Here is a 56,419-nt window from a genome sequence, read left to right on the forward strand (position 1 = left end):
CCGTGTTTGCTACCTCTTCGTGCGCCAGTGCAATCGTTGGATAGTTGCCGGTATCGACATTACGCCCATTATGTGACGCAACTTGCCAAATGACATAGATTGGATCAAAGGTTTGGCCGGAAGCCGCCTTTATTGCGGCTCTTTTGCTGGCTATATAAGCCGTAAATCTTGTTTTATAATCAGCAATCGTAGTACCCAAAGTCATATCCTGCTCGCCTTGCTTCCAGCATACAGCTATCATTGCAAATGTTTTATTTTGCGCAACAGAAAACTCCTTTGCTTTTTGAACATCTGTAATACCACGTGTGAAATAGGAGGACCCCACATCTAAGTTTGCCAAGCTTCTACCGGTTTCACCAGGTGCCGAAACAAACATGGAAAATCCCAAATCAGCCGTTGTAAGCCCGGTGCTTTTCAGCAATGAGGCTGCCAAGTTCCTCGTTAAACTCGTCAAACTGGTTTCTCCCAAACTTCCGTCAGGGCTGGCCGCTTCGATCAAAGGCACTATGCTGGTATACCGCAAAGCAGGGTCAGTTACATCTTGTGTCCTTACGCCACTATTGAACATTTCTGCATTACCTTCCGGCACAATTGATAACGGAGGCGTTGCGCGGGCAGCAACGGAATTGCTTTGACCGTCCCCCTCAATCATTACCCTTTCAGCAGGGATATATAAATCAGATGGCTTCACAAGCGGTGGCAAAGTCTGCAATCGCATATTTTCATCAAAGTGCAATATTGCCCGGTTTTTGGAATCAACTATGGCCAAACCACGCACAGCCGGGTTTGCTACAATACGAAAACCGTTATCAATATTAAGGTTGTCAAGCAATAGCGGGTTTAATAGCTGAAGCTCATGGATGATGGCCTTAGCAAACTCAAATTCGCCCCCGGTTAATATTTGAGCATTAACCTTACTTCCACTACGGAACAAGCCACTAACTCCCGCAGGAAGATCCTTAGTTTGCAGCACCAAGTTCAACGCATCTATTTCCGCAGATATTGGGTCTACCTCCTCCTTTGTGGCAAATTCATCCGGATTAAAATCAACGCTAAACATTGTCCAATTTGACACCCAAAAAGCCCCATTATAAGATATTGTCGCGTCAGCAATATAATCGTCCCCGTCCTTTTCGGGTATTACTATAGGATCTCCGTTCCCATCCTTAAAAAAGGGGTAAGTCCCTGGTTTAGCGTGATACATTTCGAACCCGGCAGGTACACCTGGATCGAAATCAACATCAGTCCAACCTTTATCTGCAGTGGTGGCTGTGGCTAAAAGCGCAACAATTTCTTGTGTGGAAAGCGTTTGTCCTTTTTCAAAAAAGTACTTTTTTAACTCCTCTATAGTTCCTGTATTAGATCCTTCGTTTTCAGGCATGGCTATATATCATTTATTGCTTGTTGTGGTTGATTGAGTTGCGGCACGACCAATTCGCCGGTGCTGCCTGTATAATTTTTCTCGTGGAATGCAAGGCTATATTCAATTTTTAAAGCGGTGAGGTTTTGAGCGTCTGCTTTGAGTGCTGCTTTTTTGTTGTTAATGATGATGGGCACCAGCGTTTCGCCAAACACGCGGAATGCGTAACGGGCAAGTAGCAGATCCTGCAAATCATCGAGGTTGCCGCTTAGGTACCCGCTGTTCAGTTCGTCACTTTCGGTAATGCGCACGTCATAGCGCGTAATGTTGCCCTGTTTGGGGGTGTCGATGCTGTCGTAACGCTCGGCCTCGCTGCTTTCCACCTCGGCCGTTACCTGCGATTTACCGTACGCGCGCAAGGTTTTGAAATTGCCTGCGCTGTCGCTGTAAATGATGTACCGTGTGAAGGGTTCGTATGTGCGGTTCACGTTGAAGGTTTTTGTTTTCGATCGGCTTTCGCCCGAAATAATTTCCACCAGTTGCACCACGTAAGCGGTAACCGGCTTTTCAATGGAATTGTAGGCGGTAAGCCCCAACTGCTGGTAGCCGCAGCCTATGCATACCTTTTGGCGTGGCAAAACCAGTCCGCCCGCGATGGTAATATCTTGTGTGGTGCCATCCGAAAAAATCAACCCGACTTTAATAGCCAGCGTTTCGGCAGCATCGCGCATGTTCATAAAGTACAAAAACTGCTGTTGGTTGGTCTTCACCTCCACGTTATCAATCGGGAAGGTTTCAAACCAGCGTTGCTGTTTGTATAGTTCGGGTGCGGGCAACAGGTAGTTTTGAAAATGGTTGGCATCACTGATCCGCGAAAGCGCCTTATTGCTATACCCGCCCAGGCTAATGGTGTAAGTATCGCTTTGATACATCCGCTTAAAGTCGGGCGTGTCGCCGTAGTATTGCCCGTACACCAAAAAGTAATTTTTAACCGAATTGGGGCATGCTTGCCACGCCGTATTCAGCGCGGGGATATCGTAATCGAGGTAGGTGTGCAAAATATCGCTGATATCTTTGGTAGTGATACCGGTAAGCGGGAAATCAAGGTTAAGGTTGCGCTCGTAAATATTTACCTCGCCAACATCTTTAAGCCACACCTGCAAAGGATGGGCGAAGTTAGGCTTTAGCACTTCATCTACACCGTTAGTGCGGTTAAGCGCTATGCTGGAAGCGGTGAATGTGGCAATATTATACTTCGTGCCGTATTCTTTCGCGGTAAAAACAAGCGTGTGCTGGCCGAGATAAAGGCTATACGAAACGGTGAAATCACGCCTCACATAATAATTGGCCAGTACGTAAGGAATGAGCGACTGCACGTAAGCCGCGCCACCATCGCCTGTAGGGAACTGGTTGCTGCCGGTAGGTGAAGTTGCCGCCGTAAAAATGACATTTGCGCCCGACCAGTTCAGGCTGAACACCACACCCGCCGCTATCGCGCTATTAAAGCGCAGGTAATTTGCAGCCGGACTGCCGTAGGTATCCCTGAAATCGTCGCTTTGCAGCTTCACCAGCAAGTGGTTGCGGCTAAACGCGAGTTTTGGAGGGGCTTGATTGAGTGTAACCGGCATAATGGCGATACGTGTCGTTTTGCGTTATACACCATGCTTTGGTGCTTATTTATCAAGCCAATTTCCGTTATCAACGGTTAAAACGAAAGGACAGGTAATTGTATAGCGGAAGGTGTAGCCATAATGCGCTACCTCCATTGGCCCAACCGGATCGTACTGCACGTTGTGGATAGTAAAGCGAGTGCCATTGGCCATCAGTTCGCCCGAACGAAGTTCCACTTTCATACGCTGTAAGATCTGCATGCCTATTTTCAGGCAGCTATCCTGCACTGCTCGTATACTTTCCTGTTTGCCCACAGCCGCTTTATCCAGTATGGTGAACTGCCCGGCCACCGTTTGCAGGTGGCGGTCGCTTTGGTTATCATCGAACGAACCGTGCAGGGCATCCAGCGCCATCAGCGGTACCGACTTATTTGCCCTGATCGCGTTATCGATCTCGGTCAAATCCATTTCTATCGGGATGTAGAAAAAAGCGGCACGGCCATCAACGCCGTGCATTATTTGATTGTGCTTTTCGGCCAGCGAGGTAAAGTAAGCGATGTAAGCAGTTTCGGTGATCATTTCATTTTGCGTTTGAGTTCATCTTCCTGCTCAATCAGGTTCACCAGGTGCAGCAGAAAAGTGTATAGGTTGGTTTTTTTGGTTTCGGTATGGTTTCCGAGCGGGCCACCTGCTACAGAAAGGGTTACGTCGCCACGCTTTTTACTCTCCCCGCTACCCTTATCAAAGGCTTTGGCATGCATGCCGGTCACGAAGTTGCGGCAACCGGTATAGTTAAAGTAAATGGCCAGCTTATACCCGAGCGGCAACTTTTTAAACAGCCTCGCCCGTTTGGCTATACCCGCCTCGGTAATTGGTTCCCTGATATCATCGTTCACTGCTCCTTTTCGTTTGGGGCGGTAAAGCACAGCGCACAGGGCGTTTAGTTTGGCTTCGTCGTTAGTGGCCTTATACTGCCAGTAAAGCGGCTCACAGTAGTTGAAAAACTCGTCGGCCGTGAGGTTGCTTAACTTATCAGCAGGGCCATAATATTTTTTAAACCGAAGCCTGAAAGATGGCATCAACCACACATCGAGCTTGTTTTCGCTGAATAACCCGCGCAGCGTAGGCGCTATTTGCAGGCGTTGGTATGGACGGATAGCCTTGTACAACTTGCTCCCGATGCCATAAAACACAGGCACCGCCTTGGCCAGTTTGGCTTCTTCATCGTCATTAGCATAGAGCACATTCAGCCACGCAAGCAATTGCCCCGCCGTTACCTCGTTCCATTTGGATGGCCCTGCGAACGCGTGAAACTTGCCCTGGTGAGTGAAGCTAATGTGGTTCATGGCTTACAACCTTATCAGATCATACCTTGCGCCGATAGTAGGCCGCCATTGGTTTGAATCGAAATCGTAAAAGTAACTACCCACTAAGCTGAACCGCTTAAAGTCAAACTGCAAGCCGGGGCCAACATTCAAAAGCTTGCGCGAAAAGCTATAGTTACTCACCGCCTGCAACCGTAATCCAAAAGACGGCTCGGGCTGCTCGGCAACGTAGTGTTTAACACCCCTGATGGTAAAACGCGGGTCGCTGCTGGAGATATCCAAAAAGCTTTTGCGGGCACCAATGGGCAAACCCAGCACGCGTTTACGCTGCCAGTATTTCACAATTTTTATATCGGCATCGTATTGCAGGTCGAAGGTACCCTGGTCGCTGGTGTCGGCTGTATTAACGGGCGGGTGGTAAGCAATTTGCGCCCACTTATCTTTATAATAAATGATAGCACGGTCTTTTTCAACGATGGTACGATGTGCTTTGAGGCTGTCGGCACGTAACCGGCTGTTAACCTGTGTAAGTTCGTCGATCTTGTTGGCAGCAATGTTCATGATTTTGGCCGAGCTGTCTACCGTAGGTATCGACTTTGCCCCGTGTTCCTGCAGCTGCTTTTTGGTAATGGCCGAATTACTGGCCTGCACCACTGTATGATGCGCGCCGGTTGAATCGGTATAAGTTTTCACGGTAGGTGCCGTAATGTCGCCGGTACCTTTAAAAATCACTACCGGGTTATCAATGCGATTGGTTCGCTCCCAAACAGCCCAGCAAACAGCACCTATCAAAAGCGCGCTAAGTGTCCATGTTAAACGGTATTTTTTCATTCTTTGATTTTTTTAAGCAGTGCTTTCGCTGGCTCCTGCAATGTTTGTCGGTTACTACTATCTAAGTTTTTGAAATACTTCATATTGCTTTCCACCTCGTTGAGGTATTTACTCTGCCAGTACCCGATCAGGCTGTCTTTTTTAGGGATCACCTTCAACAGCGTGGCCACGCGTTCTTTACAACCATCATCACCCACAAGGTCTTTTACCTGGTACTCCTTAAATAAGTAGCCAATCACCCCGAAAAGGATGAACACAAGCCACTGCCAGGGGAACTTTCGGGCTTTTTCTAATTCGTCGTCGTTAGGGGTATTCATTATTGTTTTGTGATCGGTTACTCTATCGTGATGTACACTTTTTGGGTTTTTATGGCAGCTTCCAGCTTCGTCATAAACGCCGCCACGGCCTCCCTGCTACTGCTGATCCAGTCGGCACCCCTTCCCGAACCAAGCAAAATGCACCCTTCGGTATCTTCCGCCTTATTGCCCGAGTGTATGCGGATACCCTCAAAGCCCATGACGTTCAGCAGCAAAGGCATAAAGCGTTTGTACTTGTTGCTATAGTTCAAAATCACCTCGTAACGCCCTGCCGGTATGCAGGTTTTGCCGAAAACCTTATTAGCTTTTATCTCGGCTAATGGCTGGCTTTGCTTTAATCCCCTGTCCAGGTCTTCCAATGTATAGCATTCCTGTACGCCATCGATGCTTAATATGCCGATGGTTGACACGTATGTCCTTATCTTCCTTGTAAGTTTTAGTTCCATTTTAAATAAAATATACCCCTCGTTCTTCGTCGTTCAGCTTGCTGTTGGCGCTTAGGTCACTGGTAGCATAACCCGGAAACAAGCCCGCGTTATCATTAAGCCATTTGGTTAGTATTGCCAGTTGCGAAAGCCCCTTTTGCAGGGTAGCGTTCATCAAAGCCTGCAAGCGTTTCATATCCCCCGCCGTGCTGGCCTCCACATTATCGCCATTGCTCACTATTGAACTGGTGATCATGCCGCTGTTATCAAATTCTACCAACCGGTACGGGATAGCCTCGGCAACGGTGAGCAGCGGGGTAACCCTTGCGATCTTGGCCAAAAGTTTTTTCTGATCGGCAGAGGCGGTATTATTCAAAACCGCCGACCGCAATGCCGTAGTAAGCGTTGAACCCAGCAGGTTGTCAATGTAATTCTGCTCAACGGTTTCAATCACGAACTTAAAGCGGGTAAAGGCCTCCACGTTGCCATGCAGATCAAAGCCCTGCGAAAATTCGGCACATGTATTGGTGTACAGGCGGGTGTTTTGAGCATGGGCTACATCGTTCGCGTATTCGGCGAAGTCGTTAAGGTTGCTTTCGAGGTAGATAATAGCCGCCTCCAATCCCTTGAACCCATCAGCGCGGCTTTGCAAACGCAGTTGAAGCGTTTTTTTATCGGATGCAGGCAGCACACGATCTGTTTTAGTAACGAATATGCCCGATTCACTGATCTGCACACTCCCGAAAGCAACGTAATAATGTATAGCGAAGTTCGCCACGGCTTTTCGCAACAGCATCAGCGCGCGGATCTTCTTAATGTCGGTTGTTGGCTCCCGCAAAGCGTCGTAAAGCGGGTACCCGATGGCGGGAATAATGTGGTTGATCTCCGCATCGTCCACAAACGACTGGATGGCCTCAAAAACGAGATCGGACTGCACCGCCCCGACCACGCTTTTTAATTCTTCGGTGCTGTTGATGAGTCTTTGGCTGGCCATTGTTCCTGTACTTGTTGTGAAACCTTGCGTGATGTATCCAATGCCTGCGGTGAGGCTTCAATTGTTTTGATGAAAAAGAAAGGGTGCGATTCGTACCAACCGTTGTACCGGGCGATGAAATAAACAGGCTCATCAACCACCTGTCGCTGCGGGCCTAACAAGGCGCAATACATATTAAATGCGATGAGCTTGTCTGAACCTCCGCCAGCGTTCAGGTTTCGCCCGGGGCCGCTGCCCACCAAAGTGCCATCCAACCCCAAAGCCCTTAGCAAGTGCGCTGAAGCTTCCTGCGAATCTTCAATGTAAGCACCGTCCTTTAGCTTATCGTCAATAACGTCAATATCCCAACCTGGTAGCTTTTCGCCGTTAACATCGTAACCCACTTCATTAAGTATGGATTTGCCGGCGTTCTCAACATTGGTCAGCTTAAGGTTGATCTCATCAAGCTTCAATTTTTTCTTGGCGGTTTTTTCTTCCGGCTTAAGCGAATCCCACTCGGGATATACCGCAGGCCAGTAATTGGTAGGGATGCGTATCAGATACTTAATGTGCATCTGATTTTCCATGATCGCCTTTTTAAAGGCAGGAATTTGCGCGGCCAGCGCCAGCCACCCCGAAGTACGGATACCATCCCACGGGGCCAACTGGTAGTAGGCTTTGCCCGGTGACGGATAGGAAACCGGGTACACAAACCTTTTTATCTTATCGTTTTTTTTAAGGCTCTCTACCAGGTTCCAGTCGTACGGGTTCACTACATCCAGCTTCATGCCGTAAGGCCCCTTATCGTCGAAGATACCCGAAGCCCACTGCGAAGACAGCGCCATCTTTTCGATGATCCCTTTCGGGTTCATCTTATACCACCTGCACCAACTCGCTTCATGCGTGCCGATGTAGGCGATCTTATTGCCCTCGTCGTTTTTTATCAGGTCGGGAAATACATTCCAAAACCAATAAAAATCCGTGTATGCTTCGCGATAGTATCGCTTGGTAGTTTCCGAAAGAAAGAAGTTGACAATAGTCGGGTCGGTGATCGGGCGCTCTTTCCATTCATTGGTGGCCTCGTCGTAGTAGCGTTCGTAAGGCAGTATCATTGCACCTTGAGCCGCCCGCGCTTTCCAGTCAAGTAGCGAAGGCAACTCCGTGCTTTTTTCCGCGAGTGCGATAATATCCTGCGGGAAGGTATTGGCATCGCCCCAATAGGCGATATCCTGAATGTTCCCTAAATCGTAAATAGCGGGTGAATCGGCAGTAACTGCCGGGGTGTAAGATGAAGCAACGGCTTTGCCAACTTTGGCGGTGCTGCCGGTATGTACCGCGGCTTTAATTCCGGGCAGGTAAGCGATATCGTTGGCAAATAAAAGATCTTCCATTACAATACCACCCTCATATCGTTAAACGTTTCCATCAGCAGCGGGTGAAACTTCCGTATCTCCTGATTATTAATTGAGCGGAAATTGCGGGTAAAGTTTTGATAGTGGTTAGGGTTTCGGTAGTTGCTCTTACTTTGCCCGCCACCCAGCAAAACCACGTTCTTAACCGATATGCGTTTGCCACCGGTACCCGCCTTCAGGTTCAGTTCAATAAAACGTCCGCTCCACGGAATCGGCAAGCCATCGGCCCCCTTCATTTCCATAACAGCAAGCATCTCATTAACCCTGATGATTTCCATACAACAAAAATTCTCATTCCCCACACGGAAATAAAGGACAGCTAATCCCTACACATTTCTTTGCAGCCAAAAAATCCATAATTTTTTGATACCGATTTACTTAGCTGCCAAAACTGCTTTTTCTACTTACATTTTCGCGCGATTGAGCACGCCACGCACTATCGCGACAGGGAAAGCGTTTTTCGAAAAAATGCGATATCGACCTACCCCATTTTTTTTGCTCACACTTTTTCGCAACTCGGTTTTTATCGTTCACGCTTTTACATCAGCATGTCGGTGATGGGGAGGCTGTAGCCTATTTGGTGCTTGTATTTCCCTATGTATAGGGTGTCGAAGGCATCAGTGAAGTGGGTCGCCTCCTCTGATGGCACAGTGTGGATGCGGCTTTCGTCGCGCTTGTCTTTCTCAAAGCCCTTACTACCTTGGCGCACGGCCGCACGTTGCAGGGCTACCAGCATCTGCGCACAATTGGACTTATTCAACCTAACCCTTACTATACGCCGATCATCTTCCTTTAGTACGGCACCCCACATGCGGTACCTGGTATCGTGCTTAGGCTGCTGGCCAATGTGCAGCATGGTAACGCGCCACCCTTTCGTAATGAAAGCCTTTTGTATCAGGTCGGCATAGCTGAACACACGGGTTGAATCGGTGCCAACGAAGGTATGATCATAGTAAACGTTGATCACCTTGGTAGGGTGGTAACGGTAGTAGGCAATCACCTTTTGGCATAGTTCTTCCAGCCTGTCTTCATCCTTAACATAGAAGGCGTTGAGGTAGCGGTACTCGTTAGTGCCCTCCTGGCCTATGCAGCAGCAGTTGAAGTACCCGTTACAGTCGAACGCTATATCAATAGGCTTAGCCTTGTTAACGTCAGCATCACACCTGCAATCCGGTTCAAACCCTTTTTGCCTTAGGTAGATCACATTGTTATCAATGTATCCATAATCAAACGCGTCATACGTGTGGCGTTCAAGATCGAGCAGCGGGTAGAAGCCCTTATCAACCTGAATAATACGCTTGTTGAGCACAGCCCGTTCGTACACAGCGGGCTTCATTTCTCGCTTCCATTGCCTAAACTGTTCTTCACCTAACGTTTCAATATTGGCTAAACTGGTAGCCTCCGAGTAGAACACAGCCCCTTTGCGCAGCTCATTCAACACATAGGCATAATCACGCATCTTGCGCTTTAAATACACCTTACGTGCCGGTGTGGTGCGTGGGTGGTAGCATTCCAGTTCAATATCGTTGTAGGCCAACTGAATGTTGAGTATCTGCGTAATCAACGCCTTATCAACCTCTCGCTCTTTATCGAGTATCCATTTGCCCGACTGATCGGCAGGCATATCCGTACAGAAAGTTACCGAGTGGTGCTCTGCGAGGTGCCCGAATATTTCGCGGTTACCACGATTGGTTGGCGCAATATCGTCCAAGTACCTGCTGTAGTTTAAAAAACGCGCCTCATCACCATCAATTGAATCCACCGTTTTACCGTTGGATAATCCCGGCCTGTCAAGGCTCATAAAGTGGCGTACATGGCCGTTCCACCAAAACACGCAATGCTCGGCAGATCGCGGGTGATAAATGGCACGGGGAATTTTCAGGTTTTTAGGCGGGAATTTGCCAACCCAATAATGCACATCGGGCATATACCCGTAACGCTGCCATGCCTTTTCGAGTGGCGGGAGCGTACGGGTAAGTATTTGCATGTAAGTGGCCGCCACCATGCCGGTAGCGCCCTTAGGCATGGCATTTTGGTTGTGTATGGAGCGTAAAGCGATAGGCCCCTCGGTTTTACCGGTACCGCGTCCCCAAACGTGGTAATGTTCGTGTGCCCTGATTAAAAAGGCTTCACGCTGCGGCTGATTGAGCCAAATTTTACGGATATCGGTCATTCTATCACCTCCGCGTCTTCGGCCTCATTATCGATAAACCCGTTTCGTTTTTCGCTTAATATGCGGGCAACTATCTCGTCTTTATTTTCAATTTTCTCAAAACCAAGTTCTGTAGGGTCGGAAGTGATCACGAACGATGGCGGCACAAACTCATCGTAATTAGGCAGGTCTAAGCGCTGATCGTGCAGGCCTTTGATCTTGTTCAATTCCTTGTAAAACTTTGAAGCGCTCGAAAAATCGCCGCTCTCAAAAGCCTTAAACATCATCATCTCGCCCCACTCAATCTGCACACCCCGCGAGTACTCCACATCAGTAGTGCCCTCGCAGCATAAAAAAAAGCGTTTGGCGTTCTTAATGTCTTCGTAAGCTGTGCGGGCAGACACGTTGTAACCCTGCCTTATCCACTCCACAAGGCTGCTGAAGTTGTACCGCACATGCTGGTCTTCCAAATCACCAGCATCGTTCACCTTGCGTACCACCTCGCCCTGCCTGATCAGTTTATCGATCATCCGCCAGCGTTCCAGCATCTGCTGCTTATCCAAAGCAAGTGCCTCCACCTTGTGATCAAGCCATGCCCGCAGGATAATATCGTAAGCGGTATCGCCCTTAATGTCGCTTGCTTTGATAACCTTATTCATGAGGCTTATTTTTAGCTATCGCGACCAATTGGGCGAGTTTATTTCGACTGATGGCCAGCAAGCTTTCGGTTTGTACTTTATCGCGGCAGGTAGGCGATTCAAGGCGTTTCTTAGCCTTGCTGATGGTTTGCCGAAGCAACTGCATTTCTTTTTTAAGCGGTGGCTTAGGCTTGGCTTCCACCTCATCATCCGGGAAACATTGATGCTCCTGGTAGTAATCAATAAGCGCCCACAGTTCGGTAATTTTTTGATGCTTGGTAAGGATACCCGCGGCACACAAGCGAAGTTCTTCGCCATCGGGCAAATAGTGCTTTTGCTCCATGAGCATGTTAAGCTCTAAGTATAGCTTATTACGCTGCTTGGTAATTTGCAGGTATCGCTTGGCGTTCTCGGGGGTAGGAGTTGCGGGGGGCGTTGCCGGGTTCGGGGTTTCAGGCTTCTGTAAAAACGCAGTCTGCTCACGCTCGCCACCCGAACCTGAATCCTCCCCACGGATCTTCAACAGTTCTTCCCGAAGCTTGGCAACGTTATAATCGTTGGGGCCTGTAGCGAATTTTTGCTTTAAAAACGAGTTGCTGCCATGCTGCTCATAAAGCAGCACACCCTGTTCATAAGTGCCATTTTGTAACCACGCAGCAACTGTTTGCATGCCACAAAACACCACAAAACAGCCCCCCTAAAAAAGGACAGGGAAAGAAAATTGCTATTGAACGTTACTTGCGGGATAAATTCTTATCGACGGTGGCGTGTTTGCCTCTTTGATAACATTTATCTTATCGTACCCATCAGGGTCAAGCCATTTGCTCGGTGTAATATTGGTATATCCTTGTTGAATTAGAAAATTATACACTTCAGTAGCGTAAGTCATTGTTTCTTTATCATAAGCAAATAACATTTGCATTGGCTCTGTTTTATTTGGCAAAGTGTTGATCAAATATTGCGCAACTTCATTATTTAAATGTCTTTGTTTGATGCCGTTTATAACATCCCCATTTACGCCTACCGAGTTGCCATTTCCATTCACTATATGAGCGTTGGAACCCGAAGACGTAGTATGATTTCGAGGGACAGAATCGTTTTTTATGTTAGGGTTTGAGTTTCGCCTATATGTTTTTTGAGTTTTAGCATCGACAAAAACCTTTTCAAAAACAGTATCTTTTTTACCCACAATATGCCTATACACAGTATCTGCTTTGGTATCACCTAATTCAATCAAACCAAATAAAAACTTTGCAGGATATCCTTTATAGGCCCTATAAAAAAAGAAGCCGCTAGCCATAATAAACACAACAATTAAAACAATGAGCGACATGCGCAAAATACGCCTGAAAGTTCTATCTCCGACTAAAGCTCCAAAAAATTCTCCCCAATCGCTCATTATTATTTAAATCTATTTTACGGTGTGATTATTCCTATCGCAAGTAGTACGGGTAACAGAAATCATTTTACCACCTACCAGATCAACCACAACCCCGTTGCGTATGATGGTATCCTTATCAACCGTATATAAGGTTCGTGTGGTTTTGGTTACATCTTTCAGATCACCCGGCTCACGCAAGCATTGTTCAAACGGTATTTGCTGGGTTACCTGTTGGTATTTAAGGCTGTCGGCAATATCGGGATAGTTAACGGTTTCAAGGGCACAATCGTAACAGGTTTTCTCTTTAGTGCAGGCGGCCAAAGCGAATGTAGCGGCTAAGGCTAATAGTAGAGTTTTTCTCATGATATGGTTATAAGTATTTTAACGCAAGGTAGCTATAACAGGTTACAAAAAAAAGCCCCGCAGGCTACCGCGGGACTTTCTCATCAATAAACCTAATTAAACCAACTATATTACAATAAACCTAAACTCTCTCAATATAGATCATCCCATCGGCTACCAGTTGCTCGGCTTGTTCTTCCGTAAGGGTACGAAAGTCGATATCGCCAATGGTGGTATTCAGGATGACCGGGCAATGCGTACCCACTATGCGGTACTTGCCTGCCAGGGCGGGGTTAAGGTGCGGGTTTTCGGCCGCTTCGCCTTTTTCCTTTTCCTTAGCCATGTTATGCGCCGGTTACCGGTAATACCGCGGTGTATTTAAAAAACGGCTGCACGCTGTGGCTTTCCACCACAAAGGTTACGCCCGGCTCACCGGTTGGCCCCTTGCCGAATTTCACACTGCCTTCCTTCACCTTGGCCATTAAAAACTTGCTGCCAATTTGGTAAAAGTTTGCACCGGCCGATGAGCGTTTAAACAGCACCAGCATGCGGGCGTTTTTGATCACCGAAAAGGCGGCAGCATTGTTATCGCTTGGCTGCGGTAAAAATATGGTAAGGTTGGGGTTAAACATCTTGCTGTAGATCTCCCCCTCCAAAGCCGATTCATAGTCCGACTTTTCCATCACGGTAAACGCCTGTATGGGCGATTTGCCAGTTTTCATGGTGTGGGCGGTAGTGATGGTCAAGATACTTTCAGGGGTAGTGCTCGGCACCGGTTCCTGAATAGCCAACAGATCGTTATACAACAGTATATACGCCAGCTCGGCAACGCCGCCCGGGTTCTCGGCCCCATCATCATGAGTAAGGCCGTTTAAAACTACGTTTGAATATTCTCCCATGGCTTAGTCTTCTTTTGAGGGTTTAACAACTTCTACTGCGCCCGAACCTACTTCAAGCAGGTAGGCAACAACCTCGGCATCCTGCACCAGTTCTTCCTTGGTGTAGGTTTTACCCATATCGGGTATGTTAACGCCGAACTTCACGCGAACGGTTTTTCCATCAACCTCTACGATGTCACCATCCGCGGCGGAAGCCTTTGGCTTCGCTGCGGCCTTTGGGGCTTCAATGTCTACCTCGTCGCCCACTTTTACGCCATTGGTTACCAGGTCGGGGTTGTTATCCAAATCCTCCTGGGTAATGGTATGTTTTACAGTAGTGGCACCTGGTGCCGCTACTGCTATTTTTTTTGCTTTTGCCATTGCTGTGCTTATGCTACAAGGTTATCAGATACCGAGATGCAGTCGATGTCTTCGATTTCTAAACCAACCGGCATCATTAAACGAACCTCAATAATGTTACGACGGGTAGATGCAGCCACCTGTATACGGTCGCCATCGGTACCGAAAGCAAGTGCATCGTAAACTACCCCTAACAAACCATCGTTAGGTATCCAGCTTACCGGCTGCAACCTAACATCTTTAAAACCGTCAAGGTAGTACTCGCCATTTGCGCGGGGCTGAAAGCCGAAGCCGTTCAGCGTGCGGTAGTGGGTTTTGTAGGCATCAAAAGTGGCGTATGAACATTTGATCACGAAACCTTTTTTCCTCCACCATGCAGGCTGTGCCGATGCAAACGTTTCTACTTTGGTAACCGCGTTAGCACCGGTGATGGCGCCAACTACTTTAGGAACCAACGTAGTGGCAGTAACCAAAGCTTTAAATAGCGTATTCCAACCGTTAGCTATAGCGGCAGCAGTGGTGCCGGTAGCGTTATAAACGCCATTGAATAACACGCTGTCGTTAATGGCGGCCATGTATTCGGTACCTACCTGATCCAGTATGTACTGGTAGAAAGGTGCACCGGTAACGTCGTTCAAATATTTGTTGCGGAATTGTTCCGGGTCAACATCAAAATCCCATTTACTTTGATACACGGTAAGCGTGCGGTCGGTAAACTTAGCGCCGTTGCCAGTGGTATCATCGTTTTCACGGTACGGCCTCGGGTTGCCTTTTGCGCTTAATTTCGTCATTGCCACCGGCACCTTTACACCACGGTAAATAGTTACACCGTCGCCAAGCTCCAACTCGTTTACGTGTTTGCGCAATATCTTGCCGCCAAACTTCACAAAGGCCGTAGTTAATGCCGACAGATCGGGGGTAACCTCAAACAATGCCAGGTGGTTTGTTTTGGGTATAAAACAGGTAACGAACACCACACCTGCAATGGGCAGGGCGTATGCCGTGTTACCGAAAAAGCTGGCAAAGGTTTGCCCTAAAAATAAGCTCACAAACGCGGCGGCCGCAAGCAATAGTAAAATTTTAGACGTTTTCATGTATGAGATTAATTTAAAGGGTAATTACTTCCAGTTGGCAGCCATGTTTTGTTTTTCACGGTCTACCGAGGTTGGCACATAATCAGGTTCACCACCGGTATCGGTAATGGTATCCTGTTCGGCTGCAGGCGCGGTAACCTCCGCAGCGGGTTTACCATCCAGCTTAGTTTGCAGTGTTTTCACCTGGCCTTCCAGTTCGGTAATGCGGGCATCTTTGGTAGTGGCTTCGGTACGCAGGTTGCCAATAGTGGCGGTATTGCTTGCGTGGGTTTCCAGTTCGCTATCGAGCACCATGGTAACACCGCTTATGCCGAACGCTTCAATCTCCTGGTTTGCGGCTTCGAGATCGGCAGCCGTGATAGTCGCGGCATCCTTAAGCGCGGCTACCCTTGGTAATTTGTTTCCAAACATGGTATTTTGATTATTTTGATTATTTTGATTTTCTACAATAAGTTCCTGCATGCGGGCCTTTACCTCGGCGTAGTTTTTAATCCCATCGATCAGGCCGATGCGCACGGCTTCACCCGCGAAAAACATCTTACCGGTATTCCACTCGGTACTGGTGAGCTTTTCGCCACGGTCAAGCGTAACCACATTGATAAAGCGATCGCATATAAATTTGAGTTCGGCTTCGATGGCGGCGGTTTTACCATCCAGCGCATCGTCGTAATCTTTGCACTTATCCACGCTTTGAGGGGCGCGAATGATGATCTGCGTAATGCCGTTTTTTTCGAGCGCCTTGCGAATGTCAAGCAACGTGGCCATCACACCCACGCTACCGATCATACACAGCGTATTTGCCGCGTAAACCTCGGTAGCGCCGCCAAAGCCCCAAACCCCGCCGCTGGCCATCCGTCCATCGTTAACTAAAACAATCAGCGGCTTTTTAGCCTTGAAGTTGATTACCGATTCGCGAAGGCTTTCAATGCCATCAACCTGTCCGCCAGGGGTGTCAACCATAATGATACCGCCGGCAATACTTTCATCGGCGGCATAGTCATCCAAACGTGCGGCATAATCTTCGGTACCGTAGCTGCACATGCCACCGTAGTGCATTAAAACACCGGTAACGCGCATAACGGCGATTCGGCCGGTAAACTCGTCGCCTTGCTGTTCAGCCATCGGCTCATCGTAAGCGGGCTCGAAATCGTCGCCGGGTAAATCTTCAGCTGTTACATGGTGTGTACCGTTTAAAATGTTTTGCGCCAGCGGGAAATAGCCGTGTACGCCCTCCTCGGAGATAGCGAAACAACCTTTGGCTAATGCTGATACAAGTTTGTAAGTCATGAACCCAAAACTACCAGCACGGCAACCGGCAAAAAAGGACAGGGGAATGAGAGAGGGTGTATAGATGTGTTGATTTTAGATGTGCAAATAACCTGCCATCGCTAATACCGAGGGCAGGTTATCACAAAAACAATATGAACCCTCTCCACCGGAGAGGGCAGGGTGAGGCTCTACACCACCACCGCCGGCAAATTATTCACCCACGATGCACTGATCTTGTAATAATTCAGGCTGCGGTATTGCTGGCCGGTATCAGCATCATGGGTAATGGTGACGGGCTTTTGCGGGGTACCAATGATGCGGGTAAGTCCATTGTTATCAGTAAAGCGGATAACGCCGCGCTCGCCGATGTATTTTTGAAATACCTGGTATAGGGCCACGTTTTGCTTGTTGAATGTGAACACCAGCGAGTAGCTGTATTCGGTACCGTTGGCGGTAACCTTGCTGCTATCCTTAACCGAAGCCGTTTCGGGCAAAAAGTCCATATCTTCCCAGGCATACATGCTGTACAAACTGGCCGGATTAAAAGCCGAAAACCAGTTGGCCATGGCCAAACTCAATTCGCGTATCGAACCTACGTTGTTATCTTCGGAAATGCTTGCTGCGTAGCTCATGATGCAAATAATAAGTTAAGTGGCGATTGATTTAAAATAGCAGTTGTGATCTCCGGGTGCTGCTTGGCCTCCTCAAAAAAGTTGAGCGTAAACTGCGGGTGAACTTCCCGGCGTTCCTTGGCGCGCTCATCAAGGCGCATACGTTCGCGGTAGTACCAGCGTTTCAGGTTTTCAAATGGCAGCTCATCTTCGGTAAAACCATACATTGCCTGAAACTCGCGGATGGTTTCATCAACCTGGTAACCCGCCTTTTTAAGCTGGGTAATGAGCCTGTACATTTCTTCGTGCAGCAGATCCGCAACTACGCTGTTAAAACGCTTCACATTATCGCTGCTCACCAGGCTGCCTTTTTTACGCAACGTACCCTCGCCAACCAATACACCAATGAACTCGCCGTAAATAATCTTGTCCTTTTTGCGCACGTCGGCAGGATTTACTTTTGGCATGTGTTCGAGGGCATTGTAAATGAAGGCCGGGGCGAAACCGTTTTCGGTAACAAAAAAAGGTTCGCTGTAATGAAACAGCAAATACTTGCGGATGTATGGGTACACCGAAAGCCTGATGAGGTAATCTTTAGCCATTACTTTTAGGATTTGATTCCCAAATATAAATAAACAACTGCAAATATTTGCAGCAAAAAAATACAGCAAAGCCCTGCGGGGTGACCGTTTTTGTGTTTTAGTGTTCCTACGTTCCTACACGCTCCACGTGTTCCTACATGCTCCTACGGCAAAAAGTGCTTTTATAAGCTTTAAATCAACTTTAGATACATATTGAACATGTGGAGCGCTTTTTTAACTTTTGCTACACTTTTTACACTTCGCTACGTTTTTCAAAGGCGAGGTGCGTTTTCAGGCTTTAAACGCACTTTTTAAATTTTGAGGCCTGCTCCTACGGCAAGGTACATTTTTACCCATTTTGGCAAAAAGGACGTGTTTTTTGTAGGAACACTGTAGGTGCAGTAGGTGCATGTTTAAACATCTATGCGTTTTTTTGCAGATTTCGGGTGCATATTGGTAAAAACAAACGGTATGTTACCTTTGCAACATGCGCTCACAAGTCTTCAATATCACCTTTCAGCACAAGGGCAAGGCCTGCGAATACATCGTTGATAAGATGTTTTTCGATTACGAAACCTTAAAGAAAACTTTTTACCGCATCACTGCCAAAACGGGCAACCGAGACGTTGAAAAGATAGGCGGTACCTGGACTAACTGCGGCGGCAAGCCCCTACCCGCCGATATCCTGCAAAAAGTAGGCACCGCCATTGACGAAGCCGAGGCAAATGGGTTACCATTCAATGGGTATAAAAGTGGTGTGATGTAAAACAGGTAATACTACGTGGTTTATTCCCGAATGTTGTAAATAGCTTTATGCTTTATTAACCTAAATATTAAAACTATGGCTACAGTATTTGACCGGGGCGACCTGCTTTATGGCGGCTACAAACACACCGCTCACCCCGACGATGATCCACGACTTACCGGCAGGCCCGACAGCACCATGCTCAACCGAAATGAATCGTACGAAATGGCTTACTTCATTAACCGGTACATGAACCAAAAAGGATATTTGCAGATATCAACCGGGCAAAAAATTGAAAGATATTTGAAAGAGTACGGAGGCAGCAGTCGGTCACATGCCGAGTGGCGAAGAATACTCGACAACGGCGCATGGGCATAAAACAAAGCCCGGTAGTTAATTGCTATCGGGCTTTGTTTTGCATATTAACGTAGGTTAACCTATTTGACTTATCAAATCATTTGCGGCGCTTATAGCAGTAGCATTTATTACTTTATTGAGGTTTTCTTGTTGATATCCTTTTTTTGAAAAATGCTCAATTATTAACGGGTTGCTCCACATGCCTGATGCTATTTTTGCAGATGTCTCAATAAGAATTTGGTTACGTGGATTTTCTTTAAATTTTTCGGGTTCTGTCGTCAAAGGCAGGTCAACCAAACCCACAAAAACTTTTCTAAACAAGTCACTTCCCTTGCTGGCCGGTGCTGTTTGCCACTGGTTATAGGCTTCAACGCCGTAATCAGAACATTCGATATACTCGCCGTTAACGCCCAGCTTTGCCTGAATAATCACTTTAACCTGATCGGCAGGATATTCGCCATCGGGAAGATCCGTAATGTATTTATGCTTATCTGCAAAATCCTCAAACGTTGACCATCTTCTTTGCAAAACAGCGTCGTAAAGGTCATCGTCGTCGCTGCCCAGCGGTTCAGTATCGCCATATTCGTTCTTAGGTCGAGCTTCACCGGAAGAAACTACCCATGTTTTTATATCTGTTGTGGTGTACATCTTATAAAATTTTAAAGGTTACAATAGTTCATCAATCTTATCAATTACCCGCTGGGCATCGTCCTTATACCGGTCGTTCAGTATCTCGTATTCAATAAGGTTTGAATAACCTTGCCTGATGTTTTTTAGCATATTAACCAGTTCCGACTGCCTTACGTTAAATTGTTTATTTAGCTCACCATGCTTGTTAACGGTATCGTGAAACAACCTTTGCTCATTAGTGTAAGCTTGTTTAAGCCAGGCATAATCAATAATAAATACATCGATAGCATTTTTGAGGGTGTTGTAGCCTGATAAAAATATATCCATCATTGCAGCGGTGGCTAATTCGTCAAGGTCATTATCGAATGATTCAACCACGTGCCTTAAGGCGATTGCTTTTATCGTATCGTCGTTAAATAACAGGCTATTTATTTGCTCATTTTCAACTTTTATGTATCGGTCAACAACCTCGTAGTAGTCGTGGGGATGGCAAATACTTTGATAATAGCCATCTGCAATTAACCGGTCGGAAATATCATCTTCCTGTAGGTTATCAAGGTCGATATCTAAATCGATAACCTTGCCTTTTTGTTCGCCGTGGGTAAGCCTAAGCTTATAACTGATCGTTGCGTTTTGAATGTTGCTCATATAATTAAGTTTTAAGTGTTATCAATAAGGTAATTTCAGTACCACCATATGGCCCTGTTCAAGCAGGCGTATCATTTTATCGTATTCAATAAATTGGGGTTCGCAGGTCATGTATTCGAGCAGGTGAATGTTTTGCGGCCGCCACTCCTGCGCTTCATCATCATAGCACCACCCGGCGCTGGTACACAGGTACTTTTTACCGTTAGCACGGCTTTCGTACCAGGTCCATTGATGTATATCTGCTTTGGGGTTAGGCATGGTTAATCATATTTTCGTAAGCCTCAATCGCTTTAAATATCTGTAGTGCCACCTGCGGTACAATGGCGTTTCCACCGGCTTTGATGCTTTCGTTTCGCCACTTTGAAAAGGTAATAGCGTCCAATCCGGAGGAAATCCCATCATTTCCATCACAAACAGGGGATTGAGTTGGCCAGTTGCGCCAACTCGAAGGACGGCCCCCGGGACGGTGTCCCGTTGTGCCTGTGATGTTGGCAGGGTGCTGTTCTTGCCATCCTGCGACGCGGGTGTCGGCATCAGCGATTTTATTTTGCCTATCAGGTTTACAACATGCCCACGGCGTACACAACCCGATTTGTGATTGGCTCCCCCTAATGATGTTGTAGGTGTCGGAAGCAGTTCGCCACGCTTCACCATTCGTGTTAAACTGTTCTGATTGTTCCCGTGCCATGCCTTTTCCGCTTCTGATGCGGCCGGCGTTGGTAATAATCCCCGATTGGCCATTTCCCCTACTGTCATCCCGAAACCATTGCCGTTGTACCCTTTCGAAATGGCTTTTTGCCGCCGCTGGTCTATTTTGTCTAAGTCGCCTTGATTGGTGTCCATAACCACGGGCGTAGGCAACAAACCAAACTCGGTCGCGGCGGTGCGGTGCGTTGACGGCACAAGCTGGAAGTACATACGGGAATACTTCGTACCCTTCAGCTTCCAGGTCAGCCTGCACCTCGTTGAATACCATGCCTCCGTTCCAATTAACAAGTCCGAAAACGTTTTCGCCCACAACCCAACGCGGCCGAATTTCTCTAATTGCTCTAAGCATTTGGGGCCACAGGTGGCGCTCATCCGCTTTTCCTTTTCGCTGCCCGGCGAGGCTGTATGGCTGGCAGGGGAATCCGCCGGTAAGAACATCAATAAGTCCTCGCCAAATAGTGAAATCTGTTTTGGTAATGTCATCGTAGCTTTTTGATTTTGGAAAATGAAACTTTAAAACTTGCTGGCAGAAGGTATTCCACTCACAGTGAAAAATGTTATCCCAGCCAACCCACTCGGCCGCAAGGTCGAACCCGCCAATTCCGCTGAATAATGATGCGTGTTTCATAGGTTAAAATGGTGTTTCATCATCCGGTGCAGGGCTTTCAAAGTTCAGCTCGGCATCGGGGAAATCAATTTTGGTTACTTTCATGCGGCGGTACACCCTGTCGGTGCCTTTGCTTTCGCTTAGGGTACCGGTGATGTTGATGGTGCGGTCGCGCTTTACCTGGTGCGCCATGTTAATGAGGTCGCTAAGGCAGGTGGTCAGCACGTCTTTTTTAACCCGGTTGCCCGCATCGTCGGTATAGCTTTGATCTTGCAGCAGGTTAAACGATAGCTTCGGTTCGCCTATCACATCCATTATTTCGGCATCCTTCATCACCTTACCGGTCAGCTGCACCTCGTTCAGAGTATCGTCTTTAAAGCGTTCGAGGTTAACGCCCAGCATATCGTAATCAAACACGTAGCTGCTGGTGTTTTGGCTATTGGTGAAATGGCTGGCCGGGTTGCTGCCTATGTAACTCTCCTGGTCTTTCATGTAAGTTAAAATGGTTTGTTCGTTTTGGCCTGCCTTACCCGTTTGCGTGCGCACCTCTTTGAGGTACAGCATGTGTATGGTGCTAAGGCGCAGAAAAAGCAGCTTTTTAGGTTCTTCAAAAGTTTTGGTTTGGTTGGTTTTACGGTCTACGGATATGCGGATATCCTTGCGGGTTTCCACTTTAAAGTGGTTGCCCTGCTCAATGATCTTCTGATCGAGCAGAAACTCAACCGTTTTCCAAAATTGGCTAAGCGAGTTACTTTCGCTCATGATGCTGCTTAGCTTGGTAATTTCGCGGCGGCAATGCTCAAAAAAGGTATGGTAGGTAAAGCCAAGCTGCAAGCGTTCGCTCATGAGACTCACCATGGTAAGGGCAACGGTAAAGTTCTCCATGATGCGGTTTTTGGGTGATAGACCATCGCGGGTAAAAGAGGCTTTAAGTTCGCCGCTCACGCGGATGTAGCGGTGCAAAAACTGGTCGGCCACAAATTGCCGGTGCGCCAGTATATCGCAGATCAGGCTGCTGATGCCTTCCTGTTCGTGGTGTTTAAGCTCATCATACAGGGCAATCTTTTCGGCAGTACGGTTGCTGTCTTCGGTTATTTTGCAGGGCAGCGTACGGCTCAAAACCGAGTTGTCATCTTTGGTACTCAAAAACTGGCCTATGAGCACCACTGCTACGTTTATCGCCTGGCTGGTGGTTTTGTTGCGCCTTCCGGTACCTTTCTCTCGGCCTTCGCCATCGTATGCGCCCTTTATCGCCCTGAACCATTCTTCTTTGATGGCGTTTTCGTCGAACTCGTTTAAACCGATGGCTACATTGATAAAGCGGGAAAGCAAGCTAAAAAAAGCGTAATCAGTACCGTTGTTAAGGTTAAACATCGGCATATTGTGCGTAAAAAAGTTCACTACCGATTCGGCAATTTTCGACTTACCCGAACCTACCGGGCCATAAAAGTAAAGCAACGGGAAGTTGTGGTTTCTTTTAAAGAGGATATCCCTGAAAATGGTCATCATCACAAACGCAATAGCCATCATGCCATGTTCAGGGTAAACGCCAACCATCAAGCGGCACCAGTGCGAAAAATCGATCTTAGCAGGGCGATAGCACAAAAATTTGTCGTTCTTGTAGATATCGTCTTCGGTACGCACCCCTTCCAACGCATTACTCGCGCCCATGCTCAAAAAGTTATGCTCATCAACCCGGGCAATGCCATACTGGTTATACTCGATAATTTCGTTTTTGTAGATGAGGTTGCTAAAGCTGAAAAAGCCCTCGGGTTGCCAGCCCAGCGTAGTAAGCTCAAAGCATTTGGGGTATTCGCCCAGGTAGTAGCTTTTAATTTTGTTGAGGTGGCTTTTTTGGAAACCGTCGAACGTGTAAAAATTGCCCTCGCTGGTGATAATGGTATCAAAGGTTTCCATACTGGTAAAAGCTTTGCCGGGCAGCTCGATCACCGGTTTAAGCATGCCGTTGTTAAGTTCGGTAAGGCGACGGTTGCCGTTTTCGTCCTTAGTGTAAATATGGATGAGCGGGATAAGTACAAAGTTGGTCAGCCTTTTTGGCCCGTTGCCCGTGGCGAAGTAAATGCCCGTATTGGTCAAATTATCGAGGCGGCTTACCCAACCATTCATTAAATAAAACTCGCGCATTTCGCCGTTTAGCCATGCCGGTAGCGCGTTTTCACCCTCGGCCACAAATTGAGTGGCTTGCTGCTCGCGGAAGTAAATAAACTGGTTGATCTCCTTTAAAATAGTCGCTTTTGCCACCTTAAACGTTTTCCCGATGGTGGTAGCAATGGCATCGCGCTCTATGCCATTGGTATAATAGCTGATATGTTCGCAAACGGTTAGCAGATTTTCGGCTATTACTTCTTTGGTTTTGTGCAGAGTATAATGATCTATCACCCAATTTTGATAGTTAACCAGCTCATCGGCGTAAGTATTGATGAACACCACGAAACGCTGCGCCACCAAGGCATCGCAAAGGCTCAAATCAACCTCGCGGGTCACCAGGTATATTTTTGTACCTATAGATTTTAACTCGTTACAAATTTCGACCGTGGTAGCTTGCAAACTATGCACCAGGTTAGGCACTTCCAGTTCGGTAAAAGCGGTAAGCAGGGTGTCATCAGTAACGAGGTGCCAGTAATTCACGCTCCTGTCCGGGTTAACCAGTTCGAAAGGGGCAATTTCGTCGGATTGCGCATCCGATAAGATGTTCAGTTCGGAAAGCTTTTTTTCCAAAAGGTATTCGTCGGCAATAAAAACCTCCCTTGCTTTACTTCCGTCAAAAGGCCCAACAACATTAGCTTGTTCCAGTTGATCCATGATGCGACCAGCACGATTATAACCGAGCTTTAGTTTACGTTGAATTAAGCTGGTAGAACCTTGCTGATGTAAAACAACAAGTCGTGCCGCATCTTCAAACAGGGGGTCATATTCTATTTGGGTTTTCAGTATTATGGGTTGTATTTTTTGAAGCATATTATTTGCGGCAAAACTGGTTCAAGTAGGTATATTTTTTATCGTGATGATATTGCAGGTTGTCGGACATCAGCATTTCAGTAATGTTTTTTTCGGATGGCGGTTCGGCATCGTCTTTTGACAGATCGGCCACCGGTAGCCTTATGCGTAGCCCCTGCGAGTACATGGCCGTTAGTTCGTCGCGCTGGTAATGCAAAGCCATGTTCGGGTTGATGCCGCACAGCGAGGAAAACAAAACAAGTTTGGCAGCATCGGTATGCAGCTTATTGTATTGTTGCACGGTGGCATCCTTTTCGGCCTGTAGCTGATGTATCTGTTCTTCGGCGCTTTGGTAAAACTCAACCAACTTGTTAATGATATCGGTTTTCACATCAACCGCGCGCTGGCTGGCCTTTCCGCTATCCACGTAGCGCTGCAACTCGGCCTGCAAGCTTTTCACCGCCGCCTCAAAACTGGTTTTAGCATTAGCGTACGACATAGATTAGGCGGGCTTACCGGTAGTTGACAGCACTTTGAACTCAATAACCCATATCCACGGGTTAGAATCATAATTTTCTCGTCCATTGATGCTGCACCAAAGTTCAGCCCAATGAGCATTTAAGAGCATTTCTTCGGTGAACTGTGCGTTTTGGTGTCCGTTTTCGAATACTTCATCAGGGATAAAACTTAAGGCGCTATTTTCATGACCTAACTTAAATACCGGCTTGCGGTCGTTAACAGGATACCGCACACCCTCGGCTTTAATATCATCAATACTGATTTCGTGCAGGCGCTCAACCCTTGTAGCTGTTTTTTCGAGCCAAATGCGGCAAAACTCCTTAGGTAGAAATCTCCCGCGCTGCCATTTGCCCAGCGTTTTGCGTTTTTGAATGTTGCGCAGGGTATTTAATGAAACCTGTTTAAAGTGCTTTTCAAGTTTTGAACCGTCTTTATACTCGCAAACTATAATGTTGCCATTAACGGTGATCAGGTGTTCTTCTTTCAGCCAAAGCAAATCGCCAGTTTCACCGAATGGGGCTTTGGCAAAAAAGTCTTGAATATATTCGGAATCTTCATCCTTTAAATACCATTCAGGGCCGCGAGTTTTATTACTGTCTTCATCGTACCATGTTTCAAAAATTGGCTTTAAATCTTTGATATTATCTTCGTCAACTCCTCTTAAATCGGGTTGCTTTTTTACTGTTCGCCTGGTCATCGTTTTTCGCCCGGCAAGTATGGCCAGCACCATATCGGTACTAAATAAAATAGGGTGTTCTTTCATCGTTTTAAGTCTTTATTGTTCAATCAGTTTGCAAAGTATTTCGCCGATGGCTATGCCGATCAGCAGGCTTACCGTAATGCAGATAAGCCATTTATATAGAAGCGGTGTTGTCATGGCTTTACCTCCGCTTTACTGATAGCGGCATTGCAACTCTCGAATAGGATAGGTATACCCAATTCCTTGGCAATTGCGTATTCGATACGTGCGCCACGGCTTTCGCCCCATCCGTCGATCATGTAAATTGCCTCGGCTTTCCGTATCAGCGCTTCAATGTCAACTATCATGTAGGATATCCAATCGCCACGGTGGCTGTGATCCAGTTCCATCGGGTTAATCACTTCGTGCCCCTGTTGCTTCAACTTCACCTCGGCCGACCAAAAAACCGCTTTTGATATGGTGATAGATTGGCCGGTTATTTTGCCTGATAAGTAAATTCTCACAGTGTGCGCCCTTTCCACAACTTGCGCTTTTGGCTTTTAAGCTGTTTTTGCCTGTACCAATCGGCTATTTTTGGGCCATGATAAGTGTACAAAACGATAATTAACACGATACAGAACAATACCACCCCATGGGTAGCTAAAATTGAAGTGCTCATATTTTAGGAGTTTTTGGTTAATAATTTCAGTGCAATTCGGAGGTCGTCGGGGTTCTTTACCGTAAGTTCGGTAGCCTCGGCATATTCGTCGCCCGTTATTTTGTGCCTGCATTTCGAGTAATCGCACAGCGCATACGGGAAACCGTAACCATCTATCAAAGTGGTGCAGTTCTGCCTGATGTTGCAGGCAGGGCATACCAGGTTAATAATGGCGTTCAGTTGCATTGGTTGCTTAGGTTATTGTTGATGTTATACAGCACCACATCAATCGGCAAGCGTTCCAGGTGCAACTCGATCAGTCCATCGAGCATGTTCAGTGCGTTTTCAAGCACCAGCAACCTTACATCTGCCGCCACCCTTGACGTAGCGGGCAGGCTCATATCATTAACGATATCTTTCAAATCTTCGATATCGTAGCAAAGTAAGTCACGTTCGTTAAGGGAGGCGTTCAGTAGCAGGTTCATATTATTTGCGTTTAATACGGTTACGTACAGCGAAAAATTTAGAGCGGTTCTTTTGGCGTTCCACACGGCCGGCACGGGTTTCGTAAACCTCACGCGCGATAGCGAGATACTGTACCAGGCTCACGCCATCAGGCAGGTTTTCGATTATTCCGTTCTTCACTTTCATAAAAAAGTCTTTAAAGGCCACCAATCCGCAGGTTTTGATATAATTTTCAAGCGATTTTTTTACATCGCCATGCGGATCATTAGGTAATTCGATAGGTTCGCCGCTGGTTGTGATAAAGTTTAGGGAAGTTTGCATCAGGCGGCCTCCTTTAAAAGTTCGATAAGTTTTTCGCTCATTTTAACAAAATGAGCGCTGCGCGCAATGCGCCTCGCAGCAGCAGCAGCATCAGCAGCAGCAGCATCAGCAGCAGCAGCATCATCAGCAGCAGCAGCAGCAGCAGCAGCAGCAGCAGCAGCAGCAGCAGCATCAGCAGCAGCAGCAGCAGCAGCAGCATCAGCAGCAGCATCAGCAGCAGCATCAGCATCAGCAGCAGCATAAGCAGCAGCATAAGCATCAGCAGCAGCATAAGCAGCAGCAGCATCAGCATCAGCAGCAGCATAAGCATCAGCAGCAGCATAAGCATCAGCAGCATAAGCAGCAGCAGCAGCAGCATCAGCAGCAGCAGCATAAGCAGCCTTGCGAAGTTCTTTCCATTCTTCCCTCGTAACAGTTGATGTTAATGATCTTGTAAAAGCATCGGCAACGTTTTGAATACCAGCACGGGTACGCTCATTTTTATAAAATTTGATGACACCTTCGGTGTCATCCGCAAGCATCCACGCCATAAACTTGCGCCATACAGGTTCAAGATCAACACCTACAGGTATCGCCTCCATAAAGGCAAGAGGCCATTTTTTGGAGTTTTCTGCCGGCATGCCTTCAAAAAAACGATCTTCTAAACGGGCAATGATTCGCGGTATGCCCAATTCGGTTTCATATCGGCCGTGTATGTCGCTGGTATTAACATTACCACTGGCCATATCTTCCACGGTGTACATAGTGCAGGTAACCGCACAGCCTTTTTTACGCGAAGCATCGTAGTAATCGCCCTGAATGAGGTTATCCAGCTCGCGGTGTTTTTTAAGTTCTGCTACTTTTGCGTCTTTAATTTCCTGCTTTCCGTGAAAGCTTAATAGTGGTTTGTTCATTGTTTATATGTTTTAATGGTTTATTGCTTGTTGTAGCCTAAGTAGTTGCGGCAAGCGGTTAGCACCGCCTCTGTTTTATCATTCCAGGTGGTAAATAACTTTTTTGTAGCCGTTGGTGCGATGTACCTGAAATTGAGCCATGTTTTTAAGATCATTACACACGCCGCCCGTGGCATCATATACCTTGCGGCATCCAGCATGTTCAATATCTCGTCGATAGCTAACAGCTTTTCGGAAACGCCTTTAGCATTTGGGTAGGCAAGCAGGGCGCTGCGGCGTTCCAATGCAAATTTTTGCAGTATAACAATAGCTTGCTTTTCGGTAAGCTCGGTTTGCTGTGGCTGGGTGATGGCTAATGGTTGCATGATTATATCAGGTTTTTTTGAGTAGCGAAACGGGCAAGATCAACCTTTCGGTAAAGCCCTGTTTTAGCACGTATATTTTTGGTGTGGGTAGTAACGGTACCCAGCGAAATAAAAAGCTGATCGGCAATCTCTTTATCAAGTTTACCCTTTGCAACCACCTTTAGTACTTCAATTTCACGGCGGGTAAGCACCTCGCCGGTGTCGGTACGCAGGTTATCGCACAGCCTGCCTTCGTGCGGGCATTGGCCTCTTTTAGGGCATGGCCAGTACTCGCTTTCCTGCAATTGGCCATCAACCATATCTGCCTTGTTGTCGAACCCCCCGTAATTACAAATCAGGTACTGCCTCAACATTTCGTGCGTATTGGTAATGCCCATCAGCATCAGTTCAGCCACCTTTTCGGGGTATTGCCACATGTTGCGCCTGATCACATCCATGGTTTCATTATCGAAATCATCAAAAGCGATGCGGGTACCGTTTTTAAGCTTGTAGGCTTGCAGGTCGGCATCAACAAAAAACTCAACATTGTTGTCTAAAAGTCCGGCTGGTAACAGGTTTTGCATGGCTTAATTGTTGGTAGGTTGTGAAGCGGTCAACTGTTCGAGTTTCTTAGCGCGTTCCTGTGCCTTTGCCTCCATATCAAGCTTGTTTTTTGCGGCGAGGTCGAGCAGGTGATCGTAAACAACATCGTTTCGCCTGGTGCAATTAGCCACCTTGCTCACTGTGCTTACAGAAACATTAAGTGCCTCGGCAACAGCCTCCCGCCAGCCATCAGGCAAAAATTCGGTAGGGATAGGTTCTTTAATTTCGAGCTCCATGCAGATACTATTTTAATGGTATTTTATTAGTGTTAACTTTGTCCGATTTTTGTCCACGATTTGTACCGTGTTTGTACAATCAAAGTACTGCAATAAATTGCATTGATGCAACTATTTGAATGTAAATTATTGCATATAAATTATAAGTAATTGATTGTTAATAAGATAAAATTTGCATCTACATGAATAGCTACCCGTTCCTACCCACAATCAGAAAAAAATTGGCGAACAAAGGCAAGCCGGTACCATGGCTGCTAACCGAGATCGGGCAGTCTCAACGATGGTTAGATGGAATTACCGAAATAGAAAATTTGAAGCTTGGAGTGATATTTAAAATATCAAAAGCCTTAGAGTTCGATTTTTTGGTTGATTATTACAAATGGCTGGATATAAACGATGTCCCGGTAAGGCAAGTTTTGGCGGAGCCCGAGAGCGTGTATAAAAAGGAGGTGCGAAAAGAAGACATAACGTTTACACTCACCGTTCGAGGCGATGTAAGAAACGCGAGCAAGGTAATGGCTACATTAAAGGCCGAGTCAGAAAAACAAGGCTACGTTATCGACTAAAATTTCACAAATATTTCACAATAAATTCGGAAAATATTGATTTTCAATGGTTAATATAGTTAAAAATAATCCCAGCGGGATCACTGAAAAAGCCTCTCTAAGCAATTAGAGAGGCTTTTTTCATTTCTGTTGTCATTTTTGTTGTCGGTTTGAATAATTAATTGGTGAATTCAGAAGATGTATATTCTTTAATAAGACAAACTTTTGATGATTTGTCTCCGCTTTTTGAGAACGTAAATAGTCACTTTATATTTCCTGAAGAAATCTTTATCGAACATCAAAAAGAGGTGATTAACAAATTCCATAATTCATTAAAAGAACTTTCATATAGTGACCCGAAAGTATTTGTTGAAGAGCTTAAAAACTTTAAAAAAGTTATCACTAAAAAAGCAGATCCTTATAATTATCACGAAAACGAAATTTTATACACTGCCTTTAAAAAGTTAAATGAGGAAGAACGAACAAACTACTTTAAAAACCTTAAAATTTAATAACGGTTTTGGACGATTTTATCGATAGTATGCCACTATATTCAAAAAATCAGTTTGAATGGAAAGCAACTCCAACGGACTTTATAGAACTAGTAACGGCCCTTCATGAAAGCGGTATTATCAAAAGAATAGACGGAGAAAAACTAACTCGTAAAGAGTTGGCAAATAACTTAATGCAATTTTTCAATATTGAAAATACCATTTTAAATCTTGAAAAATTATTATCATCGAGGACTAATAATAAAAGAGGATTAACTCTATTTTTAAATAAATTGGAACAGGCATTTTCTGCATTAATGAGAATTTTATTAACATCACATATTACTAATATTTTTAGTATTACATTTGTGTAACTTTTGTTATGCAAGAATTTTATATCGATGTGGTGATGTACCGGGGGCTTACCCGGATACAGGTGGACGAGGTGCCGCCTGAAGGCTGGACTAGTCAAGGTAAACCGCAATTTATCATTGAGTTTTACGCAGACTCGGGTTTCCTTACGTTAACACTACAACTAGAGAACGGTATTTGGTATGACCGAAACACAAGGCTTTCAGCAGAGGATTATCATTTACGTTTTTTTGAACCTGGTCCTGATGAAGCTTTTGTCCCTAATTACAAAAGCCCGTTAAGCACGGAAGATATCAGGATAATTGGAAATGGTATAAGTAACTACATGGTGGTCGCGCTGACCAGTTATATGGGCTTGTTTATCCCCCAATTTCGTACCCCTACTTTAAATTGATGATACCATGGAAAGTAACAAAAATATCATCAGCAAACTTCGGCAGGATATTCTGCAATGGGAAGGCTATAAAGCTCCTGCTACAGGACAACGCGATATGTTGGGATTGGGACCGCTGGAAAGTGCTTTCCCAAATGGAGTATTCCCCAAGGGTAGCGTGCATGAACTAATTTGTGCCAGCAGCGAGCAAGCGGCGGCTACCGGTGGCCTGGTGTCGGGAATATTGTCGCTACTGGTACAGCCCGGCGGGATTTGTGTATGGATAGGGCGCGATAGATGTTTGTATGCGCCTGCACTGGCTACATTCGGTTTAGAGCCGCACCAGGTGATCTTCATTAACCTGATGGATGATAAAGATACCTTATGGGTGATGGAAGAGGCCTTAAAATGCCCTGGACTTACAGCCGTTGTATGCGAATTGCGGGAGATGGATTTTAAACAATCGCGGCGTTTTCAATTAGCCGTAGAGCATAGCCGGGTTACCGGGTTTGTATTGCGTAACGCAACTGGAAAATTGGGATCAACGGCCTGTGCTGCACGTTGGCACATAAAGCCTTTGCCTAGTGCTGATTTAGGTGGATTGCCAGGCCCTGGTTTCCTGCGCTGGCAGGCTAATCTCTTAAAAGTACGTAACGGACAAACAGGTAGCTGGGTATTGGAATGGCAAGAAGGACAATTTGTGCCAATTACCGAAACTACAGTTAATTTAGAAATGCAGGTAGGGTGAACAATGCAAAAGCGTTTTATGGCAATCTGGTTTCGGCATTTGCTTACAGACGGGCTGGCACGGCGACGGCCCGAACTAAAAAGCATGCCTTTTGTATTGGCCTCGCCTGTTAAAAATAAGATCATAATTAGCGCTTCAAGTAAAATTGCTGAAAGTGAAGGCGCGTTTGCCGGTATGGCGGTAGCGGATGCACGGGCGGCTGTCGCTGAGTTGATTGTGATTGATGAAATACCCGGGCAAGCCTTTAAATTATTGCGCTTGCTAGGTCTGGGTTGTATCCGATATACCCCAATTGTTTTTATTGACCTGCCTGATAAACTGATTCTTGATATCTCCGGCTGTGCACATCTTTGGGGCGGCGAACGGGAGTACCTGAAAGAGATAGTTTTTAAACTGCGTGCCGCGGGCTTTGATGCACGGGCTGCCATTGCCGATACACCAAGCGCAGCCTGGGCAGTGGTGCGTTATGCACAAAAGAAACCAATTATAAGTATTGGCGGGCAGGTTGCGGCAATAGCGGCGTTACCACCGGCCGCTTTGCGGCTGGAACCGGAAGTGCTTGATCGCTTGCAAAAGCTGGGGTTTCGTAACATCGGGCTATTGCTGGAATTACCCGGCTCTGTACTGCGCCGGCGTTTCGGGCAGGGTTTACTTCTCCGTATTGATCAGGCTTTGGGCCGAGTAGAAGAATATTGGGAACCACTAACACCGCCGGTGCCTTATGCCGAGCGCCTGCCATGTTTAGAACCTATCCGTACGGCAGCAGGCATTGAAATAGCTATCGAAAAACTACTTTCGGCATTGTGTTTACGCTTACAGGCAGAAGGCATGGGTTTACGTAAAGCTTTTTTAAAATGTCACCGTATTGATGGCCGTAAGGTACAGGTGGCTATTTCTACAACAAAAGGGTCGCATAGCATATCACACCTGATGCGATTGTTCCGCTTGCAGATCAGTAAAATTGAACCGGCATTGGGTATAGAGCTTTTCATACTTGAAGCTACTCGTGTTGAACCAATAGAAGCTATGCAAGAACAATTGTGGGCAGAGACAAAGGGATTGGCTGATACCGCATTAGCTGAACTACTGGATCGTATTGCCGGGAAAGTTGGCCCACAAGCCATACAGCGTTTTTTACCGGCAGAGCGTTACTGGCCCGAACGGTCGGTGAAATTAGCTGCATCCCTTACCGAAGAACCGGGGATAGCCTGGCCGTATGCATTGAGGCCTATTCGTTTACTGCGAGTACCTGAACCCGTAGAGGTAATGGCACTGGTACCCGACCACCCGCCAAAGTTATTCATTCATAAAGGCAAACGCCATACTATAACCAAAGCTGATGGGCCAGAACGCATAGGGCGCGAGTGGTGGCAAGATAGTGGTGAACACAGGGATTATTATATGGTTGAAGACAGCGATGGGCAGCGTTATTGGTTATTCCGTTCGGGACATTACGACGGTGGCGATGCCCGCTGGTATTTACACGGATATTTTGCTTAAGAAAGTTTGATATGAATTACGCGGAATTACAAGTAACATCAAATTTTAGTTTTTTACGCGGCGGCTCGCATCCTCACGAACTGGTGGAACAGGCGATGGCCCTGGGCTATGAAGCAATTGCCATTACAGACAGAAATTCTTTAGCAGGTATTGTACGTGCACACATGGCAGCTAAAGAAGCGGGCATTCGTTTTATTCCTGCTTGTCGGCTTGATTTGATGAACGGTACAAGCTTACTTGCCTATCCTACCAACCATCTGGCTTATGCGCGGTTGTCGGCATTACTTACATCGGGCAACCTACGTACGGAGAAAGGAAAATGCGAGCTGTATAAGGCAGATGTATATGCTCATGCCGAAGATATATTGTTCGTGGCGATACCGCCGGACAAACTGAACAATCGTTTCGAGTTGGATGTAAACTTTCTTAATGATTTGGCAGAATACCTTGATCATTTAGGACAATCACTGTATGTGGCGGTCTCTTTTAATTACCAAGGCCAGGATGCCAAGCGCTTATACCGGCTTGCCGAAACCGGTGTGCCTTTGGTGTCTACAGGCGATGTATATTATCATATCCCCGAAAGGCGCGAACTACAAGATGTGTTAACTTGTGTTAGGGAGAAATGCACTATCCATACGGCTGGTTTTAAGCTGCATTCTAATGCAGAACGATTTTTAAAGCCTTTAGATGAGATCCACCGCTTATTCCGATCTTATCCTGAAGCATTAACCAATGCACAATTCATTTCTCAAACCTGTACTTTTTCGTTAGATTCTTTAAAATATCTGGAACCGGAAGAAAAACTGGTAGATGGTTTAACCTCACAGCAGCGTTTAGAAAAGCTGACCTGGGATGGTGCAAAAGAACGACTTGGTGACCCGCTACCGGAAAAGCACCGCAAACAGATCGAGTTTGAGCTGGATTTTATTGAAAGAAGAAAATTGGCCTGGTATTTCTTGCGGGTTTATCGCTATACACAACAGGCAGAAGATTTAGGTATCCTGCATCAAGGGCGTGGCTCTGCCGCTAACTCTACCGTGTGTTTTTGTTTAGGGATAACGGCGGTGAATCCGGCAGAATCACGTTTGTTATTCTCCCGCTTTATGTCTGACGCGCGTAATGAATGGCCGGATATCGATGTGGATTTTGAGCATGAACGTCGTGAAGAGATAATTCAGTTTATTTATAACGATTACGGGCGCGACCGTGCAGCCATTGTAGCAACAGTAACACAGGAACGGCACAAGGGCGCTATCCGGGATGTAGGTAAAGCCATGGGGTTATCAGAGGATACAATTAAACGGATCGGTGCGACCATTTGGGATTTTTTTGAGGAGGGCTTTGATGAAAAACGACTACGCGACCAAGGCCTGAACCCTAAAGATCCGCTCATTTTGAAAGTACTACAGTTAACCTGCGAACTTATTGGCTTCCCACGGCAGTTAGGTCAGCACACCGGTGGATTTGTGATCACTGAAGGTAAATTATCCGATCTGTGTCCTGTACTCAACGCGCGAATGGAGAACCGTACACAGGTGGAATGGAACAAAGATGATCTGGAAGATTTGCAGATACTAAAGGTTGATGTACTGGCTTTGGGGATGTTAACGATGATTCGCAAGTCGTTCGATTTAATATTGAAACATTATGACCGGAAACTTACGTTAGCCAATGTACCGCAAGAAGATCCGCTGGTGTATGACATGATCTGTAGGGCAGATACGATCGGTACATTTCAGATAGAAAGCCGCGCGCAGATGTCAATGTTGCCGCGCTTGAAGCCGCGTAAGTTCTATGACCTTGTAATTGAGGTTGCAATTGTTCGGCCGGGACCTATTCAAGGAGATATGGTGCACCCTTACCTACGACGACGAAATCATGAGGAAGAACCTGAATATCCGAAACCGGAATTAGAAGAAATATTGAGCCGAACGCTGGGTGTGCCGCTTTTTCAGGAACAGGCAATGGAGATAGCGATTGTAGCTGCGGACTTTACACCGGCCGAAGCTGACCAATTACGCAGAAGCATGGCTTCTTTTAAAGCAAATGGCAAACTTCATTTTTATGAGAAAAAGCTGGTAGATGGTATGGTGGCTCGTGGATATGAGGAAGATTTTGCACGCCGTATATTTAAACAGTTACAAGGCTTTGAAGGTTACGGATTTCCCGAAAGTCACGCGGCATCATTTGCCTTATTGGTTTATATCTCTTGTTGGTTAAAACATTATTATCCCGATGTATTCTGCGCAACCTTACTCAATAGTCAGCCGATGGGGTTTTACCAGCCTGCGCAAATCGTGCAGGATGCACGTAACCATGATGTACAGATATTGCCTGTAGATGTTAACTACTCTGATTGGGATAATACACTGGAAGCTAAAGGAGGAAAATATTATGCTATGCGATTGGGTTTCCGACAGGTTAAAGGTTTGAAAGAAGATGATATGCTGCTGCTGATAACTATGCGTGATGGAGGATATATGCACATTGATCAATTGAGGGCGGTGGGTGTGCCGGAGGCAGCTTTGGAAAAATTGGCCGACGCAGATGCATTTCGTTCAATGGGAGCCGACCGTCGAATGGCTCTTTGGGAGGTATCAGCATTAGCGGATAGGCCCATCGGTTTGTTTGACGGGCAAGTATCCGAAACCGTGTTAGAAGATACGATACCTCTACCTCTGATGACACGGGGCGAGCATGTGGTGCAGGATTATGTTTCTACGGGGCTCTCCTTAAAAGATCATCCTGTGGGATTATTGCGTGCCCAGTTAATGCGCCTGCGAAATACAAAAGTTAATGACTTAGCAAAGTACAAAGATGGTGATTTTGTACGCCTAGCGGGACTCATTACGGTACGGCAGCGACCAGGAACGGCCAAAGGCGTTCTATTTATGACATTAGAAGATGAAACCGGTTCAGCGAACCTTGTGGTTTGGCAGCAATTGTTTAATCGTTACCGTAAAGAAATTGTACAGTCGAAGTTACTGATGGTTGCTGGTAAATTACAAATAGCCAACGGAGTAACGCATTTGGTGGTTCGCCAGTGCTTTAACCTAACGGCGCTGCTCAGCGGCTTAACCGCCACGGAACTGCCGCAAACGCTGGCCCGTGCTGATGAAACGACGAAACCTGTCAACCACGACGGTCTTTCCAGCCCCCCTGCTTCGGATGCTTTTCATAAGGGTCGGAATTTTCATTAATCTAAATTCGCATCTATTCAACTGATTAAAAAGCATAATCAAACTTAAATCGAAGAACTTTTTTCAAAAACAAAATAATCACTCAAGCTCCTTTTTTAATGCTTAATTGGTTTATTAAAGCAGGCTTATAGGTATTTTCCCTGATTATGTAGTCGGGTCTGTTTTTTGCGTGCATAAACAATTTGCCCAGGTACAAACCCAGTATTCCAAGAATAAATAATTGTAGCCCGCCCATAAAAGTGATCGTGATAATTAGCGAGGACCACCCGGATATCGTTTCACCTGAAAAATAGCGCACCAAAATATAAGGGATGTAAAAGAGAGATAATATGGAGATGCCAAGACCCATATAGATGGCAAAATGTAAGGGTTTGGCGCTAAACCCTGTAATACCGGTTAGGGCAAGGCGCAGCATCTTAATTGGTGAATACCCTGTTTTGCCATTAAGCCTTTTACCATGATCATATTCCAACACAATTTTATTGAAACCCATCCAGCTGATGAGCCCACGCAGAAATACATCTTTCTCCGGTAAGTATTTAATGATCTCCACTAATTTCCGGTCAATCAGCCGAAAATCGGGCGTATCAGCATCGATATTGCCTTCAGCCATCAGGTTGAGTGTTTTATAAAACAGTCTCGAAGTTATCTCTTTAAAGTACCCCGCCTGTTGTTTTCCTTTTCGTCTTTTACACAGCACCACTTCATAGCCGTTTTCCCATTTTTCAATCATATCGGCAATTAATTCCGGCGGGTTTTGAAGATCGGCATCAATACAAATCACTGCGTCTCCTTTGGCATGATCATAACCCGCGCGCAGCGCTTTCTGCTGCCCGAAATTCCGGGAAAAATCAATCAAATAAAGATTACCATAACTAAGTGCCAGCTCGGCTACAATAGCCGCTGTATTATCTGTGCTGCCGTCATTAATTATAATAACTTCAAACTCATGCCTGATGGGCTGAAGTACTTTAAATAAGGAAATTAACAGTGCACCAATGTTTGAAGCTTCATTGAATGCCGGGATAATGATTGAAATAGTTGCCATACGTTTACCTTTGGTTTATTATACATTCATTAATAATTACACGGCCTAACCAACCCAGTGATTAAGTAAAAATTCCTGAAAAAAGGTGATCTGAACTATGGCAAACCACACATAAGTAATGATAAAATAGTAGCGTAAATGCGGATAGTATTTTATGATAAAAAACGAAAAGAAAAAAAGAAAGTAATAAAGCACCATCTCGTAGTATCGAAACACCCCTGTTAGGTATATACCCAAAACTAATAAAATGACGAGTGCAGATACTTCGCGCCATTGTGGCGCGAAATGCTTATACAACCAGTGCAGAAATACAATGGCAAACGGGGTGCATAAGAGATGCCTGTTTATACTCCATATATTGGCGCCCTCCTCAAGATTAAATGTGAAGAAAACATCAAGCAGTGTAGTACCCGCCAAAATAAAGGCTGAATAAACTACCTGTGCAGTTACCCCATTTTGATATGTGTTAACATCCCTCCCCTTAAATACTTTACCGATCGTCCACTTTAAACAATGATATATAGCCACTACACCTATAATAACAGCAATGCCATCAATAGCCATTATCCTTTCCGGGCTATAGGTACTTAAAGGTAGTTTAGGAAATATCCAATGCCTTTTCCAGTATTTTTGTACTTCTAAAAAATAAAACCATTTTCCTGTTTGAAAGTATTGGATAAAAGCCGCAGTTAAAAAACCACCAAAACTTGCGGCACAACTATACAGCGCTTCGGCCCATGCTTTTTTATTTAATGGCTTAAACCCGTGCATTACTACTGTGGTTAATAATACCGCAGGGATAAATAATATGGAAACCGACCGTACTAACGACGCGAAATAGAACCCCACAAGTTTTTTCATCAGCGAACCGGACCCATACCCCGTAAGTAATAAGGTGCCGAAGAAGAAAAACAATGCTTCTGAATATGGTAATCCAAAAAAGATGAACGACGGTATAGCCAGCAAAAACAAGTAAAAAACCGGACTGATTTTTTCTTGCTTAATTAATAGCATGAATGCCCCTGCAAATAAGCACAAATTAAAAATGCTGATCAGCGCAGGCGAAAATTGAGTTGCCCGCCATATAATAGAAAATAACGGAAAGAAAGCCATATTACAGGTACGAAAAGGCACAAACTGGTAGCCATCTTTCTTTATAATGTAATACCAATAGGCATCCCAGCGAAGCAGGTTATCATTATTGGGCATAGTGCCGATAATATGGTAATGATGCAATACATAATAGCCGACAATTACCAGCATAATATGAGCGGCTATAATGGCGAAAGCTTTCAAATTCATAGTGTATGTGATAGGTATGAGGTTTAGGTTATTGCTTAATATTACAATCCGAACTTTCGTGGAAAATAAGAAAGGCTCAGCATAAAAAACTGCTGTAACCTGCTTATCCTGCCTATGCTTATCGTATTGGCCGATACATTATTATCAATAGCAGTATTCTGGTTAAGTATATCATTGGCCGACACTTTAATTTCAAATAATTCACTTTTAGTGAACCTGTAAGCAACGTTCGCATTCCAGATTATATAAGAAGCTTCAGGAATATTATTATTACCACCCCTCAGTTGATAATCAACGTACGACATGAGTTTTACACGTTTTGGCCAACCTAAAACGAGTTGTATGCTCGTTCCGTTAGAAAAACTTTGATAATCGGGTTGCCCCTTTATAGCAGTTTGATAATGGTTATAATAATTTGCCAGCTGAATATTCAAAAGCTGATTCCAGGTATATGCCATATTAAGCCCTGCTGAAAACACACTGGATATAGAATTAGTAATTACACTGTTAACATAAAATGGCCTTTTATTGCGATTAAAGGCAACGTTGGTCATTATGGTGATAAGATTCTTCCTGAACATTACAGGTTTTTCAAAACCGGCACTCAAATTAATATATTGATAGCCGTTAACATTCACCGGGAACACAATTCGCTGCCCCCTGTCATTGTAATAACTACTATCTGAAATATAACCCTGTGTTTTTGACGTTTTAACGGTAATATTTATACGTGCCGCGTTAGCATGTTCCTGTGCCCAGGTATAATTTGCTCCCGCATCATGCGTATTACTCGCTTTCAGGTTCAGATTGCCGAAATTATAATACCATTGCTGAGCACTGTCTACCAGCGGAGCCAGCTGCCAGATGGATGGCAGCTCGGTATATTTTCGGTATTGTATATTTAACCGGTGTTCAAAGCGCCCGGTTTGATGGTTAACCATATTTATAGTAAGCTCGGGGATAAAGGCAGTATACTGTTTATGAATATTTTGAAAAGCTTTCAGCGATTCATTATCCTGTACCGAAAACTGTCCTTGCGCTAATAAACTTACATTTAACAGTTTATAATACCTGCCCGCATACGACTTGTTGAAACCCCTTGTTAGCTTTAAAGCGGGTTTGTTTACCATCAAATCCATGTCGCTCCTATTGGTCAGATAATTATTTTGAGGGAGTAACTATTTGTTTGCATATCAAAATCGCTTACGGCTACATCTTCTTGTTTTTGCTGATAGTAAAGCTGGTTTTGCACAAAGAATTTTGTGCGGGTACGTAATTTCAACAGGGCATTTAAAGATGTAAATTCGGCATATAACTTATGGGCTGAGGTTTTTGTGTCGCGTTGGGTTTTACGATTAAAATAGGTAGCCGTATCGGCATTGTTAAAAGGCTGAAATTCGTTCTTGTACCAACCATCTGAATTTGAGCGGTTACGATCGTAATTATAATCAATATAAAAATCCTCTTTTGACGAATGCGAGGTTTTACGGGTATCGCCTCTATGCGCGTACGAAATGCCCGCATTAAAATTGTTGCTTACAACACGTTGATTATTATCTGAAAAATTTTTGCTCAGCAACCCGGCTGATGAACTGCTAATAGTAGCGTTCTCAAAAGACTTGTATAAGTCATTATTATACCTTACATCCACATTTATATCTATCTGGTTAAAAATAGAATCGGCATAAGTTACATTACCGGTTTCGCGGTTGCTATACCCTGAATTACGGGTTGTTTTGGCCGATTGTCTTAACAATACACTATCAGTCAATAGTGTTGAAACATCGTACAATTCATTATTTTTAAAGTTGTTGTTACCTGCAATAATTTCAGCCCGGCTTTTTAACCGTTTGTTCCAGTCGGTATTATAAATCAGGCCACCCGATTTCATTTCGGTTAAGCCCTGCTGCCTGAAACCCGGTTCGTTAAATGTTGAAAATGTTGCGCCCGAACGGTATGAACTGTTAACCATCATTTCTTGTACGCTTAAAGCAGCCTTATTTATATTATTTAAATTACCTGCAACGCTTAATTGCGACTTTGGGGAAAATCCAGCCAGCATCAAATCGCCCTGATACTTTTTATCAGTACCTACCCCACCCCCAACTTTGCCAAACACACCCGACTTTTTTCCTTTTTTAAGGGCGATATTCAGTGTTACTGTTTGTGCCGAATCCCGCTCTTCCGTGCTTTTATCCTTTATAACCTGTATCTTATCAACCACTCCTTTTGGCAGGTTATCTGTAGCTATCCGTGCATCGCCCGAAAAAAATATTTTTCCTTCTACCATCACCTGGCTCACCTTTTTTCCGTTTACTGTTATTTTACCGTCGCCCCATATAATTACCCCCGGAAGCCTCTTTAACAAGTCGCCTACTACGGCATTTTTTTCGGTGGAGAAAGCGTCAGCGTTAAACTCCAGCGTATCGCCGCGCATTACCATTGGCGGTGGTTTTATAATCACTTCATCTAAAAGCTGATTTGATTCTGTCATCAAAATTTTCCCAAAGTCGATCATTGCCTGCGATGCACTTAACCTGAACTGTTTTTTATATGGTTTAAAGCCTATGTATGATACTGTTAATATCAAACCGGTATCAAGCGGTAAGCCACCTATATTAAACCGCCCCCTGCTATCGTTAAACTGGTACTTTACTACCGAACTATCTTTTTGCCTGTAAAAACTAATAGTAGCCTGGGCCAGGTTGTTCAAAGTTGCCGAATCTTTTACCCAACCACTCACTGTACCTTTTTGAGCTGGCTGCACCACCTGTGCTAAACCGTTATTTAGCCAACAGCAAAAAACGCAGCAGCAGGCTACCACTAAGCCATATTTACTTAATGCTGCTATTGGCATTGCTGATATACTCATTCGTATAGTTCAGGTATTCGTCTATTTGGGCTGAATATTCTTTAATAGGCACAAATATTTTGGTCACCCGCATATCTGGCGTTAGCACGAACATAAACGGAAAATTCTTGTTCTCGATAGATAAGCCTAAACGCGTTTCGGGTAGGTTATATATTTTGAACGGGCGTTTAAACCGTGTGACTTTGATCAGATAATCTCTTTCAGAATATGAATCTGTAATTACTAAGATATCTTTATACTTAGTTTGCTTTCGTAGTTTTTCAACATGCGTAAGTAAAGTATCCACGCACATTTCGCAATCCATAAAAGAATAACGTACAATTAATGTGTAACGACCATTGGTCAGTTTCTTCAGTGTAAATTCTTTCTCTAACGAATCAATTAAGGGCGTTTCTTTGGGAATAGACTTATCATCATCATACATAAAAGGGACATAGTTATCCCACATCTCGGCTTTCGTGCCGTTCAAAAAATCATCTGATACGGTTTTTGTGGTCGCCTTAACAGCTTTCGCTTTATTAGTCTTTCTCATAAAACCAACCACCGCCATGCCAGTTGAAATGATTAATAGTATAAGGACGATATTTGTAAAAAAATTATTTTTCATTATTGATAAAATTAAATACTGATATAGTTCCAATTGTAAACTAAATCCCGGCTGTAAATACACAGGCCCGCAATAACAAGGATAACAATAGCTAAAGCAAGCTTAAATATTTGGCCTTTGTGGTTTATTAATTGAATTACATATTGGTAACCAACAGGAACTAAAATAAGTAGTAAACCCAATGTAGGAAGATACATGTACCTATCGGCCATTATTGCCGGGCGCGATAATGGAATTATCTGCAAACACAAAGCCAGGTGCGCCAAAAAGAAACCAATACCAAACGCGTACAAGCGTTTGTTTATTGACTGCCGTAAGTACCGCCATGCAGCTGTTGCCAAAACAATAAATGCCGGTATAAATGTGTAATATACCCATGGCAACGTTTCGTTGGGCTTTATTGGGTACGAATAGTGATAATGAAGATCTACCGGTAAAATAAAGTTAAAGCAATAAAAGCACAGGCAATAAAAGGCAAATACAATACGCTGGTAAAACGGATATTTCGAAATAGGCGTGGCCAGCCCGATAGCAGTTTTTAGCGCTATTAGTGTAACTATACCAAATATAATTGCAACAATAATAAAAGGCGATAAAACGAACATATACTGTTTGAGCGTTAATAGCGATAATTTTTTAATACAAATGAGGTAGATAATTAAGATTACCGGTAATACCACTGCTTGCTCCTTTACAAAACATGATAATATAAAAGCTATAACACTCAGCCAGTAATTGGCTTTATTCCCCGTATCTACATAATTGATAAACGCCAGCATAGCCAACATATTAAAAAAGCTGAACAATGGTATCTTTGAAGCCGATATCCACACCACAGATTCTACATTGAGCGGATGAATAGCCCATATCACGCAACATATATAGGCTAACCTGGTTGCTGGCTGCACATTGAATCTGCCGAATAAACGCTTACTGATTTTATAAACCAGACCCGTATTTAAGATGTGGATCAAAAAACAAAACAGGTGAAACCAATAAGGATCGTAAGCATTGATTTGGTAGATGAAATAGTAGCAAAGAGTATTTAGCGGCGAATACTGCAACGAATTAAATGTGCCGAAAACTTTTGCAACATAAGCTATATTAAACTCCGCGGGATGAATTAGTTTGTGATTTAAAAGCATCCAATCATCATCAAACCATGCAAAACCGAGACTTGCAATAGGCTGGTAAACAAACACCAATACTAATATTATTACCGAGATAGCAGGTACATATCGTTTCATTATGAAATTATTGAATTTGCTTCATTAACTAAATAGCAAACAGCTATTAATAAGATAGCTATTTACTATTTAGCTTTACAATCCACTTATCACAGCACTTCTTAAACTTTAAAAATGAATGCTAAAACTTTATAGATATTAATTAGTACCTGTTCCGCTACCCCCTGTTCCAGGAGCACCTGTATTTGGAGCCGGGCCTGTAAAGTCTTTTTTGGGACATGCATGATAAACCCAGTCGGCGTTGATGCTTTTTGGGGTACATTTCTTTGTATTGTCTTGAGTTCCCTGGCATACAGTAATTTGTGCCGTTGTTGAAGAAGGAACCGTTTGACAGTTCCAATGATCAAACGTTCCGTTGACATATATTGGCGTACAACCGCTATTAGGGGAATTGGGATTTCCCGGTGGAGCAACGCAACTCCAACATGCGTCCACTTGATTTGTGGCTATTTGTCCCGACAATTCCGAGCCTGTATAAATACATTCGGTTGGCGGGGGAGGCGGCGGTGCTGAGAATTTGTTATTTCGAGCCAAAACACTTAATGCTACACTGGCAGTCAATAAGGCTACCAATCCAATGCCTGCGATTTTGTTTACTTTCATAAGGTTTGATTTTAAATTGTTTACTTCTGTTTAGGATATAACTGGATGATTATTGGATTGTCTCTATTGGAAATTGATTTCAGTAATTGTCTGACATTTAAAGGGAGTTGATTTTCTTGCATTTTTTTCATTTGCCAGCTGTACTTAACAAATTCAGCCGATGGAAGTGAAGTATAAATTGAAGTGGCATCTGCCGCATGAAGTGAACGCCCCAAGGGTAAAAAGTTCACATTTTTATTTGATGGCAGCTTAAATAATGGGGTTAAGGAATGGGAGTTTAAGTCGTAGGCGAATATTATAGAGGAAAGATTATATGAGAAAAAAGTAAAATACAACTGATGACCTACCTTATACATATCAGACAGCGTAAATATTTTATCCGGCTTTTGTTTTAAATAAGAAATCTTTTTACCACAATAACTCTTGTCGCTATTAAAATCGACTGGAAGGCTATACTTGTTTGGAAATACAAATTCATAAATCGGACGAATGCCATCTTGTTTGATTTCGTAAATCTTATAATCATAAGGCTGGCAAAAAAGCGTTGTTCCGTTACTCCTGTAGAAATTCTTTTTTGTATTAAGTACATCAGATTGTACCGTGATCGTTGTATCGTAAGGTAAATAACCTTGAATAAGCTTGGAGTTTTTGTATAATAAAAGATTATGGAAATTAAAATCTGTCGTACTTAAAAAGTCTCCCTCCTTTTTTAATTGACTAAATGATCTGTATAGGGCAATTTCATTTTTATCAATTAAAGCCATATCCCAAAATGCCAATGGTACCTTTTGAGTTTCAACTAACTGCCCATCATAAGTGTAACGATGTATTTCATTTTGAATAGTTGAATCTCTAACTAAAATTTGTTCATTGCTATCGTCTATTTCAAAATTTGTAAGGGTATGGCTAACCAAAATTTTGTTTTGAAACTTTCCATTCTTTGAAAAAACAAGAATGGAATTAGTGCTTTTATCGAGGATAATTAGTTTGTCCTTTGTAACCTCAAGTTACTGTATTGAACTAAATAAACTTTTATCGTTGGTTTCTAACGCAATATATTTTACGCTATCAAAAATCTGACGAGATGATGATAATGTATCTTCACTGTAAATTCCACCAACAGGGTCAATATTAATCCTTAACACGTTTGATGTATCGGTAATCTCTCTGCCGCTATTTGACTGACAAGAAAAAAAGAAAATTGAAATAAAACCAAGAAAAGCCGAAAGGCTAAAAGACGTGTTTCTCATGTGATAGGTAGATTTAGGTTTAAATCTGACAGGTTTTATCCTGCTTTAGCAAATGTAGTATTTTATTAAATAAAAAGAAAAAATTGTTTTTCTTTTTAAGAAAGTGTAGTATTGTTACACCTTGAGCCTAATCTATCATGTTAAAAATTCGCTATCGCTTAGTTTATACCGTTGGTCTATTATTTACTTCGATAATTTGCAATGCCCAGCAAATATTTAAGGGTACTGTGATTAATAAACAATCAAACAAACCTGTTCCATTTATTACTGTAAAATTACTTAAAGAACAAATAGCGGTTAGTGCCGCAGAAGATGGCTCATTCCAATTGACATCTAACCAACACATTGATAATGATACATTGCAATTTAGCAGTGTGGGTTATATTACTTATAAAATTCCTATAAGAACATTTATGCCCAATAGTGAAGTCAGAATAGAAGAAGATACTTTTTTCTTAAATGAGATTAAGGTCTCGTCAAAAAAAAGAAGATACAAAACCTCTACACTTAACGATTTTTTCGGGCCTGACATTCATTATACCCAGGCTCACTTTGACAGTTATTATCAGGTCGCCCGTAAATTCATCGGTAAAAAAGAATTCGGCAAATTAAAAGAGATCCGCTTAGCAAGATACATTGACAAAAAGCAAAAGAATATAAAAACAAAGTTCAGGCTAAGGGTATATGATGTCAATCCTGCAACTGGCGGTCCGGGTCAGGATATTTGTCACGAGGTAATTGAAGTACAGAATGACGATAATACTTTTATAGAAACAAATGTTACGAAATACAACATAGTAATACCAAAAAAGGAATTTTTTATAGCCGTAGAATGGCTGTATATACCTTATAATGAATACTGTGGCTACAATTTAATACCTGTTAGAAATGAAAGTGTTATAATTGGTTATAAAGAACAATACTCAACCCTTTTTCAACCTTCATTACGTCAAGTTCCTAACGATAGAGATAAACGAGATCGACAGACATGGTTATTAGATATTAATCAACCCTGGACCAATACATGGTTTAGAAGTTGGATTGGACTTACCGGCGAATTAGCATTGTCTGCCAAAGTAGATTATTAATAAGGGAAGAACATGAAAATTTTACAAATAATAACCTTTTTATTTTTACCTCTTATAAGTACAGGTCAAGTAACTCTAATGAAGGGGGAAGTAAAAGACAGCCAGGATAGCTCAAAAATTGCCTATGCGACCGTTAGTTTATTAAATGCAAACAGGGCGGTTAGCACAGAAACTACAGGCTTATTTCAGTTGCTTGTTCCAAAGTATTCACAAATAGATACACTATTGGTAAGTGCATTAGGTTACAAAACAATACTTATACCCGTCTCTATATTTGAGAAAAATCCAACGATAATTTTAGAAAAAAAAGCACATCAATCTACTTTTAAAAAGTATACAAAAAGCAAACAGAAAGAAATATTAAATAAATTTAATGCAAGCGAGACAAATTTTTATGTTGGTTTAAGTAAATACAGGCACAATTTTAATTATTTACAAATTGCACAAAAGTTAAAATTGAAGCATAAACAGGCTCAATTATCAAGCGTAAATATAGAACGGTTGGTCTATAGCGAATATCCAAATCTTTTCACACCAAAAGTACGGTTTCGAATACGGATTTATGATATTGACCCTACAACATTAGGTCCAGGTGCCGAACTCACCTATAAAAGTATCGTAATTAATGAGAGTGGTGATAAGGATATGATAAAGGTTAACTTATCAGACTATGATATACAAATCCCAAGTGATTGCTTTTTTGTTGCCGTTGAATGGCTAAGAATTGCTTATAACGAGTGTGAAAGCCATGCATTTTCGAGTAAAGATTACAGTGTTACAACGTCAGTGCGTTACAAAAGTGTTATTGATTATTTACCTCCTATTGGCATGTCATCAAAAAAAGGGGACGAAATTAATACGTGGGCCTTAAACTTCAGAAATCAATGGGAGATTTATACTTATTTCGCTCCTGATCTCACTGATTTCGCTATTTCGGCCGAAGTTCAATAATTGACAAGGCTTATGAAAAGCATCTGTATAACTCTATTATTGCTTTCACTTTCTTTAATTGCTTTTGCCCAGCAAACGTATATAGGCACCGTCATCAACAGGCAAACTAAAGCGCCCATTCCATATATAACTATTAAGTTAACTAAAGAGAAAATAGCTACAGCTGCCGATGACAAAGGAGATTTTGAGCTGGTATCAACAAATGGTAGGACTAATGACACTTTATTACTTAGCGGAGTTGGCTATAAAGCCGTAAAGGTTCCGATACAAGGGTTCATCAACAACACTAAAATTGAACTAATAGAAGATGCTGTTTTTTTAAATGAAGTTAGGATATCTTCTAATAAAAGAAAGTTGATAAAAAAAGAACTTAATCCGTTCAAAACAAGCCAAGTTACCTTACCTGAACAACCTTTCGCAATGATGGCTCAAGCCGCTATTAAATTAAGCTCACCCGAAATTTTCAGCCTTTTAAAAACAGTAAAAATAAATCGACGTATAGGAGATTATGATACTTACACAAATACAGAAGCAAGATTTAGGATACATGTTTTTGACGTAGATTCTGTTACCGGTGGCCCGGGTGAAGATATTGTACATCAAATAATTGAAGTTTATGATAAAGATAAAAGAGAGATAGAAATAGATCTTACTCCATACAATATTGTTATACCGGGAAAAGATTTTTTTGTAGGTGTGGAATGGCTGTATATATCCGCAAATGAAAGCATAAGTGGAGGCTTAGGTCATGAATTTCATGGTCTTACCTATATGGATTATGAGGTACTTTACCATCCCATCATTCACAATATACGCTCCGATAAATCGGGTCAAAAAATTCATACATGGTATAAAGTTGCTCCTCGTTTACCTTGGGAATTTCTTGGTGCAAAAGGGAAAACTTTTTTTTGGAACATTGCCATCTCCGCTGAAATAGAATATTGATCCTTAATTATCGATAATGAAAAAGTATTTATTGTTCGTACTATTCTTAACATTCCACACCCCAATCATCTTGTTAGCCCAGGATCAACTATTACAGGGCGAAGTATACGATAAGGTCACGCATAAACCGTTGCATTTAGCAACGATAATTTTAATGAAGGCCGAAGTCGCTTGTAATACCACTATTGATGGGGTGTTCTCCTTACAATCACCCAAGGTGGATTTATCTGATACGCTTTGGGTATCCTGCGATGGCTACCAGCCTGCAAAAGTACCTATCAACCAGTTTGTTAATAATTGGGTAATCTCTCTTCAAAAAAACACTCTTAAAAAAAGGCCGAAAAGCCAAATAAAAACTAACAACAAAGTAGAACTTAATAATTTGAGTAATGAGCGACTTCGGCACTTTACCGGTATAGAGCGATGGCTTGAACCGTTTAACTATATACAACTTGCTCAAAAATTTAATGCGCCGTCAGTAAATAGTAAACTAAAAAAAATTACTGTCCAATTATATATTAGTCTCTACCAGCCAATGCATGATAGTTGCATGTTTCGCGTCCATGTTTATGATATGGATAAATCAACTGAAGGACCAGGCGCAGAATTAACAGAAGAAGGGATATTAGTTAAATCATATGCAAGAATAAATGTAAAGGTTAATATTCCAGACATCCACATTTCGGGCAAAAACTTTTTTGTATCCATTGAATGGCTCAGGATACCTTTTAATCGAGCAGATATTCAAAATGAAATATATGTACCTCGAGATAGAGGTTCTTTTAAAAATAAAATGTTTAAGCCAATTATTGGCATGTCTAACAAAAAAGGAGAATTCATTAACACCTGGGCTATGAATTTTAAACACGAATGGCAGTTGTATACGTACTTTGTGCCCTATCTCACTGATTTCGCCATTTCTGCTGAGGTGGAATATTAACCTAAAACCATGAAAAACATTTGCCTAATTTTTTTTCTACTTATTTTTTCTATCAGCTCTTTTGCCCAGCAAACTTTTGAGGGCACAATCATCAACAAGCAAACCAAAGCGCCCATTCCATATATAACCATTAAGTTAACCAAAGAGAAAATAGCTACAGCCGCCGATGACAAAGGAGAGTTTAAATTAACATCAAATAAATCACAGCTAAATGACACTTTATTATTTAGCGGGGTGGGTTACAAGTCTTTAAAAATTGTAGCACAGGATTTTGTTAATAAAACTAAAATTGAGTTGGAAGATGATGCAGTCTTTTTAAACGAGATAAAAGTGTCATCTGAAAAACGCAAAAAAAAACATTCGGTATTAAATAATTTCAACGCAAGCAGGCTGACTTTTCCTACCCGTCTTTTTTGCCTAATACATCAGGCAGCTATAACATTATATTCGCCGGAACCATTTGGTAAATTAAAAAGAGTAATAATCAATCGGTTAATAGATATTTCCAATAGAAACACAAATAACGAAGCAAGATTCAGACTGCATATTTATACTATTGATCCGGCTACCGGGGGGCCTGGTGAAGATATTGTACACCAAATAATAACTATTTATGATAAAGACAATTCCGAAATAAAAGTTGACCTCGAAAAATATGACATCGTTATACCCGAAACGGTATTCTTTGTTGCCATTGAATGGTTATATATCCCCCTAAACGAAACCATTCTAAGTTCGTACGGCGAAGCTAATCATCTTATGTATCAACCGAGGGTTTTCAATATGAAAGAAGACAAAAGTGACAAAAAAACACGAACCTGGTATAAATTGACACCAAACAGTACATGGGAAGATGTAACTAAGCAAAATTATAACGATTATAATATTATAACCATTTCAGCCATTATCGAGAACTAATCAATGCAATTAGCCATGAAAATAATTATACTATTATTACTACCGTCAACATTATTTGCACAAGTTAGCTTACTGCAAGGCGAAATAAGGGATAAAGCCACCCATGCACCAATAGCTTTCGCTTCAGTGGTGTTGATGAAAGGGGAAGCGGCCTGCAATAGTGATGACAAAGGTGTATTTAGATTAGTTTTGGTCAAGGTAGATTTGAATGATACCTTGTGGGTGAACAGCTATGGTTATAAGGATGTAAAAATTCCGGTTAGTTCATTTTCAACCAATTGGAAGATTTTGCTTGATACCAATAAGCTAAAAAAATTGCCTGAAAATAAATCGAAAGGCGCAAACAAAGCTGTGCTTAATGGTTTTGACAATAAACTTGCACAATATTATACAGGATTTGAACGGCCTTTGGAAAGATTTAAATATTTACAATTGGCGCAAAAGCTGACCGCCCCGGCAAATAACAATATTTTAAAATCAGTTAATATTAAGGTACTAATAGCGGCTTACGAACAAAAATATGATAGTACAAAATTTCTTATCCATGTTTATGATATGGATAAAGAGACTGATGGTCCTGGTAAAGAAATAACGCCGGGCGGAATATTGGGTGAAACCAACGGAAAGTCTGTTATTGAAGTAAAGTTGCCATCTGCAATCAATATTCCCGGGGAAAACTTTTTTGTAGCAATTGAATGGTTAAGAATTAAGTTTAACAGAAATGAGATTAACAGGGAACATTTCGCAAGTCTTGATCAGGGTTTAATTATGCGAGAAACTTACAAACCCATCATAGGCATGTCTAACAAAAAAGGAGAATTCATAAACACCTGGGCTATGAATTTTAAACGGGAGTGGCAGCTGTACACCTACTTTGTGCCCTATCTTACTGATTTCGCCATATCTGCCGAGGTGGAATATTGACGCTCATGGCTTTACGATAAGCTCAACTAATAGTGGATTACTCCTTTTGTCATTTTTCTTCACAAAAGCGGCCAACTCCGGTGTTAGTCCATCTGTTTTTAAGCCAGTGCTTAATATATCAACAGCACGTACGGAGCTAAAAAACGATGCCACTCCGTCGCAACCATGTATACTCAGTCCTAAAGGTAAGCTATGGGTTAGTTTGTCCGCAGTTGTTCCGCTAAAACTTACCAGTTCGCCGCTTTTTAAATTGTATATAAAAACATCCATAGATTCGTACGAATATGATTTAAAGCTTAAATGATTACCCGCTTTGTAAAAGTCTCCTATAAGATTGATAAGAGGTTTATGCTCTTCTGCGTAAATTCTGCGCTTGTTCAGATAAACTTTATTATATAGAAAATCCCTCGGTAGCGATTGTTCCGCAGGAAATATAAACTGATAATTTACTGCTAAGGCAGTACCTTTCAAATGATAAACGCTGTAATCATAAGGCTTTGTCAGGTAAGTGTAGTCGCCGCTTGTTCTGAAGTATTTGGCTAATCCACCCGCGTCGTTATAATTAAATGCTAAAGTATCATACGGTAAATAATGGGTTGCAAAATTCTGCCGATTTTTAGCAAATAAAACATTACTGTATTTTAATGCGGGTGTATTAAGTGTTGGCTCAAATTTATCCTGTACGAAAGAATACCCCCTGTAAAAAGCAGTTGTATTGTCTTTTAAGAAAGTGAAATCCGCGAAGTTGATATACGGCAGTTCACTCCGGAGCAATTTCCCTTCATAATTAAAATGCATCCATTTACCATCATCAAAATTAAGCACCGAAATTTCTTTTTTTTCTCTGTTCACAGCAAAGTAGATCGTTCGGAACCCCTCCAGCTTGCTATGAAATTTACCATCTTTTGAAAATAAAAATATGCCCGATTTACTTTGGGAATTAACAACAGAAACAGCTGCATCGAGTATGATAAAATATTCATCAGTGATCTCTAACTGATCAACTTTGCCAAAGGCGCTTTTGCTGGTTGACTCTAAGGGAATGTACCTTACAGATGAAAATACTTCACTTGCTGCATACTCCTCCCCTTTTGCGGCTCTAGGGTCAATTCTAATTTCTGTAACATTATTTGTATCAGGCTGATTATTTCGGGCTTGCGCATATCCAAAACCTGGTTTTAAAGATAAAAGTAACAAAAAGTTAATGAGCAAACTTTTTGAGTTGGAAATGAAAGATAACATAGGTTGATAAGGTTTTATTAAGTCAAATCTAAAAACTTGATTTCTAAATCCATATCAAAACGTACTTTTTAATTTCTTAAACGAATATATATATTGTTCGGTAGTATCTACAATTGTACAAAAAACCTGTCGCCAAGATATTTCATTACCCACACCGCCATGATTAGTTTAATAGCTTAACACAAACTAATTTCATGTAAACACTTGCTCTCGGGCATGAAACTACCAAGCCGGTATAAATTATGATGGATGCTCCACACAGACAACATTTCATGAAGGCGCTTTTCAAAGGCCGAAACTTTCACTAACTATTACCACATATACGCCACCTTTCCCACTTACAAGTGGTTGCTATTATGTGTTAAGGATTTTCATACTTTGTCTATCCCAAAGTTCTTTCAATTGAACTGCGTGTTCTTTAGGAGTAACCTTAATATATTTTAGAAATGCTTTCTCTGTACGGTGCCCGGTAATAGCCATTATCGTAATAGACGGAACCCCCATTAGATACATATTAGTTGCAAATGATCTTCTTGCCGTGTGAGTGGTAATGAGTTTATGGGTTGGAGTATTTTCAACAATTATATTGCCACCCTTGTGCGATTTAATTTGCTGTAGTTCATTAAATCCTGCTTCCTTTGCGAGTTACTTCAAGTACTTGTTCATATTAACATTCGATATAGCAGGCGGCAGCCCATTCACTGTTAACCCATTATACTTTTGCATAATGATTTTAATAGTTTCATGAATAGGGATAACTACTCTTTCTCCTGTTTTCTGCGTTTCTATTCTATGCAGTCATTAAGGATGTTTTTAGGCCCTATAGCATTGAAATCAGAAAAGCGCAGACCTGTCCAGCATCCAACTAAAAAAAGATCCCTGACGCGTGCTAGGCGCGTGTTATCCGACAGATCCAAATTGTATAAGGTATCCAATTGTGATTTATTTAGATATACATTTTCAGTATCGTTTTGTAGTTTGGAAAAATGTTTGTGATTGTGCTTTTGGTATATTTTGAAAACCGTTCTAATGATCTAAGTGTATTTTGATATGCTTTATGCGAATCGGGACTTAATCGACGACGCTATCTCATTTAAGTGATGGTTAAATTCAGGGTGCTCAACAAATTGTTTGGTCGCTTTGGCTCGTTGTTTCTCAGTGTCCCCCAATTTAGGCTTAATTGTTTCTACACTGGATATTACAACTTTCAAATTATTGTACCTAAGAACACAATGTATAGCAGTGTTTTTATCCTTACTTAATTGATCGCGAAGATTGAAATTTACCTTAACTGGTTTAATATCCTTAATTATCATACTATTTGATTAAGCATTACAAATCAAATCATGAATACATGTATCTATTTTATCAAAGGTAATAGTCCCAGCGGGATCACAAATCCTCAGAGAAATCTGAGGATTTGTTCGTTTTATACCATTTTGAAATTGCACTGCACGATAGAAAATAAAACGGTTCCAAATTTACCGGTCAATTATATTTTTAATCATGGCACTACAAATGCCTGCCTAATAACAGTTATCAACTGCCTTAAAGAAAACAAAGTGTATCACCCCCAAATAATAACTCCTATTATTGCACTTGGTTATTATCCTGCACGAGTGTTAGAACCACTTTATAAGCTATTTTTTTCTCCCAGTGTGCTATTAACCAGGCAATAAAGCTTAAAGTGAAAATGTCGTTATTTCCTGCCTCATCAAGTAAGTTTAAGACAGTTTTTCTATATGCTGGGTCAAAAATCACATCGGGCTTTAGCAGATATCTTTCAACCATCTTCAAATACAACAATACGCGTTCTTCAGAGGTTTTTAACAAATACTTCTTATATCTACGGCGGAAACTGTTTAGCCGGGACATGGCAAGCTCGATGTTGGAGAACTGCGCCTGAACCAAAATTTCCATCAGGTTTTTCCGGATAGTCCATAACATGCCCATCTTTTTTTCGTACCAGGCATCGGTGCGGGTGAGTAACGTCAGTTGTTTCAAGCCTCTACGGTCATTACACAGGGCTAAAAACATGATGATGCTTATTTGTAAATCTTCCACATCCTCCGGTTTAGCTTTATGCTTTGTATTAGAAAGCGATTCCTGTAATAGCATAATCGCATCGTTAGCGAATCCAGTAAAGAACAGGTTGAGTGCAGCGAGCAACTGATAACGTAAATAAAACAGCGCGTAATAGCGATTATCCATCACCATAAGATCCATCATTTCCTTAAGATAGGACACACTCACTGCGAAGTTTTTTCGCCGCAGATGAAAGTTCGCCAAAAAATACAAGATGGATATATGATAAAAAAGATAAGCCTGTGTTTTATGCGGTTGGTTCTGCATAAATTGATCCGTTCGCTTGATATAACGCTCTATTAATCCATAATTCTGCTGTATGGCTGCGTATTCATTCGCGATAAAAAGAATTTGGTAAATAGACTTATAGGTCATCAGGTCCTGTACAGAAATTTTGTATTTCCTGATTGTCATTATCATCAAGGCTGTCAAATTAACAATCTTCCCTTTCAGATGTATCTCCTGCAATTCCTGCCTCAGAAAGGCGTAAGCCATATTAAGCTTAGCCTCGCGTTGCATGTGCGACTGGTTTTGCAGGAAGCGTGATGTTAAAGCCTCGAAGTTTTCGGTTCCGGGCAAATGGGCATACTGTAGCTTCAGTAGCAAGAGTTCATTCAGCAAATTAAACTGTTCCAAATGTTCAGCCAGTCGTTCGGCCTTATCCAAACACTTGAACGCTATTTTTACTACCTCATTTTCTAATAAAAAACGCCCTACTACCACCAGGCGCAATGCATCATAGGTGTCAGAATTATTGTTTTCAAAAGTTTTTTGCGATAAAAATAACAGCAAATTATCCTGTAGCCTTTTACGCAAGGCATGGTATGCATCATTGTTTTTTTTAGAATTGTAAAGCTTACTTAATCCATTTATATCATCAGTTTTTATCAAATTAAGCAATTGCAAATTCTTTACATCTAACCTTTTATTTTTTTGCTGAAGAAACTGTTTAAAAAGCTTAATATCAGTACTATTAAGGAGATTTATCAACTCTGAAAGAGAATCCATATAGATAAATTGGTGTATATAAAAGTACATTAATTGCAAATTATATCATCAGTAATTTTCACATTTTAATTTTTTCAGGTTTGTATTGTACCCGACATTTGCTTTCATATTAATCATTAAACAAAAACAACATGGAACCGCTACAACCAAGAACAGAAGAAAATTCACCCATTGTAAAATACGGCGAAAAAACAGGAAGCTCGTTTAAACCAACCGGCGCATTTATAGGAGCCTCCTGGTTTGCTTTATTAGCCGGAGTGGCGGGATATTGCATAGGCTTATGGAACGCAAGTATGGAGTTAAACGAGAAAGGCTATTATTTCACCATTTTATTATTTGGCTTATTCGCGGTAATCTCGGTACAAAAAAGCGTAAGGGACAGGTCTGAAGGGCTTGCCGTTACAGACCTTTACTACGGCTTGAGTTGGTTTGCCACTATTGCCGCAATGGTATTGTTAACAATTGGGTTATGGAATGCAGGTCTCGCCCGAAGTGAAAAAGGCTTTTACGCCATGGCATTCTGCTTAAGTATGTTTTCGGCCATTGCTGTACAAAAAAATACCCGCGATGCAAAGATGTTTGAGGATAAAGAACTGTAACGTAGCGGTTGCCTCCCCGCAGTGCATTGTCCGGCAAGCCTGCGGGGTTATTTAAATACATTTAATAGAGGCTATCAAATTTAATTACCTAAACCTGGTTCAAAAAAAGTCTGATAAGGACAAGCCACAAGACCTTTCAAGAAGTCGAAATTTAAAAAGAGGCCGTTTCATAAGTCAATTATGAGATGGCCTTTCTGCACTTAAGGCTACTTCAACTCATCCATGATCTTTTTAATATCAACCCTCCCCTTTTCCGAAGCAATAAGATTTAACAGACCGGCCATTCGTTTCAGGTAGGTGTGCACGGCAATCTGTTCGTTATCTATCAGCCCGTCAATGGTCGCTTCGCATATCCACAAACGGCTGGTTGCCGCTAATGCTTCAAGCACCGGGGCCATCTCCTGGGTAGACAACGGCAACAAGTAACCCTCATTTACCAAAGCTTTTATTTCTTGCGCAAACAATGTTCGCCTCGACGCTTGCATAGCGCGGTATGTTTGTGCAAATTCAATATCTTGCTGTAGCCATAATGGCAAACTGATAAAGTACGACCGGTATTTATACTGATTAAAATACAAGCGCCGGTTCATATCCATAAAACCATATAAACCGGGTGACTTGGGTTCGT

64 protein-coding genes and 2 pseudogenes (1 of these 66 cut by a window edge) are annotated in these 56,419 nt (G+C 42.9%); 16 read left to right on the forward strand and 50 right to left on the reverse strand.

Translation table 11 applies throughout. The annotated features are described in order from the left end of the window. The 22 genes from ABD894_RS15695 to ABD894_RS15800 all read right to left on the reverse strand — a co-directional run. The coding region (locus tag ABD894_RS15695; protein ID WP_345212009.1) for a hypothetical protein at positions 1-1,381 on the reverse strand (1,381 nt) is incomplete at its 3' end. 2 nt (positions 1,382-1,383) lie between these two features. Then, a complete protein-coding gene (locus ABD894_RS15700) occupies positions 1,384-2,988 on the reverse strand; it encodes a hypothetical protein (protein ID WP_345212010.1) in 1,605 nt (534 codons plus the stop codon). A 45-nt stretch (positions 2,989-3,033) separates the two neighbouring features. Next, the gene (locus tag ABD894_RS15705; RefSeq protein WP_345212011.1) at positions 3,034-3,549 is read right to left on the reverse strand and encodes a hypothetical protein; all 516 of its coding nucleotides are present in this window, start codon (positions 3,547-3,549) and stop codon (positions 3,034-3,036) included. Beyond that, positions 3,546-4,316 carry a hypothetical protein gene (locus tag ABD894_RS15710; RefSeq protein WP_345212012.1) on the reverse strand — a complete coding sequence of 257 codons (771 nt, stop codon included), beginning with the start codon at positions 4,314-4,316 and terminating at the stop codon, positions 3,546-3,548. Before ABD894_RS15710 ends, ABD894_RS15705 begins: the two co-directional genes overlap by 4 nt. Positions 4,317-4,319: 3 nt before the next feature. Next, a complete protein-coding gene (locus tag ABD894_RS15715; protein ID WP_345212013.1) occupies positions 4,320-5,126 on the reverse strand; it encodes a hypothetical protein in 807 nt (268 codons plus the stop codon). Further along, on the reverse strand, positions 5,123-5,443 hold the full coding sequence (locus ABD894_RS15720; protein ID WP_345212014.1) for a hypothetical protein: 321 nt from the start codon (positions 5,441-5,443) through the stop codon (positions 5,123-5,125). The genes ABD894_RS15715 and ABD894_RS15720 overlap by 4 nt, the downstream gene beginning before the upstream one ends. Positions 5,444-5,460: 17 nt before the next feature. Then, positions 5,461-5,889, reverse strand: a complete 429-nt coding sequence (locus ABD894_RS15725) for a DUF5675 family protein (protein WP_345212015.1) — start codon at positions 5,887-5,889, stop codon at positions 5,461-5,463. Position 5,890: 1 nt separating this feature from the next. Beyond that, positions 5,891-6,862 carry a DUF6712 family protein gene (locus ABD894_RS15730; protein ID WP_345212016.1) on the reverse strand — a complete coding sequence of 324 codons (972 nt, stop codon included), beginning with the start codon at positions 6,860-6,862 and terminating at the stop codon, positions 5,891-5,893. Continuing rightward, positions 6,823-8,232 carry a hypothetical protein gene (locus ABD894_RS15735; RefSeq protein WP_345212017.1) on the reverse strand — a complete coding sequence of 470 codons (1,410 nt, stop codon included), beginning with the start codon at positions 8,230-8,232 and terminating at the stop codon, positions 6,823-6,825. Before ABD894_RS15735 ends, ABD894_RS15730 begins: the two co-directional genes overlap by 40 nt. Beyond that, entirely contained in the window at positions 8,232-8,531 is a 300-nt protein-coding gene (locus ABD894_RS15740) for a hypothetical protein (RefSeq protein ID WP_345212018.1), read from the reverse strand. Before ABD894_RS15740 ends, ABD894_RS15735 begins: the two co-directional genes overlap by 1 nt. A 260-nt stretch (positions 8,532-8,791) precedes the next feature. After that, positions 8,792-10,426 (reverse strand): hypothetical protein, encoded by a 1,635-nt coding sequence (locus tag ABD894_RS15745; protein ID WP_345212019.1) that lies wholly within the window; start codon positions 10,424-10,426, stop codon positions 8,792-8,794. Next, positions 10,423-11,064, reverse strand: a complete 642-nt coding sequence (locus tag ABD894_RS15750; protein WP_345212020.1) for a hypothetical protein — start codon at positions 11,062-11,064, stop codon at positions 10,423-10,425. Before ABD894_RS15750 ends, ABD894_RS15745 begins: the two co-directional genes overlap by 4 nt. Further along, positions 11,057-11,713 carry a hypothetical protein gene (locus ABD894_RS15755; RefSeq protein ID WP_345212021.1) on the reverse strand — a complete coding sequence of 219 codons (657 nt, stop codon included), beginning with the start codon at positions 11,711-11,713 and terminating at the stop codon, positions 11,057-11,059. The genes ABD894_RS15750 and ABD894_RS15755 overlap by 8 nt, the downstream gene beginning before the upstream one ends. A 54-nt stretch (positions 11,714-11,767) precedes the next feature. Continuing rightward, positions 11,768-12,442: a hypothetical protein gene (locus ABD894_RS15760; RefSeq protein ID WP_345212022.1), complete on the reverse strand. Its 675-nt coding sequence runs from the start codon at positions 12,440-12,442 to the stop codon at positions 11,768-11,770. Between the two features lie 12 nt (positions 12,443-12,454). After that, positions 12,455-12,787: a hypothetical protein gene (locus ABD894_RS15765; RefSeq protein ID WP_345212023.1), complete on the reverse strand. Its 333-nt coding sequence runs from the start codon at positions 12,785-12,787 to the stop codon at positions 12,455-12,457. A gap of 121 nt (positions 12,788-12,908) precedes the next feature. Then, positions 12,909-13,109, reverse strand: a complete 201-nt coding sequence (locus ABD894_RS15770) for a hypothetical protein (protein WP_345212024.1) — start codon at positions 13,107-13,109, stop codon at positions 12,909-12,911. 1 nt (position 13,110) lies between these two features. After that, positions 13,111-13,665 (reverse strand): hypothetical protein, encoded by a 555-nt coding sequence (locus ABD894_RS15775; protein ID WP_345212025.1) that lies wholly within the window; start codon positions 13,663-13,665, stop codon positions 13,111-13,113. A 3-nt stretch (positions 13,666-13,668) separates the two neighbouring features. Beyond that, the gene (locus ABD894_RS15780; RefSeq protein WP_345212026.1) at positions 13,669-14,025 is read right to left on the reverse strand and encodes a hypothetical protein; all 357 of its coding nucleotides are present in this window, start codon (positions 14,023-14,025) and stop codon (positions 13,669-13,671) included. An 8-nt stretch (positions 14,026-14,033) separates the two neighbouring features. Continuing rightward, the gene (locus ABD894_RS15785) at positions 14,034-15,098 is read right to left on the reverse strand and encodes a hypothetical protein (RefSeq protein WP_345212027.1); all 1,065 of its coding nucleotides are present in this window, start codon (positions 15,096-15,098) and stop codon (positions 14,034-14,036) included. A 24-nt stretch (positions 15,099-15,122) separates the two neighbouring features. Continuing rightward, positions 15,123-16,385 (reverse strand): S49 family peptidase, encoded by a 1,263-nt coding sequence (locus tag ABD894_RS15790; RefSeq protein WP_345212028.1) that lies wholly within the window; start codon positions 16,383-16,385, stop codon positions 15,123-15,125. 170 nt (positions 16,386-16,555) lie between these two features. Beyond that, positions 16,556-16,999, reverse strand: coding sequence for a hypothetical protein (locus ABD894_RS15795; RefSeq protein WP_345212029.1), 444 nt, complete (start codon positions 16,997-16,999; stop codon positions 16,556-16,558). Beyond that, a complete protein-coding gene (locus ABD894_RS15800; protein WP_345212030.1) occupies positions 16,996-17,580 on the reverse strand; it encodes a hypothetical protein in 585 nt (194 codons plus the stop codon). The genes ABD894_RS15795 and ABD894_RS15800 overlap by 4 nt, the downstream gene beginning before the upstream one ends. Positions 17,581-18,046: 466 nt before the next feature. Here ABD894_RS15800 and ABD894_RS15805 point away from each other — a divergent pair, with 466 nt between their 5' ends. Beyond that, positions 18,047-18,325, forward strand: coding sequence for a hypothetical protein (locus ABD894_RS15805; RefSeq protein WP_345212031.1), 279 nt, complete (start codon positions 18,047-18,049; stop codon positions 18,323-18,325). A 75-nt stretch (positions 18,326-18,400) separates the two neighbouring features. Continuing rightward, positions 18,401-18,682 (forward strand): hypothetical protein, encoded by a 282-nt coding sequence (locus ABD894_RS15810; protein WP_345212032.1) that lies wholly within the window; start codon positions 18,401-18,403, stop codon positions 18,680-18,682. Between the two features lie 54 nt (positions 18,683-18,736). Here ABD894_RS15810 and ABD894_RS15815 read toward each other — a convergent pair whose 3' ends face one another. The 16 genes and pseudogenes from ABD894_RS15815 to ABD894_RS15890 all read right to left on the reverse strand — a co-directional run bounded on the left by ABD894_RS15815 (position 18,737) and on the right by ABD894_RS15890 (position 28,930). After that, entirely contained in the window at positions 18,737-19,309 is a 573-nt protein-coding gene (locus tag ABD894_RS15815) for a hypothetical protein (RefSeq protein WP_345212033.1), read from the reverse strand. A gap of 18 nt (positions 19,310-19,327) precedes the next feature. Then, positions 19,328-19,939 carry a hypothetical protein gene (locus ABD894_RS15820; protein ID WP_345212034.1) on the reverse strand — a complete coding sequence of 204 codons (612 nt, stop codon included), beginning with the start codon at positions 19,937-19,939 and terminating at the stop codon, positions 19,328-19,330. 21 nt (positions 19,940-19,960) lie between these two features. After that, entirely contained in the window at positions 19,961-20,197 is a 237-nt protein-coding gene (locus ABD894_RS15825) for a hypothetical protein (protein WP_345212035.1), read from the reverse strand. Beyond that, positions 20,190-21,275, reverse strand: a complete 1,086-nt coding sequence (locus tag ABD894_RS15830; RefSeq protein WP_345212036.1) for a DNA cytosine methyltransferase — start codon at positions 21,273-21,275, stop codon at positions 20,190-20,192. Before ABD894_RS15830 ends, ABD894_RS15825 begins: the two co-directional genes overlap by 8 nt. 2,691 nt (positions 21,276-23,966) lie before the next feature. After that, positions 23,967-24,185, reverse strand: a pseudogene (locus ABD894_RS15835) (DNA translocase FtsK); the annotation flags it as partial. 49 nt (positions 24,186-24,234) lie between these two features. Next, positions 24,235-24,711 carry a hypothetical protein gene (locus ABD894_RS15840; RefSeq protein ID WP_345212037.1) on the reverse strand — a complete coding sequence of 159 codons (477 nt, stop codon included), beginning with the start codon at positions 24,709-24,711 and terminating at the stop codon, positions 24,235-24,237. A gap of 3 nt (positions 24,712-24,714) precedes the next feature. Next, the gene (locus ABD894_RS15845) at positions 24,715-25,494 is read right to left on the reverse strand and encodes a hypothetical protein (protein ID WP_345212038.1); all 780 of its coding nucleotides are present in this window, start codon (positions 25,492-25,494) and stop codon (positions 24,715-24,717) included. Positions 25,495-25,604: 110 nt separating this feature from the next. Then, a complete protein-coding gene (locus ABD894_RS15850) occupies positions 25,605-25,934 on the reverse strand; it encodes a DUF4406 domain-containing protein (RefSeq protein WP_345212039.1) in 330 nt (109 codons plus the stop codon). After that, entirely contained in the window at positions 25,931-26,089 is a 159-nt protein-coding gene (locus tag ABD894_RS15855; protein WP_345212040.1) for a hypothetical protein, read from the reverse strand. Before ABD894_RS15855 ends, ABD894_RS15850 begins: the two co-directional genes overlap by 4 nt. Positions 26,090-26,092: 3 nt before the next feature. Beyond that, positions 26,093-26,314, reverse strand: coding sequence for a hypothetical protein (locus ABD894_RS15860; RefSeq protein WP_345212041.1), 222 nt, complete (start codon positions 26,312-26,314; stop codon positions 26,093-26,095). Next, positions 26,305-26,553, reverse strand: coding sequence for a hypothetical protein (locus ABD894_RS15865; RefSeq protein WP_345212042.1), 249 nt, complete (start codon positions 26,551-26,553; stop codon positions 26,305-26,307). The genes ABD894_RS15860 and ABD894_RS15865 overlap by 10 nt, the downstream gene beginning before the upstream one ends. A 1-nt stretch (position 26,554) precedes the next feature. Next, the gene (locus ABD894_RS15870; protein ID WP_345212043.1) at positions 26,555-26,854 is read right to left on the reverse strand and encodes a hypothetical protein; all 300 of its coding nucleotides are present in this window, start codon (positions 26,852-26,854) and stop codon (positions 26,555-26,557) included. After that, positions 26,854-27,747, reverse strand: a complete 894-nt coding sequence (locus ABD894_RS15875; protein WP_345212044.1) for a hypothetical protein — start codon at positions 27,745-27,747, stop codon at positions 26,854-26,856. The genes ABD894_RS15870 and ABD894_RS15875 overlap by 1 nt, the downstream gene beginning before the upstream one ends. 20 nt (positions 27,748-27,767) lie before the next feature. Continuing rightward, positions 27,768-28,112: a hypothetical protein gene (locus tag ABD894_RS15880; RefSeq protein WP_345212045.1), complete on the reverse strand. Its 345-nt coding sequence runs from the start codon at positions 28,110-28,112 to the stop codon at positions 27,768-27,770. 2 nt (positions 28,113-28,114) lie between these two features. Continuing rightward, positions 28,115-28,675, reverse strand: coding sequence for a response regulator transcription factor (locus tag ABD894_RS15885; RefSeq protein WP_345212046.1), 561 nt, complete (start codon positions 28,673-28,675; stop codon positions 28,115-28,117). A 3-nt stretch (positions 28,676-28,678) separates the two neighbouring features. Further along, positions 28,679-28,930 (reverse strand): hypothetical protein, encoded by a 252-nt coding sequence (locus ABD894_RS15890; protein ID WP_345212047.1) that lies wholly within the window; start codon positions 28,928-28,930, stop codon positions 28,679-28,681. Positions 28,931-29,151: 221 nt separating this feature from the next. Here ABD894_RS15890 and ABD894_RS15895 point away from each other — a divergent pair, with 221 nt between their 5' ends. The 7 genes from ABD894_RS15895 (at position 29,152) to ABD894_RS15925 (ending at position 36,162) form a co-directional block, all read left to right on the forward strand. Further along, positions 29,152-29,496, forward strand: coding sequence for a hypothetical protein (locus ABD894_RS15895; RefSeq protein WP_345212048.1), 345 nt, complete (start codon positions 29,152-29,154; stop codon positions 29,494-29,496). A gap of 164 nt (positions 29,497-29,660) precedes the next feature. Then, on the forward strand, positions 29,661-29,987 hold the full coding sequence (locus ABD894_RS15900; RefSeq protein ID WP_345212049.1) for a hypothetical protein: 327 nt from the start codon (positions 29,661-29,663) through the stop codon (positions 29,985-29,987). An 8-nt stretch (positions 29,988-29,995) separates the two neighbouring features. After that, a complete protein-coding gene (locus tag ABD894_RS15905; RefSeq protein WP_345212050.1) occupies positions 29,996-30,340 on the forward strand; it encodes an RteC domain-containing protein in 345 nt (114 codons plus the stop codon). An 8-nt stretch (positions 30,341-30,348) separates the two neighbouring features. After that, positions 30,349-30,732, forward strand: a complete 384-nt coding sequence (locus ABD894_RS15910) for a hypothetical protein (RefSeq protein WP_345212051.1) — start codon at positions 30,349-30,351, stop codon at positions 30,730-30,732. Positions 30,733-30,739: 7 nt separating this feature from the next. Next, on the forward strand, positions 30,740-31,459 hold the full coding sequence (locus ABD894_RS15915; protein WP_345212052.1) for an ImuA family protein: 720 nt from the start codon (positions 30,740-30,742) through the stop codon (positions 31,457-31,459). A gap of 18 nt (positions 31,460-31,477) precedes the next feature. Then, on the forward strand, positions 31,478-32,959 hold the full coding sequence (locus ABD894_RS15920; protein ID WP_345212053.1) for a Y-family DNA polymerase: 1,482 nt from the start codon (positions 31,478-31,480) through the stop codon (positions 32,957-32,959). Between the two features lie 11 nt (positions 32,960-32,970). Next, on the forward strand, positions 32,971-36,162 hold the full coding sequence (locus tag ABD894_RS15925) for an error-prone DNA polymerase (RefSeq protein ID WP_345212054.1): 3,192 nt from the start codon (positions 32,971-32,973) through the stop codon (positions 36,160-36,162). An 82-nt stretch (positions 36,163-36,244) separates the two neighbouring features. Here the strand turns inward: ABD894_RS15925 and ABD894_RS15930 are convergent, their stop codons facing one another. The 9 genes and pseudogenes from ABD894_RS15930 to ABD894_RS15970 form a co-directional block, all read right to left on the reverse strand. Beyond that, positions 36,245-37,210 (reverse strand): glycosyltransferase family 2 protein, encoded by a 966-nt coding sequence (locus ABD894_RS15930; protein ID WP_345212055.1) that lies wholly within the window; start codon positions 37,208-37,210, stop codon positions 36,245-36,247. Between the two features lie 45 nt (positions 37,211-37,255). Further along, positions 37,256-38,512: a hypothetical protein gene (locus ABD894_RS15935; protein ID WP_345212056.1), complete on the reverse strand. Its 1,257-nt coding sequence runs from the start codon at positions 38,510-38,512 to the stop codon at positions 37,256-37,258. A 41-nt stretch (positions 38,513-38,553) separates the two neighbouring features. After that, positions 38,554-39,651: an outer membrane beta-barrel protein gene (locus tag ABD894_RS15940; RefSeq protein ID WP_345212057.1), complete on the reverse strand. Its 1,098-nt coding sequence runs from the start codon at positions 39,649-39,651 to the stop codon at positions 38,554-38,556. Between the two features lie 14 nt (positions 39,652-39,665). Next, positions 39,666-41,384, reverse strand: coding sequence for a hypothetical protein (locus ABD894_RS15945; RefSeq protein WP_345212058.1), 1,719 nt, complete (start codon positions 41,382-41,384; stop codon positions 39,666-39,668). Next, positions 41,347-41,916: a hypothetical protein gene (locus ABD894_RS15950; RefSeq protein WP_345212059.1), complete on the reverse strand. Its 570-nt coding sequence runs from the start codon at positions 41,914-41,916 to the stop codon at positions 41,347-41,349. Before ABD894_RS15950 ends, ABD894_RS15945 begins: the two co-directional genes overlap by 38 nt. Before the next feature lie 86 nt (positions 41,917-42,002). Further along, entirely contained in the window at positions 42,003-43,238 is a 1,236-nt protein-coding gene (locus tag ABD894_RS15955; protein ID WP_345212060.1) for a hypothetical protein, read from the reverse strand. A 138-nt stretch (positions 43,239-43,376) separates the two neighbouring features. Continuing rightward, positions 43,377-43,841: a hypothetical protein gene (locus tag ABD894_RS15960; RefSeq protein ID WP_345212061.1), complete on the reverse strand. Its 465-nt coding sequence runs from the start codon at positions 43,839-43,841 to the stop codon at positions 43,377-43,379. Between the two features lie 20 nt (positions 43,842-43,861). Further along, positions 43,862-44,833: pseudogene (locus ABD894_RS15965) on the reverse strand (6-bladed beta-propeller); the annotation flags it as partial. Between the two features lie 15 nt (positions 44,834-44,848). Continuing rightward, positions 44,849-45,091, reverse strand: coding sequence for a hypothetical protein (locus ABD894_RS15970; protein ID WP_345212062.1), 243 nt, complete (start codon positions 45,089-45,091; stop codon positions 44,849-44,851). A gap of 137 nt (positions 45,092-45,228) precedes the next feature. Between ABD894_RS15970 and ABD894_RS15975 the strand changes: the two genes are divergently transcribed. From ABD894_RS15975 to ABD894_RS16000, 6 genes are read left to right on the forward strand one after another with little or no spacing between them, the layout of a single operon-like run. Beyond that, entirely contained in the window at positions 45,229-46,179 is a 951-nt protein-coding gene (locus tag ABD894_RS15975; RefSeq protein ID WP_345212063.1) for a carboxypeptidase-like regulatory domain-containing protein, read from the forward strand. Between the two features lie 12 nt (positions 46,180-46,191). Further along, entirely contained in the window at positions 46,192-47,130 is a 939-nt protein-coding gene (locus ABD894_RS15980; RefSeq protein WP_345212064.1) for a carboxypeptidase-like regulatory domain-containing protein, read from the forward strand. Between the two features lie 12 nt (positions 47,131-47,142). Next, the gene (locus tag ABD894_RS15985; protein ID WP_345212065.1) at positions 47,143-48,075 is read left to right on the forward strand and encodes a carboxypeptidase-like regulatory domain-containing protein; all 933 of its coding nucleotides are present in this window, start codon (positions 47,143-47,145) and stop codon (positions 48,073-48,075) included. A gap of 16 nt (positions 48,076-48,091) precedes the next feature. Further along, positions 48,092-49,015, forward strand: a complete 924-nt coding sequence (locus tag ABD894_RS15990) for a peptidase associated/transthyretin-like domain-containing protein (protein WP_345212066.1) — start codon at positions 48,092-48,094, stop codon at positions 49,013-49,015. 9 nt (positions 49,016-49,024) lie between these two features. Then, positions 49,025-49,933, forward strand: coding sequence for a carboxypeptidase-like regulatory domain-containing protein (locus ABD894_RS15995; protein ID WP_345212067.1), 909 nt, complete (start codon positions 49,025-49,027; stop codon positions 49,931-49,933). Positions 49,934-49,948: 15 nt separating this feature from the next. After that, positions 49,949-50,857, forward strand: coding sequence for a peptidase associated/transthyretin-like domain-containing protein (locus ABD894_RS16000; protein ID WP_345212068.1), 909 nt, complete (start codon positions 49,949-49,951; stop codon positions 50,855-50,857). A gap of 3 nt (positions 50,858-50,860) precedes the next feature. Here ABD894_RS16000 and ABD894_RS16005 read toward each other — a convergent pair whose 3' ends face one another. Beyond that, entirely contained in the window at positions 50,861-52,099 is a 1,239-nt protein-coding gene (locus ABD894_RS16005) for a 6-bladed beta-propeller (protein WP_345212069.1), read from the reverse strand. Between the two features lie 1,590 nt (positions 52,100-53,689). Continuing rightward, positions 53,690-55,192, reverse strand: coding sequence for a hypothetical protein (locus tag ABD894_RS16010; RefSeq protein WP_345212070.1), 1,503 nt, complete (start codon positions 55,190-55,192; stop codon positions 53,690-53,692). A 131-nt stretch (positions 55,193-55,323) separates the two neighbouring features. Here ABD894_RS16010 and yiaA point away from each other — a divergent pair, with 131 nt between their 5' ends. Further along, positions 55,324-55,791, forward strand: coding sequence for an inner membrane protein YiaA (yiaA, locus tag ABD894_RS16015; protein WP_345212071.1), 468 nt, complete (start codon positions 55,324-55,326; stop codon positions 55,789-55,791). Between the two features lie 206 nt (positions 55,792-55,997). Here the strand turns inward: yiaA and ABD894_RS16020 are convergent, their stop codons facing one another. Then, a protein-coding gene (locus ABD894_RS16020; protein WP_345212072.1) for a TetR/AcrR family transcriptional regulator crosses the window boundary here: on the reverse strand, positions 55,998-56,419 show its 3' portion. It continues 211 nt past the right edge of the window; the window shows 422 of its 633 coding nt (coding positions 212-633); its start codon lies beyond the right edge, outside the window — the gene reads right to left on this strand; it ends in the stop codon at positions 55,998-56,000.

This window comes from Mucilaginibacter gynuensis (assembly GCF_039541195.1).
GTDB classification, from domain to species: Bacteria; Bacteroidota; Bacteroidia; order Sphingobacteriales; family Sphingobacteriaceae; genus Mucilaginibacter; species Mucilaginibacter gynuensis.

Excerpts from the sequence above, each read along its gene's own strand:
- ABD894_RS15700 (WP_345212010.1), bottom strand. The coding sequence starts at position 2,988 with ATGCCGGTTACACTCAATCAAGCCCCTCCAAAACTCGCGTTTAGCCGC.
- ABD894_RS15705 (WP_345212011.1), bottom strand. The coding sequence starts at position 3,549 with ATGATCACCGAAACTGCTTACATCGCTTACTTTACCTCGCTGGCCGAA.
- ABD894_RS15710 (WP_345212012.1), bottom strand. The coding sequence starts at position 4,316 with ATGAACCACATTAGCTTCACTCACCAGGGCAAGTTTCACGCGTTCGCA.
- ABD894_RS15715 (WP_345212013.1), bottom strand. The coding sequence starts at position 5,126 with ATGAAAAAATACCGTTTAACATGGACACTTAGCGCGCTTTTGATAGGT.
- ABD894_RS15720 (WP_345212014.1), bottom strand. The coding sequence starts at position 5,443 with ATGAATACCCCTAACGACGACGAATTAGAAAAAGCCCGAAAGTTCCCC.
- ABD894_RS15725 (WP_345212015.1), bottom strand. The coding sequence starts at position 5,889 with ATGGAACTAAAACTTACAAGGAAGATAAGGACATACGTGTCAACCATC.
- ABD894_RS15730 (WP_345212016.1), bottom strand. The coding sequence starts at position 6,862 with ATGGCCAGCCAAAGACTCATCAACAGCACCGAAGAATTAAAAAGCGTG.
- ABD894_RS15735 (WP_345212017.1), bottom strand. The coding sequence starts at position 8,232 with ATGGAAGATCTTTTATTTGCCAACGATATCGCTTACCTGCCCGGAATT.
- ABD894_RS15740 (WP_345212018.1), bottom strand. The coding sequence starts at position 8,531 with ATGGAAATCATCAGGGTTAATGAGATGCTTGCTGTTATGGAAATGAAG.
- ABD894_RS15745 (WP_345212019.1), bottom strand. The coding sequence starts at position 10,426 with ATGACCGATATCCGTAAAATTTGGCTCAATCAGCCGCAGCGTGAAGCC.
- ABD894_RS15750 (WP_345212020.1), bottom strand. The coding sequence starts at position 11,064 with ATGAATAAGGTTATCAAAGCAAGCGACATTAAGGGCGATACCGCTTAC.
- ABD894_RS15755 (WP_345212021.1), bottom strand. The coding sequence starts at position 11,713 with ATGCAAACAGTTGCTGCGTGGTTACAAAATGGCACTTATGAACAGGGT.
- ABD894_RS15760 (WP_345212022.1), bottom strand. The coding sequence starts at position 12,442 with ATGAGCGATTGGGGAGAATTTTTTGGAGCTTTAGTCGGAGATAGAACT.
- ABD894_RS15765 (WP_345212023.1), bottom strand. The coding sequence starts at position 12,787 with ATGAGAAAAACTCTACTATTAGCCTTAGCCGCTACATTCGCTTTGGCC.
- ABD894_RS15770 (WP_345212024.1), bottom strand. The coding sequence starts at position 13,109 with ATGGCTAAGGAAAAGGAAAAAGGCGAAGCGGCCGAAAACCCGCACCTT.
- ABD894_RS15775 (WP_345212025.1), bottom strand. The coding sequence starts at position 13,665 with ATGGGAGAATATTCAAACGTAGTTTTAAACGGCCTTACTCATGATGAT.
- ABD894_RS15780 (WP_345212026.1), bottom strand. The coding sequence starts at position 14,025 with ATGGCAAAAGCAAAAAAAATAGCAGTAGCGGCACCAGGTGCCACTACT.
- ABD894_RS15785 (WP_345212027.1), bottom strand. The coding sequence starts at position 15,098 with ATGAAAACGTCTAAAATTTTACTATTGCTTGCGGCCGCCGCGTTTGTG.
- ABD894_RS15790 (WP_345212028.1), bottom strand. The coding sequence starts at position 16,385 with ATGACTTACAAACTTGTATCAGCATTAGCCAAAGGTTGTTTCGCTATC.
- ABD894_RS15795 (WP_345212029.1), bottom strand. The coding sequence starts at position 16,999 with ATGAGCTACGCAGCAAGCATTTCCGAAGATAACAACGTAGGTTCGATA.
- ABD894_RS15800 (WP_345212030.1), bottom strand. The coding sequence starts at position 17,580 with ATGGCTAAAGATTACCTCATCAGGCTTTCGGTGTACCCATACATCCGC.
- ABD894_RS15805 (WP_345212031.1), top strand. The coding sequence starts at position 18,047 with ATGCGCTCACAAGTCTTCAATATCACCTTTCAGCACAAGGGCAAGGCC.
- ABD894_RS15810 (WP_345212032.1), top strand. The coding sequence starts at position 18,401 with ATGGCTACAGTATTTGACCGGGGCGACCTGCTTTATGGCGGCTACAAA.
- ABD894_RS15815 (WP_345212033.1), bottom strand. The coding sequence starts at position 19,309 with ATGTACACCACAACAGATATAAAAACATGGGTAGTTTCTTCCGGTGAA.
- ABD894_RS15820 (WP_345212034.1), bottom strand. The coding sequence starts at position 19,939 with ATGAGCAACATTCAAAACGCAACGATCAGTTATAAGCTTAGGCTTACC.
- ABD894_RS15825 (WP_345212035.1), bottom strand. The coding sequence starts at position 20,197 with ATGCCTAACCCCAAAGCAGATATACATCAATGGACCTGGTACGAAAGC.
- ABD894_RS15830 (WP_345212036.1), bottom strand. The coding sequence starts at position 21,275 with ATGAAACACGCATCATTATTCAGCGGAATTGGCGGGTTCGACCTTGCG.
- ABD894_RS15840 (WP_345212037.1), bottom strand. The coding sequence starts at position 24,711 with ATGTCGTACGCTAATGCTAAAACCAGTTTTGAGGCGGCGGTGAAAAGC.
- ABD894_RS15845 (WP_345212038.1), bottom strand. The coding sequence starts at position 25,494 with ATGAAAGAACACCCTATTTTATTTAGTACCGATATGGTGCTGGCCATA.
- ABD894_RS15855 (WP_345212040.1), bottom strand. The coding sequence starts at position 26,089 with ATGAGCACTTCAATTTTAGCTACCCATGGGGTGGTATTGTTCTGTATC.
- ABD894_RS15860 (WP_345212041.1), bottom strand. The coding sequence starts at position 26,314 with ATGCAACTGAACGCCATTATTAACCTGGTATGCCCTGCCTGCAACATC.
- ABD894_RS15865 (WP_345212042.1), bottom strand. The coding sequence starts at position 26,553 with ATGAACCTGCTACTGAACGCCTCCCTTAACGAACGTGACTTACTTTGC.
- ABD894_RS15870 (WP_345212043.1), bottom strand. The coding sequence starts at position 26,854 with ATGCAAACTTCCCTAAACTTTATCACAACCAGCGGCGAACCTATCGAA.
- ABD894_RS15875 (WP_345212044.1), bottom strand. The coding sequence starts at position 27,747 with ATGAACAAACCACTATTAAGCTTTCACGGAAAGCAGGAAATTAAAGAC.
- ABD894_RS15880 (WP_345212045.1), bottom strand. The coding sequence starts at position 28,112 with ATGCAACCATTAGCCATCACCCAGCCACAGCAAACCGAGCTTACCGAA.
- ABD894_RS15885 (WP_345212046.1), bottom strand. The coding sequence starts at position 28,675 with ATGCAAAACCTGTTACCAGCCGGACTTTTAGACAACAATGTTGAGTTT.
- ABD894_RS15890 (WP_345212047.1), bottom strand. The coding sequence starts at position 28,930 with ATGGAGCTCGAAATTAAAGAACCTATCCCTACCGAATTTTTGCCTGAT.
- ABD894_RS15910 (WP_345212051.1), top strand. The coding sequence starts at position 30,349 with ATGCAAGAATTTTATATCGATGTGGTGATGTACCGGGGGCTTACCCGG.
- ABD894_RS15915 (WP_345212052.1), top strand. The coding sequence starts at position 30,740 with ATGGAAAGTAACAAAAATATCATCAGCAAACTTCGGCAGGATATTCTG.
- ABD894_RS15920 (WP_345212053.1), top strand. The coding sequence starts at position 31,478 with ATGGCAATCTGGTTTCGGCATTTGCTTACAGACGGGCTGGCACGGCGA.
- ABD894_RS15925 (WP_345212054.1), top strand. The coding sequence starts at position 32,971 with ATGAATTACGCGGAATTACAAGTAACATCAAATTTTAGTTTTTTACGC.
- ABD894_RS15930 (WP_345212055.1), bottom strand. The coding sequence starts at position 37,210 with ATGGCAACTATTTCAATCATTATCCCGGCATTCAATGAAGCTTCAAAC.
- ABD894_RS15935 (WP_345212056.1), bottom strand. The coding sequence starts at position 38,512 with ATGAATTTGAAAGCTTTCGCCATTATAGCCGCTCATATTATGCTGGTA.
- ABD894_RS15940 (WP_345212057.1), bottom strand. The coding sequence starts at position 39,651 with ATGGATTTGATGGTAAACAAACCCGCTTTAAAGCTAACAAGGGGTTTC.
- ABD894_RS15945 (WP_345212058.1), bottom strand. The coding sequence starts at position 41,384 with ATGAGTATATCAGCAATGCCAATAGCAGCATTAAGTAAATATGGCTTA.
- ABD894_RS15950 (WP_345212059.1), bottom strand. The coding sequence starts at position 41,916 with ATGAGAAAGACTAATAAAGCGAAAGCTGTTAAGGCGACCACAAAAACC.
- ABD894_RS15955 (WP_345212060.1), bottom strand. The coding sequence starts at position 43,238 with ATGAAACGATATGTACCTGCTATCTCGGTAATAATATTAGTATTGGTG.
- ABD894_RS15960 (WP_345212061.1), bottom strand. The coding sequence starts at position 43,841 with ATGAAAGTAAACAAAATCGCAGGCATTGGATTGGTAGCCTTATTGACT.
- ABD894_RS15970 (WP_345212062.1), bottom strand. The coding sequence starts at position 45,091 with ATGAGAAACACGTCTTTTAGCCTTTCGGCTTTTCTTGGTTTTATTTCA.
- ABD894_RS15975 (WP_345212063.1), top strand. The coding sequence starts at position 45,229 with ATGTTAAAAATTCGCTATCGCTTAGTTTATACCGTTGGTCTATTATTT.
- ABD894_RS15980 (WP_345212064.1), top strand. The coding sequence starts at position 46,192 with ATGAAAATTTTACAAATAATAACCTTTTTATTTTTACCTCTTATAAGT.
- ABD894_RS15985 (WP_345212065.1), top strand. The coding sequence starts at position 47,143 with ATGAAAAGCATCTGTATAACTCTATTATTGCTTTCACTTTCTTTAATT.
- ABD894_RS15990 (WP_345212066.1), top strand. The coding sequence starts at position 48,092 with ATGAAAAAGTATTTATTGTTCGTACTATTCTTAACATTCCACACCCCA.
- ABD894_RS15995 (WP_345212067.1), top strand. The coding sequence starts at position 49,025 with ATGAAAAACATTTGCCTAATTTTTTTTCTACTTATTTTTTCTATCAGC.
- ABD894_RS16000 (WP_345212068.1), top strand. The coding sequence starts at position 49,949 with ATGAAAATAATTATACTATTATTACTACCGTCAACATTATTTGCACAA.
- ABD894_RS16005 (WP_345212069.1), bottom strand. The coding sequence starts at position 52,099 with ATGTTATCTTTCATTTCCAACTCAAAAAGTTTGCTCATTAACTTTTTG.
- ABD894_RS16010 (WP_345212070.1), bottom strand. The coding sequence starts at position 55,192 with ATGGATTCTCTTTCAGAGTTGATAAATCTCCTTAATAGTACTGATATT.
- yiaA (WP_345212071.1), top strand. The coding sequence starts at position 55,324 with ATGGAACCGCTACAACCAAGAACAGAAGAAAATTCACCCATTGTAAAA.